General features: G+C 72.2%; 39 protein-coding genes (2 of these 39 cut by a window edge). 22 read left to right on the top strand and 17 right to left on the bottom strand.

Translation table 11 applies throughout. From position 1 onward, the window contains the following. Positions 1–834: the end of a tetratricopeptide repeat protein gene (locus B0I31_RS30315; RefSeq protein ID WP_106618806.1), read on the top strand. It extends 2478 nt beyond the left edge of the window; the window shows 834 of its 3312 coding nt (coding positions 2479–3312); its start codon lies off the left edge, out of view; its stop codon occupies positions 832–834. A gap of 50 nt (positions 835–884) precedes the next feature. Here the strand turns inward: B0I31_RS30315 and B0I31_RS30320 are convergent, their stop codons facing one another. After that, positions 885–1826 carry a P1 family peptidase gene (locus tag B0I31_RS30320; RefSeq protein WP_106618807.1) on the bottom strand — a complete coding sequence of 314 codons (942 nt, stop codon included), beginning with the start codon at positions 1824–1826 and terminating at the stop codon, positions 885–887. 308 nt (positions 1827–2134) lie between these two features. On the opposite strand from B0I31_RS30320, the gene B0I31_RS42735 reads away from it, so the two are divergent. The 3 genes from B0I31_RS42735 to B0I31_RS30335 are packed head-to-tail and all read left to right on the top strand — an operon-like array spanning position 2135 to position 13583. Continuing rightward, the gene (locus B0I31_RS42735; RefSeq protein ID WP_146173995.1) at positions 2135–6472 is read left to right on the top strand and encodes a LamG domain-containing protein; all 4338 of its coding nucleotides are present in this window, start codon (positions 2135–2137) and stop codon (positions 6470–6472) included. Positions 6473–6511: 39 nt separating this feature from the next. After that, positions 6512–13297, top strand: coding sequence for an RHS repeat-associated core domain-containing protein (locus B0I31_RS30330; protein WP_146173996.1), 6786 nt, complete (start codon positions 6512–6514; stop codon positions 13295–13297). 22 nt (positions 13298–13319) lie between these two features. Next, positions 13320–13583, top strand: a complete 264-nt coding sequence (locus tag B0I31_RS30335; protein ID WP_106618810.1) for a MafI family immunity protein — start codon at positions 13320–13322, stop codon at positions 13581–13583. A gap of 106 nt (positions 13584–13689) precedes the next feature. On the opposite strand, the gene B0I31_RS30340 is transcribed toward B0I31_RS30335, so the two are convergent. Then, complete coding sequence (locus B0I31_RS30340; protein ID WP_106618811.1) at positions 13690–15120, bottom strand: pyridoxal phosphate-dependent decarboxylase family protein; 1431 nt, start codon at positions 15118–15120, stop codon at positions 13690–13692. Between the two features lie 19 nt (positions 15121–15139). Here B0I31_RS30340 and B0I31_RS30345 point away from each other — a divergent pair, with 19 nt between their 5' ends. Beyond that, positions 15140–16444, top strand: coding sequence for a carboxylesterase family protein (locus B0I31_RS30345; protein ID WP_106618812.1), 1305 nt, complete (start codon positions 15140–15142; stop codon positions 16442–16444). A gap of 9 nt (positions 16445–16453) precedes the next feature. Here B0I31_RS30345 and B0I31_RS30350 read toward each other — a convergent pair whose 3' ends face one another. After that, positions 16454–18139, bottom strand: coding sequence for a DEAD/DEAH box helicase (locus B0I31_RS30350; RefSeq protein ID WP_106618813.1), 1686 nt, complete (start codon positions 18137–18139; stop codon positions 16454–16456). 265 nt (positions 18140–18404) lie between these two features. On the opposite strand from B0I31_RS30350, the gene B0I31_RS30355 reads away from it, so the two are divergent. The 3 genes from B0I31_RS30355 to B0I31_RS30365 all read left to right on the top strand — a co-directional run bounded on the left by B0I31_RS30355 (position 18405) and on the right by B0I31_RS30365 (position 21574). Beyond that, on the top strand, positions 18405–19169 hold the full coding sequence (locus B0I31_RS30355) for an AfsR/SARP family transcriptional regulator (RefSeq protein WP_106618814.1): 765 nt from the start codon (positions 18405–18407) through the stop codon (positions 19167–19169). A 137-nt stretch (positions 19170–19306) separates the two neighbouring features. Then, positions 19307–20293 carry a Gfo/Idh/MocA family protein gene (locus B0I31_RS30360; protein ID WP_219910865.1) on the top strand — a complete coding sequence of 329 codons (987 nt, stop codon included), beginning with the start codon at positions 19307–19309 and terminating at the stop codon, positions 20291–20293. Positions 20294–20539: 246 nt separating this feature from the next. Next, positions 20540–21574: a LysR family transcriptional regulator gene (locus tag B0I31_RS30365; protein WP_106618815.1), complete on the top strand. Its 1035-nt coding sequence runs from the start codon at positions 20540–20542 to the stop codon at positions 21572–21574. Between the two features lie 19 nt (positions 21575–21593). Here B0I31_RS30365 and B0I31_RS30370 read toward each other — a convergent pair whose 3' ends face one another. The 7 genes from B0I31_RS30370 to B0I31_RS30400 form a co-directional block, all read right to left on the bottom strand. Beyond that, a complete protein-coding gene (locus B0I31_RS30370; RefSeq protein ID WP_146173997.1) occupies positions 21594–22175 on the bottom strand; it encodes a P-loop NTPase family protein in 582 nt (193 codons plus the stop codon). A 12-nt stretch (positions 22176–22187) separates the two neighbouring features. Next, positions 22188–22403 (bottom strand): hypothetical protein, encoded by a 216-nt coding sequence (locus B0I31_RS30375; protein ID WP_106618817.1) that lies wholly within the window; start codon positions 22401–22403, stop codon positions 22188–22190. Positions 22404–22501: 98 nt separating this feature from the next. Then, positions 22502–23587 (bottom strand): LCP family protein, encoded by a 1086-nt coding sequence (locus B0I31_RS30380; protein ID WP_106618818.1) that lies wholly within the window; start codon positions 23585–23587, stop codon positions 22502–22504. Beyond that, positions 23584–24087, bottom strand: coding sequence for a SigE family RNA polymerase sigma factor (locus B0I31_RS30385; RefSeq protein ID WP_106618819.1), 504 nt, complete (start codon positions 24085–24087; stop codon positions 23584–23586). Before B0I31_RS30385 ends, B0I31_RS30380 begins: the two co-directional genes overlap by 4 nt. Before the next feature lie 207 nt (positions 24088–24294). Further along, positions 24295–25122, bottom strand: a complete 828-nt coding sequence (locus B0I31_RS30390) for an HvfC/BufC N-terminal domain-containing protein (RefSeq protein ID WP_106618820.1) — start codon at positions 25120–25122, stop codon at positions 24295–24297. Then, entirely contained in the window at positions 25115–25978 is an 864-nt protein-coding gene (gene bufB, locus B0I31_RS30395) for an MNIO family bufferin maturase (RefSeq protein ID WP_106618888.1), read from the bottom strand. The genes B0I31_RS30390 and bufB overlap by 8 nt, the downstream gene beginning before the upstream one ends. 5 nt (positions 25979–25983) lie before the next feature. Beyond that, positions 25984–27921 (bottom strand): ferritin-like domain-containing protein, encoded by a 1938-nt coding sequence (locus B0I31_RS30400; protein ID WP_106618821.1) that lies wholly within the window; start codon positions 27919–27921, stop codon positions 25984–25986. Between the two features lie 323 nt (positions 27922–28244). Here B0I31_RS30400 and B0I31_RS30405 point away from each other — a divergent pair, with 323 nt between their 5' ends. Both B0I31_RS30405 and B0I31_RS30410 read left to right on the top strand, forming a co-directional pair. Then, the gene (locus tag B0I31_RS30405; RefSeq protein WP_106618822.1) at positions 28245–29471 is read left to right on the top strand and encodes a DUF4032 domain-containing protein; all 1227 of its coding nucleotides are present in this window, start codon (positions 28245–28247) and stop codon (positions 29469–29471) included. Positions 29472–29496: 25 nt separating this feature from the next. Then, positions 29497–30498, top strand: a complete 1002-nt coding sequence (locus tag B0I31_RS30410) for a YdcF family protein (protein WP_106618823.1) — start codon at positions 29497–29499, stop codon at positions 30496–30498. Between the two features lie 18 nt (positions 30499–30516). On the opposite strand, the gene B0I31_RS30415 is transcribed toward B0I31_RS30410, so the two are convergent. Then, a complete protein-coding gene (locus B0I31_RS30415) occupies positions 30517–31440 on the bottom strand; it encodes an oxidoreductase (protein ID WP_106618824.1) in 924 nt (307 codons plus the stop codon). Between the two features lie 133 nt (positions 31441–31573). Here B0I31_RS30415 and B0I31_RS30420 point away from each other — a divergent pair, with 133 nt between their 5' ends. From B0I31_RS30420 to B0I31_RS30435, 4 genes are all read left to right on the top strand, one after another. Continuing rightward, complete coding sequence (locus tag B0I31_RS30420) at positions 31574–32473, top strand: helix-turn-helix domain-containing protein (RefSeq protein WP_106618889.1); 900 nt, start codon at positions 31574–31576, stop codon at positions 32471–32473. A gap of 216 nt (positions 32474–32689) precedes the next feature. Beyond that, positions 32690–33082, top strand: coding sequence for a YybH family protein (locus B0I31_RS30425; RefSeq protein WP_181320536.1), 393 nt, complete (start codon positions 32690–32692; stop codon positions 33080–33082). Between the two features lie 56 nt (positions 33083–33138). Further along, positions 33139–34551 carry a hypothetical protein gene (locus tag B0I31_RS30430; RefSeq protein WP_146173998.1) on the top strand — a complete coding sequence of 471 codons (1413 nt, stop codon included), beginning with the start codon at positions 33139–33141 and terminating at the stop codon, positions 34549–34551. After that, the gene (locus B0I31_RS30435) at positions 34548–34823 is read left to right on the top strand and encodes a 2Fe-2S iron-sulfur cluster-binding protein (protein ID WP_106618827.1); all 276 of its coding nucleotides are present in this window, start codon (positions 34548–34550) and stop codon (positions 34821–34823) included. Before B0I31_RS30430 ends, B0I31_RS30435 begins: the two co-directional genes overlap by 4 nt. Before the next feature lie 62 nt (positions 34824–34885). Here the strand turns inward: B0I31_RS30435 and B0I31_RS30440 are convergent, their stop codons facing one another. Continuing rightward, a complete protein-coding gene (locus B0I31_RS30440) occupies positions 34886–36709 on the bottom strand; it encodes a S9 family peptidase (RefSeq protein WP_146173999.1) in 1824 nt (607 codons plus the stop codon). Positions 36710–36804: 95 nt separating this feature from the next. On the opposite strand from B0I31_RS30440, the gene B0I31_RS30445 reads away from it, so the two are divergent. After that, positions 36805–37341 (top strand): ArsR/SmtB family transcription factor, encoded by a 537-nt coding sequence (locus B0I31_RS30445; protein ID WP_245950556.1) that lies wholly within the window; start codon positions 36805–36807, stop codon positions 37339–37341. A gap of 45 nt (positions 37342–37386) precedes the next feature. Here B0I31_RS30445 and B0I31_RS30450 read toward each other — a convergent pair whose 3' ends face one another. Next, a complete protein-coding gene (locus tag B0I31_RS30450) occupies positions 37387–38136 on the bottom strand; it encodes a VOC family protein (RefSeq protein ID WP_106618829.1) in 750 nt (249 codons plus the stop codon). A gap of 202 nt (positions 38137–38338) precedes the next feature. Between B0I31_RS30450 and B0I31_RS30455 the strand changes: the two genes are divergently transcribed. Continuing rightward, on the top strand, positions 38339–39490 hold the full coding sequence (locus B0I31_RS30455; protein WP_106618830.1) for a M23 family metallopeptidase: 1152 nt from the start codon (positions 38339–38341) through the stop codon (positions 39488–39490). 49 nt (positions 39491–39539) lie between these two features. Here B0I31_RS30455 and B0I31_RS30460 read toward each other — a convergent pair whose 3' ends face one another. Further along, a complete protein-coding gene (locus B0I31_RS30460; RefSeq protein ID WP_219910866.1) occupies positions 39540–40655 on the bottom strand; it encodes a glycoside hydrolase family 43 protein in 1116 nt (371 codons plus the stop codon). Positions 40656–41174: 519 nt separating this feature from the next. Continuing rightward, a complete protein-coding gene (locus tag B0I31_RS40860) occupies positions 41175–42380 on the bottom strand; it encodes a hypothetical protein (RefSeq protein ID WP_181320537.1) in 1206 nt (401 codons plus the stop codon). A 102-nt stretch (positions 42381–42482) separates the two neighbouring features. Between B0I31_RS40860 and B0I31_RS30470 the strand changes: the two genes are divergently transcribed. The 4 genes from B0I31_RS30470 (at position 42483) to B0I31_RS30480 (ending at position 53791) form a co-directional block, all read left to right on the top strand. Further along, positions 42483–44873: an ATP-binding protein gene (locus tag B0I31_RS30470; RefSeq protein ID WP_106618891.1), complete on the top strand. Its 2391-nt coding sequence runs from the start codon at positions 42483–42485 to the stop codon at positions 44871–44873. A 17-nt stretch (positions 44874–44890) separates the two neighbouring features. Further along, positions 44891–45157, top strand: a complete 267-nt coding sequence (locus B0I31_RS40865; RefSeq protein WP_181320539.1) for a hypothetical protein — start codon at positions 44891–44893, stop codon at positions 45155–45157. 142 nt (positions 45158–45299) lie between these two features. Further along, entirely contained in the window at positions 45300–52340 is a 7041-nt protein-coding gene (locus tag B0I31_RS30475; protein WP_106618832.1) for a type I polyketide synthase, read from the top strand. Next, positions 52337–53791, top strand: coding sequence for a flavin-containing monooxygenase (locus tag B0I31_RS30480; protein WP_106618833.1), 1455 nt, complete (start codon positions 52337–52339; stop codon positions 53789–53791). Before B0I31_RS30475 ends, B0I31_RS30480 begins: the two co-directional genes overlap by 4 nt. 7 nt (positions 53792–53798) lie before the next feature. Here B0I31_RS30480 and B0I31_RS30485 read toward each other — a convergent pair whose 3' ends face one another. Then, positions 53799–55451, bottom strand: coding sequence for a serine/threonine-protein kinase (locus B0I31_RS30485; RefSeq protein ID WP_106618834.1), 1653 nt, complete (start codon positions 55449–55451; stop codon positions 53799–53801). A 65-nt stretch (positions 55452–55516) separates the two neighbouring features. Between B0I31_RS30485 and B0I31_RS30490 the strand changes: the two genes are divergently transcribed. Continuing rightward, the gene (locus B0I31_RS30490) at positions 55517–55747 is read left to right on the top strand and encodes a hypothetical protein (RefSeq protein WP_106618835.1); all 231 of its coding nucleotides are present in this window, start codon (positions 55517–55519) and stop codon (positions 55745–55747) included. A gap of 319 nt (positions 55748–56066) precedes the next feature. After that, a complete protein-coding gene (locus B0I31_RS30495; RefSeq protein WP_106618836.1) occupies positions 56067–57224 on the top strand; it encodes a Cmx/CmrA family chloramphenicol efflux MFS transporter in 1158 nt (385 codons plus the stop codon). Between the two features lie 167 nt (positions 57225–57391). On the opposite strand, the gene B0I31_RS30500 is transcribed toward B0I31_RS30495, so the two are convergent. Then, positions 57392–57671, bottom strand: partial view of an aromatase/cyclase gene (locus tag B0I31_RS30500; protein WP_106618837.1) — the final stretch only. It continues 617 nt past the right edge of the window; the window shows 280 of its 897 coding nt (coding positions 618–897); the start codon falls outside the window, past its right edge; its stop codon occupies positions 57392–57394.

The raw sequence follows: 57671 nt of genomic DNA on the forward strand, positions 1-57671 counted from the left end.
GGCGACCCGGCGCGGCAGGCCGCGTTCAAGCTCGCCGAGTGCGACCGGCACCGCGAGCGCGGAAACCTGGCCGCGGCGATCGACGCCGGGTCCCGCGCGGTGGAGCTGTTCCGCGACCTCGGTGACGACCGGCAGGAGCTGGCCGCGCTGCGGCGGCTCGGCGCGTGCCACCGCGACCGGGGCGACCTGGAGACCGCGCAGCACTACGCCGCCGTGGGGCTGGCCCGGGCCGAGCAGGTGGGCGCGGCGGCCGAGGTGGCGTCGTTCCACGACGACCTGGGCGGCGTGCTGACCGCGCGTGGCGAGCACGCCAAGGCGTTGGGGCACTACCGGCACGCGGTGGAGAAGCTGGTCGCCACGGGCGCGTGGGAGCGCGGCGCGGAACTGCTGCCGCACCTGGCCGTGGGCGCGGTCCGGGCGGGCGACCCGGAGGCGCTGTGGACCGCGGCCCTGTCCGGTGGCCTGATCTGCGAGGTCGCGCCGCGCGAGGTGTGGAAGTCGGTCCTGCCGCTGGTGGTGGACTCGATGAAGCGGGCGATCGAGACCGGGCCGCTGGAGCTGACCGAACGCGGCATGACCGACTTCGCCAGCGCGGTGACCGCGGGCAGGCGCGAGGACATGCCGTTCCAGGTCGGTCTGCTCGCGGACGTGGTGGTCGTGCTGCTGGCGTGGCTGATGGACCGCGCCGACGCGCACATCCTCGCGTTCGCCCGCGAACTCGACCGCACCAGCGGCGGCGTGCTCGACCTGGTCGGCTACCTGTCCGTGCCGTACGCCGAACGCGCCCGCAACCCCGGGACCGGCCGGTCGCGGCCCACCAGCGGCCTTCGCTGAGGTCGTCCGGCACCGGGCGGTACGGCGGCCGAAGTCCACCGCGTGCGGGGTCAGTTCCCCCGGTACTCGGCCGCCGTGCGCGGGTAGAGCTCGCGGTAGGCCGCCAGGTGGCCCCAGGGCGTGGTGACGGACTCCGCCCGGAACAGGCCGTGGACCAGGGCGCGGGCGAAGACCGCCCGTGCGGCGGCGAGCACCTCGCCGGCGTCGGCGTCGTGGGTGCCGGTCGAGGCGGCGAACACGGTGTCGCCGTCCGTCAGGCCGTGCGCCGGGCGGACGGCCGTCGCCAGCCCGTCCTGCGCGGCGCCGGCCAGGGCGAACAGGTGCGGCAGGCGGGCGTTCGTGGCGACCACGCCGATGACCGTGTTGAACGGCGGCGCGTGGCCCTCGACCCGGGCCGCGGCCAGGTCGTCGCCCTGGTAGGCGGGGAACTCCCCCGGCAGGCCGAGGCCCGCGGCGAACGGCAGGCCGGTGTCGACGTCGACCGCCGGGCCGACCGCGTTGAGCGCGGCGATCGCGCCGACCACCACGCCACCGGGCAGCGCGACGCTCGCCGTGCCCAGGCCGCCTTTCAGGGTGGCGTTGAGCGCACCCGTGCCCGCGCCGACGTTGCCCTGTCCCACTTCTACGCCCGCACGGCGCACGGCCTCCGCGCCCTCCGCCGGCCCCGGGCGGGCGTGGAAGTCACCGCCGCGGCCGAGGTCGAACAACGCGGCGGCGGGCACGAACGACCCAAGCTCGCGCGCCGCACCATCGGCCGCCGCCAACCCGTACGCGCTGCCGCCGGTCAGCACGACGCCGCGCACTTCCCGGCCGCCGTAGCGCGGGTCGAGCGCGGCGGTGTCCCGGGTCGCCGGAGCACCACCGCGAACGTCCACAGTGGACAGTGTGCCGGGCGGGAACAGCACGGCCGTCGTGCCGGTCAACGCGCCGTCGCCGATCCGCGTGGCGTGCCCGACCAGCACACCCGGCACATCGGTGATCGCGTTCCGCACGACGCCGATGCTACGGCCGACCCGGTGCCGGGACTCTCGCGGCCCACCGGGAATTCATCCTGCGGCGGGACACGCGCGGTCACCGCGAATCCGGCAAAAGTCCTGGTCAGCGCCGTGCGGTGGGCTGGGTCACCGCCGGTCGCGGCCCAGGTGGATCGGCCGAACGGTTCAACGATCAAGGATTAGGCCGTTCGGGTGAGTGTGTACGTCCGGTTCGTCAGGCAGAGTTCTGGCCCGATCGGACGATGACGGCAGCCCATCAGCAGGTTGCCCGGTACGGGGGGTTCCTGGTGGTGGCTCTATTCGGCGTGCGCGGAAACAGACCGCGCGGCAAGAGACTCGTGGCTTTGCTGGCGGCTTCGGTGGTCGGGGTGGCCGTGGTGCAGCCGGTGGCGGTGGCGGCTCCGGACCCGGCGCCGGTGGCGGTGGTGGACGAGGCGGTGGACGAGGCTTCGGCGCAGGAGTTGGCGAAGCGGCTGGGTCGGCCGGTGCGGATCACGGGGAAGACGTCGGAGACCGACGAGTTCTGGGCGACGCCGGAGGGTTCGTTCACGTGGCGGCAGCACCAGCGGCCGGTGCGGGTGCGTCGTGACGGTGGGTGGGTCGCGGCGGACACGACGTTGGAGCGTCGTGCGGACGGGACCGTGGCGCCGAGGGCCGCGGTGGTGGGGTTGACGCTGTCGGGTGGTGGCAAGGGGTCCAAGGCGCGCGGGCCGTTGGTGCGGATGGCGCACAACGGTGCCGAGGTGGGGCTGGGATGGGAGACCGATCTGCCGGAGCCGGTGCTGGAGGGGGCGACGGCGACGTACCCGGAGGTGTTGCCGGGGGTGGACCTGCGGGTCACGGCGGACGTGGTCGGGTTCTCCGAGGTGCTGGTGGTGAAGACGCCGGAGGCGGCGAAGAACCCGAAGCTGCGCAAGGTGACGTTCGGTTCGCACACGAAGAACTCGCGGGTGCGGGCGGTCGAGCGCAAGGCCAAGGCCGACAGCCCCGGCCTGGAGGTCGTGGACGCCTCCGGTTCGGTGGTGTTCACCGGTGACGCGACGCGGATGTGGGACTCCAGTGGTGACGATCGGCGTGACCCGCGGCGGGCGGTGATGGGTGTCGAGGTGTCGGACGGGAGCGTGAGCATCGTCCCGGACCAGGCGTTCCTGGAAGACCCGAACACGCGCTACCCGGTGTTCCTGGACCCGGAGTACTCCTGTGGTGCGTGTGGGAAGGCGCACCACGTGGTGGTGCAGTCCGGTGCGGGCATGACCGGGGCGAAGAACTTCGACGCGACCACCGGTGCGCTGAGTGATCTGAAGGCGGGTTATCAGACCACGGACGCTTCGGGGACGTCGCGTTCGTACGTGCAGATGAACACCGGTCCGCTGAGCGGCAAGGTGGTCGACTGGGCGACGTTGAACACGACGTTGCTCTACTCGTGGTGGAGCGCTCCGACGGCGACGTCGACGGAGCTGCACCTGGCGGGCTGGATCGACGCGAACACCACGTGGGACAACCAGCCGGGCGGGGCGGTGTTGCCGGGTACGTCGCGGACGTGGCTGTCGTCGGTGAACACGACCAACCAGTCCAAGGCGCCGAACGTGCCGATGCAGTTCGGTGCGACGGACGCGGTGCGGGCGGCGGCGGCCGGCGGTTGGGGCCTCACGACGTTCCTGCTCAAGGGCGAGAGCGAGTCCAACACGTCCTCGTGGCGGAGGTTCGGGCTGAACCCGTACCTGGAGGTGCGCTACAACTCCACGCCCAACAACCCGACCGACCACGCGATGCAGAACGGCACGGTGCCGTGCGTGAAGGGCGCGAACCGGCCGTACGTGTTCACCCGCACGCCGCAGCTGCAGGCACGGGTGTCCGACCCGGACGGCGGCACCCTCCACGTGCTGGTCGCGACCAGCGGCGGCCCGTACGGCGCGGACGTGCCGGGTTCCTACCACGACAACGCGGCCACGCTGTCCCAGTCCACGATCGGCACACCCGGACCCAACCAGGCCGCGCTGGTCCAGGTGCACGTGCCGGAGGGCTGGATCACCTCGGACGGCATCTACAAGTGGGCGATGCGGGTGTCGGACGGTGCCTTGTCCTCGCCCCGGTGGGACTGGGACTGCGAGTTCTACGTCAACACCACGGTCCCGCTGGCGCCGTCCGTGTGGGCCACGAACACCCCGGTCAACCAGGGTGACACCGCGACGTTCGGCGTCAGCGTGAACCTGGCGACCCCCGGCATGTTCGACATCGACCGGTTCATCTACACCACGGACGGCAGCGTGCCGTCGACGCAGGGCTCGCCGAGCGTGCCCGCGGGCAGGGTCGCCAGTACCGACGGCAGGGTCTGGGCGCACGCGTCGTTGTCGACCACCGCGGTCAACGCGCAGCAGAACCTGATCCGGGTGCGGGCGGTGAACAAGGCGGGCACACCGGGCCCGGACGGCACCTGCACGAGTCCGCTGGTCACCGTGGGTGCCGCGCCCAATGCCGCGTGCGGCTACACGGTGCTGCCGCTGACGTCGGCGAAGTTCCTCAAGGGCGCGTGGGCGCTGGACGACCAGTCGGGGCCGACCGCGGCGGACAACGTCGCCGTGCTCAACCCCGGTGAGACCGCGCACCCGGCCACGTTGACCGAGGCGGGCTGGAACATCGGGTACAGCCGGGGTAACGCGTGGACCCAGGCCGACGCGTTCGGCGCCAAGGACGGCGTCAAGGGCGGGATCAACATCCGGCCCAACGGCTACCTGTCCACCACCGGGCCGGTGCTCGACACCAGCAAGTCGTTCAGCGTCGCCACGTGGGTCTACCTGCAGCAGAACGACAACTGGTTCACGGTGCTGTCCCAGGACGGCAACTCGGTCAGCGGCTTCTTCCTGCAGTACTCGGCCGGGCTGGGCAAGTGGAGCCTCTCCACCAAGGCAGGCGACGACATCAACAGCGAGACCTACCGCGCCACGTCCGTGGACGCCACCGCCGTGCCCATGCTCCACGCCTGGACCCACCTGATCGGCACCTACGACGAGAACACCAGGCAGCTGTCGCTCTACGTCAACGGCAAGCCGGCGGGCTCGGTGGTCATGGCGACCCCGCTGTGGAACGCGGGCGGGCCGTTCGTCATCGGCGCGGCCAAGTGGGACGGCTCGCGCGCCGACCACTTCCCGGGTCAGGTGGACGACGTGCAGGCGTGGCAGCGGGTGCTGTCTCCGCAGGACGCGCACGACCTCGCCACCGCGTCCGCGCCGCGGGCGAACCTGGGCCTGGCCGAGGGTGCGGCCGAGCTGCTGGCCACCGGTGCGACCGGTGACGAGTTCAACCCTCCCTACGCGCCCGCACCGGTGAAGACGCTGGAGGGGTACTGGAAGTTCGACGAGAACGCGGGCACGACCGCGGCCGATTCCAGCAACAACGGCGCCGGGTACGCGAACAACCTGATCACCACGGGTGCGTCCTGGGTGCCCGGCAAGTCCGGTAGCGCCCTGCACTACAACGGCACGGAGACCAGCTACAGCTACTCGACCGGGCCCGCGGTGAACACCTCGCAGTCGTTCACCGTGTCCGCGTGGGTCAAGCTGGACGACCTCAACGGCTACTACGCCGTGGCGGGCCAGTCCGGCGTGCACACGCCCGGCTTCGCCATCCGCTACTCGCCGGACGTCAACGCCTGGATCTTCGGCCTGAACCCGTCCGACACGGTGGACGCGTCCACGCAGTGGGCGTACCGCGGCAACACGGTCGCTTCGGCCGGGGTGTGGACGCTGGTGACGGGCGTCTACAACAACGAGTCCAAGCGCATCCAGCTCTACGTGGACGGCAAGCTGACGGCGTCCCGGTCGTTCACCGGCACGCCGTGGAACGCCGCCGGGAGGGTCACCGTCGGCGGGTACAACTTCAACGGGCCGGAGGTCGGCACGATGCGGGGCGCCATCGACTCGGTGCAGGTGTGGCAGCAGGCGTTGACCGCGAGCCAGGTCGCGGCGCTGGCCGGGCTGTCCTACGTGGACGGCGTCTGGAACCTCAACGGCCACACCGCGGGTACCGCCACCGGCGGGGCGTCCCTCGTCGCGACGGACAACGCGGCGAACGTGTCGCTCTCCGGTGCTCCGGGTACGGCCGTCATCCTGCCCCGTCCGCGCGACTTCCGCACCGACCGCTCGTACACCGTGTCCGCGTGGGTGAAGATCAACGCCGACGCGGGCGGTGCGCACACCGCGGTGAGCCAGGACGACACGACGAACAGCTCGTTCATGCTCGGCTACCGCAGGGGTTCAGGCGAAGCGCAGGGCCGATGGGCGTTCGCGGTGTCGTGCGACCGGACCACGGCCAACTGCTTGCGCACGGCGTACAGCGACGCGGCGGCCGTGCCCGACACGTGGACGCACCTCGCGGCGACCCTCGACACGGTGACCGGCAAGGTCTGCCTGTTCGTCAACGGCGAACCGCAGGACGGTGCGAGCGGCTGCGTCGACGCGACGGGCTTCCACTTCGGCGCGGGCTCGCTGGTCCTGGGCCGCAGCCTGTGGGGCGGTAACCAGGTCGACCTGTGGCGGGGTGGTGTGGCGGGTGTTCGCGTCTACTCCGGCGTGCGCACGGTCGACCAGATCAAGGGCGACCGCACCGCCGACGACCCGGGTTCCCTCTTCGGACTCGTCCACTGACCTTTCACGTTCTCCCACTTCCAGGTTGAGACGGGAATCATGAACAGACGTAGAGCCGGTGTGCTCGCCAAGTCCACCATCGTCGCGATCGTGGTGCTGTTGACCGCGACGAGTCCGATTCCGGCGTTGGCCGCGCCGAAGAAGGGTTGGCACGGCCTGGGGTGGGACCTGCCCGCGTTGCAGGACACGCGGTCGGTGCCCGGTACCGGTGACCAGGCCCGTCCCGTGCCGCGGGCGGAGTCGGCCGAGCGGGCGATGACCGCGCCGCCGCAGGTGCGGCTGCCGCAGCCCGGTCGCGCCGTGGTCGATCTGGCGCCCGCCGCCGCGTCGGCCCGCACCACGCCCGTTGCCGCGGGTGTGACGGGTCTGGAGGTCGGTCGGGGTCGGGGCAAGACCGGTCGTGCGCCGGACGGGGCCACGGCGGCGGGTCGGTCGTCGGGCCGGGTCGAGGTGGAGTCGGTGGACGGCGCCCGGGTCGGCTTCCGGGGTCCGGTGTACCGGATCAGCCCGGTGTCGGGTGACGTGTCGGGTCCGCTCGCGGTGCGGTTGGACTATTCGGGGTTCGCCGCCGCTTACGGTGGTGATTACGGGCAGCGGTTGCGGCTGCTGTCCTACCCGGACTGCGTGCTGTCCACTCCGGACAAGCCGGAATGCCGGGTGGGTACGCCGGTGGAGCACGTGAACCGCGCGGGCCGGGACCTGGTCGGCGAGGTCGCGTTGGCGTCGGCGACGAGCGCGACGGTGCTGGCCGCGACCGCGGATGCTGACAGTGGTCAGGGTGACTACACGGCGACGCCGCTGTCTCCGACCGGATCGTGGTCGGCGGGCGGTTCGGCCGGGGACTTCTCCTACAGCTATCCGATCAAGGTGCCGGCGGCGTTGGGTGGTGCGACGCCGGGGGTGTCGTTGGCGTATTCGTCGGGTTCGGTGGACGGGGCGACGTCGGCGACGAACAACCAGGCGTCGTGGGTCGGTGACGGCTGGTCGCTGGCCGCGGGCGGGTTCATCGAGCGGTCCTACAAGTCGTGCGCGGAGGACTTGGGCGGGAACAACGGGCAGACCAAGACCGGTGACCAGTGCTGGGCCACGGACAACGCGACGATGGCGTTGGCCGGTCGCAGCAACCAGCTGGTCAAGGACACGGCGAACCCGGACGTGTGGCGTCCGCGCCAGGAGGACGGCTCGAAGGTCGAGCGGCTCTACGGTGCGGTGAACGGGGCGCTCAACGGTGAGCACTGGAAGATCACGACGGTCGACGGCACGCAGTACTTCTTCGGCCTGAACCGGATGCCGGGTTGGGTGGCGGGCAAGCCGGAGACGCAGTCGACGTTCACCACCGCGGTGTTCGGCAACCACGACAACGAGCCCTGCAAAGCGACGGCGTTCGCGGACTCGTCGTGCACGCAGGCGTGGCGCTGGAACCTGGACTACGTGGTCGACCCGCGCGGCAACATCACCTCCTACTACTACCAGCCGGAGACCAACGCCTACGGCCGCAACCTCAACATCACCACCGCGGGCACCACCTACACCCGCGGCGGTTACCTGCTGCGGCTGGAGTACGGGCTGAACACCAACGCCGGTGGCGCCTACGCGCAGCCGGCCGCGCGGGTGGTGTTCGACACCGCCGAGCGCTGCGTGCCCGGTGGTGCCGTCACCTGCGACCCCTCCCAGCTCAACGACACCACGGCGACGTCCTGGCCGGACGTGCCCGCGGACCTGATCTGCGCGGCGGGTGCGGTGTGCGAGAACGTCTCCCCGTCGTTCTTCACCCGCAGGAAGCTGACCACCATCACCACCCAGGTGGGCAACGGTGCGGGTGGCTGGCTGGACGCCGACCGGTGGGCGCTCAACCACACGTTCCCGGTGACCGGTGACGGCGGCAACCCGCCGCTGTGGCTGGAGAGCATCACCCGCACGGGCCTGGTCGGGGGGTCGGCTTCGCTGCCGCCGACCACGTTCGGGGGTATCGCGAAGTCCAACCGGACCCGCGCGCACCAGGACTACACCAGCCTGTCGCGGTACCGGATCACGACGGTGACCGGTGAGCTGGGCGGTGTGACCACGGTGGACTACACCGGTCCGGACTGCCAGTCAGGCACCCCGGACCCGGCGACCAACACCACCCGCTGCTACCCGGTGTACTGGACGCCGCCGGGTGCGACCGATCCGGTGCTGGACTGGTTCAACAAGTACGTGGTCACCGACGTGCACGCCGATGGCCGCACGACGCTGGGCAAGCAGACCCGCACCCACTACGACTACCTCGACGGCGGTGCCTGGCACTACGACGAGGCCTTCTTCGCCAAGCCCGAGCACCGCACCTGGTCGCAGTGGCGTGGTTACGGCAAGGTCAAGACGACCTTGGGCAACCCCGACGACCCGTCCGGCCCGCGGACGGTGACCGAGACGCTGTACCTGCGCGGCATGGACGGTGACGTCGCCCCCGGCGGCACCCGCTCGGTGTCGGTGACCGACTCGCTGGGCGAGTCCGTCACCGATTCCAAGCAGCACGCGGGTGTCGCCCGGGAAACCCTGACCTACCTGGGCAGCCAGGTGATCAAGGCCGTGGTGAACGATCCGTGGTCCTCGGCCGCGACCGCCACCGACGTCAACGGCGTCCAAGCGTTCTACACCGGCACCGGGGTTTCCCGTTCCCGGGTGTGGCTGGCCGCGTCGAACAAGTGGCGCACCTCCCGGACCACCACGACCTACGGCGACCACGGTCTGGTGGCCTCGGTGCAGACCGAGGGCGACATCGACGACCCGGGCCAGACCAGCTGCGCACGCACGACCTACGCGCAGAACACCGGCGCGTGGATGCTGAACTACCCCAACTCGGCGCGGACGGTGTCCGGGCCCTGCGCCGACGACAACCCGGCGACCAGTGCCAACATCATCTCGTCGGCGCGCAAGCTCTACGACGGCCAGGCGTTCGGCGTGGCGCCGACCCGCGGTGACGTGACCGAATCGCACACCCTCGCCGAGTGGCCCGCCGGTGGCGCGGAGGTCTACCAGACCCCGTCCGCCAAGACCACCTACGACACGGTCTACGGCCGGGCGGTGGCCACCACCGACGCGCTCAACCGGACCACCACCATCAGCTACACCCCGGCCACCGGCAGCCCGGTCACCAACGTGGTCACCACGTCACCGCAGGTCGTCATCGCCGGCGTGTCGACCGCGCTCACCACGACCGAGGAGATCAACCCCGCCTCCGGCCTGGTGACGGGCCAGATCGACCAGGGCGGGCTGCGGACCGACGTCGCCCACGACCCGCTGGGCCGGATCACCGCGGTCTGGAAGCCCGGTCACAGCAAGAGCGCGAACGCGCCGGCGGACGCCAAGTACGAGTACGCCGTCAACACCGGCTCGCCGAGCGTCGTGGCGTCCCAGCGGCTGCTGGCCTCCGGGCTCTACGCCACCAGCTACAGCCTGTTCGACGGGCTGGGCCGCAACGTGCAGACCCAGTCGCCCACCTCCTACGCGCAGGGCGGCCGGGTGGTCGAGGACACCCTGCACGACTCGCAGGGCCGCGTGTGGAAGATCCACGCGCCGTACTGGAACAGCGCCGTGCCGTCGACGTCACTGCACGTCGTGCAGGACAACGCGGTGCCGCGCACCGCGGAGACCCGCTACGACTCGGCCGGGCGGGCGACGGCCGTGCTGTCGCTGCGCGACGGTTTCGAGCAGTGGCGCACCACCACGACCTATGACGGCGACCGGGTCACCACCGTCCCGCCGCTCGGCGGCACCGCGTCCGCGGTCATCAGCAACGGGCTGGGCCAGAAGGTGATGACCCAGCAGTTCAAGACCCGCACGCACACCGGACCGACCGACCCGGCCGACACCACCACCTACACCTACCACCGCTCCGGAAAGCTCCACACGATCAAGGACAGCACCGGCGCCAACACCTGGACCCACGACTACGACCTGCTGGGCCGCAAGGTGTCCCAGACCGACCCCGACTCCGGCACCAGCACCACCACCTACGACGCGGCCGGCCAGGTCCTCACGACCACCGACGCCCGGAACAAGACCCTCGCGTTCACCTACGACAACCTCGGCCGCAAGACCGGCCTGTTCGACACCACCACGTCGGGCCTGAGGCTCGCGAGCTGGCTCTACGACACCAAGCTCAAGGGCAGGCCGACGAACTCGGTGCGCTTCTCGGGCGGCAAGGCCTACGTCCGGGCCGTCTCCGGCTACGACACCGCCGGCAGGCCGACCGGCTCGACCCTGGTGATCCCCACCAGCGAGACCGGCATCGGCGGCACGTACTCGTTCTCGGTCACCTACGACCCCAACAGCGGCGCCGTCGCCACCGTCAGCTCACCCCAGGCCGGTGGCCTGCCGGCGGAGACGATCTACCGCGGCTACGACGCGCTGGGCCTGCCCACCGAGTCGTTCGCGGCCAACGGCACCGGCGGCACCAAGCTGGTGTCCCAGACCACCTACAACCCGTTCGGTCAGGTGCTGCGGACGAACTTCGCCGACGCCAACGACCCCAAGCAGGTCTCGACCACGCACACGTACGACGACTTCACCGCCAGGCTCGCCTCGACCCTGGCCGTCCGCGCCACCACCACCGACCAGTACCTCGTCAACCGCGCCTACACCTACAACCAGGTCGGCGACGTCACCGAGGTGGACGACACCTCGACGGCCGTCCCGGACAACCAGTGCTTCGGCTACGACTACCTGCGCCGCCTGACCTCGGCGTGGACACCGTCGTCGGGCAACTGCGCGGTCGCACCGTCGGTGACCGGGCTCGGAGGCCCCGCCCCGTACTGGACGGACTGGACCTACGACACGACCGGCAACCGGAAGAAGCAGACCAAGCACACCGCCGCCGGCGACACGGTCACGTCACTGCACTACCCGGAGCCCGGCCTGCCCCGGCCGCACGCCGTCACCTCCACGACCACCACGAACCCGGACGGCACCCAGACCACGGCGACCTACGGCTACAACGCGGTGGGCAGCACCGAGGCCCGACCCGGCCACGAGATCAGGCACGACCAGGAAGGCCGGGTCGCCGTCGACAAGGACACGGCCACCAACAAGGAGTCGACCTACCTCTACGACGCGGACGGCACCAGGCTGATCTCGCGGGAAGCCGCGGGCACCACGCTCTACGCCGCCGACGTGGAGCTGTTCGTCCCGACCGGCTCCACCACCGCCACCGGCACCCGCTACTACACCCACGGCGGCACGAACGTCGCACGCCGGACCGCCGGCAAGCTCACGTGGACGGTCGAGGACCACCAGGGCACCGCCCTCCGCGCCGTCGACGCGAGCACCCTCGCGGTCACCAAGCGCTACCAGGACCCGTTCGGCGTGGCCCGCGGCCCGCTGCCCGGGTCCTGGCCGGACCGGCACGGCTTCATCGGCGGCGTGCAGGACCCCGGCGGCACAGTGCACCTCGGCGCCCGCGAGTACGACCCGGCGCTGGGCCGGTTCACCTCCGTCGACCCGTTGCTCGACGAGGACAACCCCCAGCAGTGGAACGGCTACGCCTACGCCGACAACAACCCGGTCACGCTGAGCGACCCGACCGGTCTGGCGACGTGGATGTGCCCCGATGGCGAATGCGGTCAACACGGCAAGGGCGGGCTGGGCTACGACCGGTCCGGCTCGAACCCGTCGACCCCGTCCAACTCGTCGGCACCCGCACCGGATGACGAGTGGACGGCGGCCTACTCACCCGAGACCGACGACCCCAACCGGTTGATCTCGGTGTGGTACGCGATGTACGCCCAGCGCGAGGGCTTCTGGAACACCGACATGGGCGACGGGCACCACGCCTGCTTCGGCCGCAAGGGCTGCCAGGCGGCCTGGATCTACTTGCAGGGCGACGGCGCCGACGTCGCCAAGGCGAAGACCATCGCGGCCACGTACTGCCTCGAGAACGCGAGGGAGTGCGCCGGCGAGGACAACGCCGAGCAGGTCGTGATGCAGATGTACAACGACGCCCTGGGGAACATGTCCGGCTTCGCCGGCGTCGGCGCGAGGGCCGTCAAGCCCGCACCGAAGGGCGGGAGGTGCGTCAACAGCTTCACCGGCGACACCTTGGTGCTGATGGCCGATGGCTCCACCAAGCGCATCGACCAGATCGTCGTCGGTGACGAGGTCGCCAACAGCGAACCGGAGAGCGAGCAGACCGAGACGCACGAGGTCCTGGCCGTCATCATCACCGATGCCGACAAGGACTACGTCGACGTGACCGTGGCGACCCCGGACGGTCCGAAGACCATCCACGCCACGGCCCACCACCCGTTCTACGACGCGACCGATGACCTATGGGTGGACGCGGCCGACTTGGAGGTCGGCGAGCAGCTCAACACGCCCGGCAACGGCCGTGCGGTGATCGCCGACCTGCGCCACTACAAGGCGAACCTGCGCACCTTCAACCTGACGATCGACACCGTCCACACCTACTATGTCCTGGCCGGATCGACCCCGGTCCTCGTCCACAACAACAACTGCCCCATCAGCCCAGGGCAAGACCTCATCGATGGCCAAGCTCAGCTGCACATCATCCGCGGTGACCGGACCGGGGGCGGGCACAAGTGGCCGGGGCAACCCGGGAAGACGGTGTTTCCCATGAGTTGGAGCACCGAGAAGATCCTGGATAGCGTGGCGGACGTGGCCACCAGCCCGCAGAGTGTGTGGAAGCAGCAGACCGGAAAGAAGGGACAGCTGTACACGAAGAACAACGATCCTTCTCGATGGGCGATCGAGGGGGTTGTGGAAGGGATCAACATCCGGGTCATCTACGAGCCGGCGACCGGCCGGGTCGTCACCGGATTCCCGTTCTAGCGACGAAGGTCGGGGGTGACCGATGGACCCGATGCGATACAGGGTCGAGCTGGAGAGCCTGCTGGAGGATTCACCGCTGTCCGACCCTGGTGTGATCGGTGATGTCCGTGGGCTGCTGGATGCCGGTGAATACGCACTCGCCTTCGACACCATGTGCTCTTGGATTTACGAAGACGACCTGCTTGTCGGTCTTTCATATTATGAGAGGCTGGCACGGATGTCGGAGGTGATGGGCTCCGAAAGGTTGGTCGAGCGCATTCGCGAGCTCGTGTCCGAAGACGGGTGAACGGCTCCGGACGGCGAGGGGACCGGCCGCCGGTGGTCGGTCCCCGGCATGGCTGGACCGGGGCCGCCGCCGGCACCAGCGCGTGACGGCCGGGTGATCTGGGGCTTCAGGACGTCCGGTGCAGGCGGGTGCCCAGCTGGCGGACCACGGAGGCCAGGAGGTCGATGTCCTCCTCCGTGGTCCGCCAGTTCACGATCGCGGGGCGCAGGGCGACCATGCCCCGGTAGACCGTGGTGCCCGCGTAGACCCGGCCGTCCTCGATCAGGGCCTCGCCCAGTTCGCGGTTGAGGTGGTCGAGGGTTTCCTCCGGTGCGCCCGGTGGGCGGTAGCGGAAGCAGACGATGAAGGCGGTGATCGGGGCCAGCAGTTCGAGGTCGGGGGATTCGGTGATGCGGCGGCCCAGGCGCAGCGCCAGGTCCTGGTGGCGTTCGACCATCGCGCGGTGGCCGTCGCGGCCGTAGGCGCGCAGCGTGGCCCAGATCGGGAACGCGCGGGCGCGGCGTGAGGACTCCGGGCCCAGGTTGTTGTAGTTGATGAACTCCTCGTCCGGCTCGGGCAGGTAGGGGGCGTTCCAGGCGCCGAACGCACGACCCAGCGCCGACCGGTCCCGCACGAACGCGAAACCGCTCTCGTACGGCACGTTGAGCCACTTGTGGCCGTCCGCGGCCACCGAGTCGGCACGCTCCACGCCGCGCACCAACCCGGCCGTGCGCGGTGACAGGGCGGCGAACAGGCCGAAGGCGCCGTCCACGTGCAGCCACGCCCCGTGCCGCCCGGCCAGGTCCGCCATCTCGTCCAACGGGTCGAAGTCGCCGCCGTTGACCTCGCCCGCGTTGCCGATCAGCACCGCCGGCCCCGACGACGCCAGTGCGCGGTCCAGGGCGTCGACGTCCAGCCGGCCCGCGTCGTCACGGGTCAGCGTGCGCACCACGTCCCGGCCCAACCCCAGCAGCTGCAGGGCCTTGAGGCTGCTCGGGTGCACGTACCCGCTGGAGAACACCGGCATCCGCGGCAGCCCCACCAGGCCGTCCGCGGTCACGTCCACCCCGTGCCGCCCGGCCCACCAGTGCCGCGCGCACGCCAGCCCGGTCAGGTTCGCGGCCGTCGCGCTCGTGGTGAGCACCGCGCCGTGCGACTCGGGCAACCCGAACAGCTCCTTCAACCACCGCAGCACGACCGTCTCGGCCCGCGCGGCGAGCGGCGAGGCCGGCCACAGCCCGGCGGCCTGGTCCAGCAGCGACGTCACCCAGTCCGCCGCCTGCGCGGCCGGTGTCGCGCCGCCGACCACGAAGTGGAAGAACCGCGGCCCGGACGAGTGCGTGGCGGCCCGCGTCCCGATCCGCAGCAGGTCCGCGATCGCGGCGATGGTGCCGTCACCGACGTCCGGCAGCGGTCCGTCCAGGTCCTCGACCAGGTGGGCGTGCGTGGCGTCGCGCACCGGCAGGTGCGGCAGCGCGTCGAGGTACGGCCCGGCGGCGCGCGCGACCATCCCCAACGCCTCGGCGGCGTCCTCTCGAGCGTTCAGCGGATCACCCATCGTGGCAGAGTAGGCGCTGATGACACGACGTGGACAGGTCAAGGGTCACGCGGTCGACGCCGAAGTGGAAGCGTTCCTCGGCCTGCGGTACGCGGAGCCGCCGTTCGGGGCGGCACGGCGGTTCGCCGCACCCGTGCCGACCGACTTCGCGGGCGACTGCCTGGAGTTCGGGCCGATCGCGCCGCAGTCCGCCCGCCTGCCCGGTGCCCCGGTGTGGCGGCCGGGCGACGAGGACGTGCTGACCCTCAACGTGTGGACACCGTCTACTTCGGACGGTCCGTGGCCGGTGCTGTTCTACGTGCACGGCGGGGCCTACACGTTCGGCTCGTCCGCCCAGCCCGACTACGACGGCACCGCGCTCGCCCGCGCCGGGCTGGTCGTGGTGACGTGCAACTACCGGCTCGGGTTCGAGGGGTTCGGGCACGTGGAGGGGCGGCCGGACAACCGGGGGCTGCTCGACCAGCGGGCCGCGCTGCGGTGGGTGCTGGACAACATCGCGGAGTTCGGGGGCGATCCCGGCAACATCACCGTCGGCGGGCAGTCGGCGGGCGCCGCGTCGGCGTTGTTCCTGGCCGCGTGGGAGCCGGTGCGGCGGGTCATCGCGCACAGCGTGCCGAACCGGTGCTACACGCGGGGGTTCGCGCGCCGGGTCGCGGAGTGGATCGACACCGGCACGCCGGAGTCGACGGTGGCGTCGGCCGACGCGCTCGCCGCCGCGCAGCGCACCGGGCCGTTGAGCTACGACCCGGTGCTGTTCGGGCCGATCGCCGACGCGTTGCCTGCGGTGGAGGTCGACGCCCTGCTGTGCCACACGGACGTCGAGTACGCGCTGTTCGACGCGGTGGGCACGTTCCGGCCGCTGGCCGACCTGCGCGCGTTCGGCCGCGACTGGGGCATCCCGGACCACGTCGTGGCCGCCTACGAGCACTTCGAGGACGCGCACGTGCGGCTCGCCGGCGACTTCGTCTTCGCCGAGCCCACCACCAGGCTGGCCGAGGCGAACGGCCGGGCGTTCCTGGCGCGGTTCACCCGGCCACCCGCCTGGCACACCGCCGACGTGCCGTTCTCGTTCGGCAACCTCGACGAGGCGAACTTCCTGATCGGCGGACCCGCCGGTGACGACGAGCGCGCGCTCTCCCGCCGCATGCTCAAGGCGTGGGTCGACTTCTGCACCACCGGCGATCCCGGCTGGACCGGCGTCCGGCACTGGGGCGACGAGGTCGAGGCCCGCCGCGAGCCGTGGCGGGGCGTGGACCTCTCAGTACCGGTCGACTATCCGGTGCAAGCACCGGCGGGTCGCCCTACGAACCGGCCCGGTTCGTAGGGCGAACGCTCAGCGCGGGTCGTCGCGTTCCCGCCGCACGGTGACCTTGCGGCCCTTGATGGTGGCGCCCCGCAGTGACGCGATGACCTGCTGCGCCGCCGAGTCCGGCACCTCCACCAGCGAGAACCGGTCGGCGATCTCGATCGCGCCGATATCGCGGCCGTTGAGGCGCGCCTCACCCGCGATCGCGCCGACCAGGTCCTGCGGCCGGATGCCCGAGCTGCGGCCCGCGCCGACGAACAGCCTGGTCATGCCCGCGGACGGGCGGCGCGGACGGCGCGGCGCACCGCGGTCACCGCCGCCTTCGCGGCCCCGGCGCTCGCCGGAACCGGTCCGCGGCACGTACTCCGGGATCTCCTCCTCGTCGGCCGCCGCGCCGGTGGCCTCGTGCGCCAGCTTGACCGCCGCCAGCGCCACCTCCATGACGTCGAACTGGTCGGTCAGCGTCTCCACCACGACCCGGAAGCCCTCCAGGTCGTCCTCCAGCAGGCTCTCGTGCAGCGCGGCGCGGGTCAGCTCCAGCTTGCGCGCCCGCAGGTCCGCGATCGTGGGGACCTTCTCCATGTGGATGCGCTGCTTGGTGACGCGCTCGATGGTCTTGAGCATGCCGTGCTCGCGCGGCTCGGCCAGGGTGATCGCCACGCCCTCGCGGCCCGCGCGCCCGATCCGGCCGATGCGGTGCACGTACGACTCCGGCGCGGACGGCACGTTGTAGTTGACCACGTGCGTCAGCTGCTCGATGTCCAGGCCGCGGGCCGCCACGTCGGTGGCCACCAGCAGGTCCGCGGTGCCGTTGCGCAGTCGCGCCATCACCCGGTCGCGCTGCTCCTGGCTGATGCCGCCGTGCAGCGACTCCGCCCGGTAGCCGCGACCGTTGAGCGTCTCGGTGAGCTGGTCGACCTCGTCACGGGTGCGGCAGAACACGATCGCCGCCGTGGGCGCCTCGACGTCCAGCACCCGGCCGAGCGCGGCCGGCTTGTGCGCCCGCGGCACGACGTACGCGCTCTGCCGCACGCGCGGCGCCTCGCCCGGTTCGGCCTGCTCACGGCCGATGGTGATGCGCACCGGGTCGGACAGGTGCTGGCGGGCCAGCCGGTCGATGCGGCCGGGCATGGTCGCGGAGAACAGCACGGTCTGCCGCTCCGCCGGCGTCTCGGCCAGGATCGTGTCCAGGTCCTCGGCGAAGCCCATGTCCAGCATCTCGTCGGCCTCGTCCAGCACGACGATGTCCAGGTGCTCCAGCTTCAGCGTGCCCCGGCTGAGGTGGTCCACCGCACGGCCCGGCGTGGCCACGACGACGTCCACGCCCTGCTCCAGCACCCGCAACTGCCGCCCGATCGGCTGACCGCCGTAGATCGGCAGCACCCGCGCGCCCAACTCCCGGCCGTACCGGTGCACGGCCTCGGACACCTGCACCGCCAGCTCCCGTGTCGGCACCAGCACCAGCGCGAACGGCGTCCGCCGGTCCCGCTCGCCGCCCGCCATCCGCTCCAGCACGGGCAGCGCGAACGCGGCTGTCTTGCCGGTGCCGGTGGCGGCCTGTCCGAGCAGGTCACGGCCTGCGGTCAACGGCGGGATCGCTTCACGCTGGATGGGGGTGGGCTCCTCGTAGCCGAGGCCGGTGAGCGCCCGGAGGAGTTCGGGGCGCAACCCGAGGTCGGCGAAGCTGGTCCGGTCGTCGGGCTCGTCGTTCATACCGTCAAGTCTCGCTGATCGCCCCTGAACCGCTCGGTGAGGGGGGTCGGCGGACGCGGTTTCGCACCCGCCGGGCACTTCGGCCGGGCGGTACCGGCGAGCGGAGTCCCGGGGCTGACCCGATCGGAGGCATACCGCGGCGGTACGTCCTGAGCGGTTCACATGATATTTCCCCCGGTCGAGGCGGGCTGGGCACTATGTCAAACGCTGTGGCCGTGCAGGTGTGGATTCTCGATGCCGGAGCGGTCCTGCGGTAGGAGGCGAAGTGCTGGAGTTCCGGGTCCTGGGTCCGGTCGAGGTGTTCCACGACGGCCGGGAGGTGCCGCTGGACGGGGCGAAACCGCGCACCGTGCTCACCGCGTTGCTGCTCGCCGACAACGGTGCCGTCGCCGACACGCAGATGAGCGGTTTCCTGTGGGGCGATCACCCTCCGGCCACGTTCAACGCGCAGATCTACACCTACGTCTCGCGGCTGCGCAAAACGCTGCGCCGGGAGGTCGGCATCACCCGCCGGTCGCGCGGCTACGAATTGCGGTTCACCGAATGCTCGTTCGACCTGAAGGAATTCGAGGAGCAGGCCGCGCTGGGCCAGTCCGCGCTCGCCGCCGGTCAGTACGAAGACGCGGCGCGGCTGCTGCGCGCGGCGTTGCGGCTGTGGCGCGGTCCGGCGTTGACGGGGGTCTCGGAGTACTTGGCGGACGCCGAGGCACCGCGGCTGGAGGAGGCGCGGATCACCGCGCTGGAGAGTCGCATCGAGGCTGACCTGGCGCTGGGCAGGCACGCCCAGCTGCTGCCCGAGCTGACCAAGCTCGTGCGCCGGCACCCGTTGCGGGAACGGTTCCGGGCCCAGCTCATGACCACGTTCTACCGCTGCGACCGGCAGGCCGACGCGCTCGTGCTGTACGAGGAGGGCCGCCGCGTGCTCGCCGACGAACTGGGCATAGACCCCGGTTCGCTGCTGCGCGAGGTGCACCTGGCGATCCTCACCGCGGACCCCGTGCTGGCCTCGCCGCGCCGCGTCGCGGTGTGACGCGGCCGGGACCCGGGCGGACCGGATACAGCCCCGGGAGGTGGTGCGGTGTTCTGAGCGTTGAACTCGGGGGTCCGGAACGCAGGACACGCTCGTTCTGAACGTAGGACACGCGGTGAAGCGGTTAAGCTGATGGGGTGGAGCCGCTGCGTTGGGGTGTGCTGGGTGCGACCGGCCACATCGCCGGTCGGGTGTTGCCCGCGATCCACCGGACGGTGGGCAACGCGGTGGTGGCGGTGGCCGGCCGGGAGGGGCGGCGCGAGCGGGCCGAGCGGGTGGCGCGGGCGTTCGGGGCGCGGGTGCACGACGGGTACGACGCGCTGTTGGGTGATCCGGACGTGGACGCGGTCTACCTGGCGCTGCCCAACACGCTGCACGTGCCGTGGACGTTGCGAGCGCTCGACGCGGGCAAGCACGTGCTGGTGGAGAAACCGATGACGTTGTCCGAAGAGGACTGCGTGCGGGTCGAGCGCGCCGCCGCCGACCTGGTGGTGATGGAGGCGTACATGTACCGCTTCCACCCGCAGCAGAAGCGCGCGGCGGAGCTGCTGGCCTCCGGTGAGATCGGGGAGCTGCGCCTGGTGCGGTCGGCGTTCGCCTACCCGACCGCCGTCGAGGGCAACATCCGGTTCGACCCGGCGCTGGGTGGCGGGGCGACGTGGGACGTCGGCTGCTACGCGTTCGACGTGCCGCTGTGGGCGTTCGACGCGGAGCCGCGCGCCGTGCGGGCCACGTTCCACTCGCGGGAGGTCGACCTGAGCGCGGTGGCCACGCTCGACTTCGGTGACGGACGCTGGGCCGTGCTGGACTACAGCCTGGAGTACGGGCCGCGCGCGGCCTACGAGTTCCAGGGCACGCGCGGCTCGATCTCGGTGCGCAACGCGTGGACCCGGCCCGACGAGGAAGGCGTGATCACGGTCGTCACGCTGGACGGCGTGCGCGAGGAGGCCGTGCCCGCCTCGGACGCCTACGAGCACCAGGCCGCAGCGTTCGCCGAAGCCGTCCGGGAGAAGGTCACGCCGCTGGTGTCGCTCGCCCACTCCGCGCGGACGGCCCGCGTGGGGGAGGCATTGGTGCGGTCGGCCGCGACCGGCGCCGAAGTGGACCTCCGACGCCGGCTGTGACACCGGCGGTGCGGGACAACGCGCAACCGACTTCCGAGTAGGTCCGTACCGGTGTTCATAGCCACCGTTTCCATAATTTCCGTTGGGAACTCGACGGATAGCTGACCGTCGCGTGAACTTCTCCTCACCCGTTCACCCGTGGGGTAGGTTGGTCCGGCCGCCCGGCACGAACGAGGTGGGTCCGGGAAATCCCCGAACCCGCCGCAGTGAGTGGACCCCGAGTAACGACGCGAAGGGGTTGGATGCATGCACCTGGAGATACGTCACGCCAGGGTGGTCACCACCCTTGCCGAGGCCGGCAGCATCTCGAAGGCCGCGCAGAAGCTGTCCCTGCCCCAACCGAGCCTCACCGCCCAATTGAGACGGATCGAGAAGGCGGTCGGCGGCGACTTGTTCGTGCGTTCGGCCTTCGGGATCACCCCCACACCGTTGGGAGAACGATTGATCCCGATGCTGGCCGATCTCGCCACGCGGGCGGACGCGGTGGTCGCGGAGGCGTCCTCGCTGTCGTCCGGAATCCTGCGGATCGGCAACGCTGAATGGACGCCGGTGACGCTGCGGCGCGCGTTGCAGTCGTCGCTGCCCTCGGTCGAGGTGCAGACCGTGACGCTGGACCCGGCGCTGGGCATCGACGCGGTGAGTCGCGGCGAGCTGACCGCGGCGCTCGTGCCCAGCCCGGAGGCGGTGGACGGGGTGCGGGAGCTCGATCCCGCGCTGGCCAAGGAGATCATCGTGCGCGAGCCGATCTGGCTGGCGCTGCCGCGTGACCACGCGCTCGCCCACCGGACTACGGTGAGCCGAAGGCACCTGCTGTCGCTGAGCTGGGTGCACCACGTGCCGGGGCACTGGTTCCACGTCGTCGAGGAGCACCTGTTCCGCAAGCTCGACCACCCCACGCCGGAGGTCCTGCACTACGCGGGCGGGCACGCCGAGGCGATGAGCTGGGTGCGTGACGCGGGTGCGGCGGCGTTGGCCACGCCCACCGGGTCCACGTCGGACGTGAGACTGGTGGCGATGACCGAACCGCTGCGCAGCAGGCTGCTGCTCGTGTGGCGGCCGGGGTCGATCCACCCGAACACGTTGCGGCAGCTGATCGACGCGTTGCGGCGGTACTACTGCGAGTACGCCCGCACGATCCCGCGCTACTGGAACTGGATGACCGAGCGGCCGACCGACTTCCCGGAGCTGGCCGCGTTCCTGCCCCGGCCGAGCCGGTGGTGGCCGCGCGACTCGGCCGGCGACCAGCAGCAGGGCCCGGCCACCCGCACCGCCGCCACCTGAACCTGTTCGGAGGACCTGGTCATCGGGAAGCTGGCCCGGGACGACCCGTTCCGGGTGGGCGTCGGCTCACCGCGCTGAACCCGGCCAGCCACCGCGCCACCTCGGCGCGGGACCGCAGCCGCACCCACGGCACCCCGGTCCGCGCCAACCGGTCGGGGTACTCGGCGAGGTGCCTGCGGCGGGCCTTCACCGCCCACAACAGCACCGAGTCCCGGCCGACCAGGAACGCGAACCGCTCCCGGTTGCCGTTCCACAGCACGGTCCGGCGCACGATCCGGGCCGTGCTGCGGCGCACCAGCCGCGGCAGGGCCACCCACAGCGGCAGGTCCAGCCACACGATCAGGTCGGCCCGGTGCCAGAGCACGTCGGCGGTCAGCGAAGCCAGGTTGCCGTCCACGACCCAGGCGGGGCCTTCGGCCGCCGCCGCGAGCCGGTCGCGGAACTCGTCGTCCGGTGGCGTCGTCCAGTCCGGTCCGTGCTGGATCGCGTCCAGCTCGACGTGGGGTGCGTCGACCACCCGGGCCAGCTCGCGCGCCAACGTCGACTTGCCCGCGCCGCTCACGCCGAGCACGACGATCCGGCGCACGGAGATACCGTCCACCACTCCACTGGATCACATCGGCGCGGGCCCGTCGAACGAGAAACGGCCGGCGGAGACGTGCAGGCGGGTCAGGTGCGCGGGTGTCGTGCCGCGGAACGAGGGCGGCCCGGCGTGCGGGTCCGCGGTGAACAGCAGGTCCACATCGGACCGCTCCGCCAACACCTCCAGGTGCGTGCGGGCGATCGTGCCCACACCCACCAGACCGACCCGCGTGACGTCCCGTTCCACGTCACGATCGTGCACCGCGCGGCGACGAGCCCACCGGGTCCGGGTGACCGGTGGGCTCGTCCCTCCCGGGCTTGCCGTGCGGCCGAGCCGCCGCCGCTCTAGTCGACGCAGTCACCCGCCGAGGGCTGCCTGCCCGGCTTGTGCGTCTCCGCGGCCGGCGGCGGGACCGAGTGGCCGCCGGTGGGCGTGCCGGTCGCGCCCTCGGCGAAGAACTCCGCCATGAACGCCCGGACCGCCGCCGGGTCGACCGACAGCGCGTGGCCGTGGTCGGGCGTCGTGACCTCCCCGCCGAGCGGGATGATCGCGGTCCGCACGGTCGGGGTGATCCGCGCGGCGAACTCGGCCAGGTCCCAGCCGGGATCGACGCGCAGGTGGGTCGCCGCCACCCGGGCCAGCTCGGGCAGCTTCGCCGGATCGCCCTGGACGACCTTGGTCGCCAGCGCGCGCAGGAACACGTGCTGCCGCACGATCCGGTCGAGTTCGCCGTTGGCGAGCCCGTGGCGCTGCCGGATGAACGCCAACGCTTGCGCACCGGTGAGCGACTGCGACCCGGCGGGCAGGTCGACGCCGGAGAACGGGTCGCGGGCAGGCCGCTTGAGGCAGACCTCCACCCCGCCGACCGCGTCGGCCAGCGTGCTGAACGCCGCCATCTCCAGCGCCGCGTAGTGGTCGACGGCCACGCCGGTCAGCGCCTCGACGGTCCGCTTGAGCGCCTCGACGCCCGCCGCGGCACCGTCACGCCCCTCCGCCTGCGCCGCCGCGTGGGCCCGCGCGTACGCCGAGTTCAGCTTGCCCTGCCCGAAGCCGGGGATGTCGACCAGCGAGTCCCGGGGCAGCGACGCCGCGCTGACCGCGCCGTCCGCACCGACCCGCGCCAGCACCACGGAGTCGGTGTTCGCCGCACCGTCCAGGCCGATCAGCAGCACGGTTCGCGTGGTCGCGGCGGTGGGTGGCGCGGCCGGGTCGACGCTCGCCGGTGCCGCGGTCCGGTCCACGCTGAGCGGCACGATCACCGCGACGGCCGTCGCCGCTGCGGTGAGCCCGGCCGCGGCGAACAACGCGAACGGCCTCCGCCGTGACCGCTTGCCGTGCAGGTTCGCCAGCACGGTCCGGTGGTCGACGGCCTGCTCGGCCTCGGCCGCGATCGCCTCGCGGATGAGGGATTCCTGCCGGGTGTCGGTCATCGCAGCACCTCCGACGGCGTGTTCTCGTTGACGCGCAGCGTGTGCAGCGCACGGGAGATGTGGCTGCGCACGGTGCCTTCCGTGCAGCCCAGGATCCGGGCGATCTCGGCGTCGGTGCTGTCCTCGTAGTAGCGCAGCACGAGCGCGGCCCGCTGCTTGCGCGGCAGCACGGCGATCCGGACGCGCATCGCGTCCCGCTCGGCGTGCCCGACCGCCGGATCGGCGACAGCGGGCGCAAGTTCGTCCAGTGAGACGTGCGTCGCGGAGATGTCCCGCGCCGCCCGACGCCGCCGCCACGACAGGTACTCGTTCGTCACCATCCGCTTGACGTAGAGGTAGGGCACCTCGACCGCCCCGATCCGCCCCCACTTCGTCCGCGCGCGCAGCAGCACGTCTTGGACGATGTCCTGGGCGAGGTACTTGTCGCAGGTCAGCGCCGTGGCGTAGCGCAATAGTCGATCAAGACGATCGGTGACGAACTGGTCGTAGTCGTCCGGCACGTCGCCCCCTTCTGCCGCTGTCGGTTCTTGCGTTGCGGTCGGGAAACCCTTGAGAGGACGCGCTACGTTGAACCACTCGGGTGTGAGGTGCGACACGTGGGGCTGAAAAGATCAAAAGCCGAAGAGCCTTCAAGAGCGTCCTGGCCGGACGGGCAGGACGCTTTCGATCTTTCGATCTTTCCTCGCCCACCCAACCCCCGCCCCGACCTACCGAGCGAACGTGGCCATGCCCGCGTCCACGGCCACGGGAAGCCAAGCGATCAACGCGGCCCAGACCTCCGACACGTCACGCGCACAAACCTCCGCGGTGGTGACGGCGGCGGTGTGAAGCGCGGTGCCGCCGGCGCACGCGCCAAGGAAGGCGTGCTGCCAGGGCGCCAGGACGTGAACCCGGACGCGGTACCGGCTGCGGGCCACGGCGTAGTAGGTGTCACCAGGGGCCGGCACGTTCGGGCGGTCACCCCGGTCGGCGGCTTCGAGGGCGTCGAGCAGCGCGAAGTCCAGGTGCAGCAAGTGCAGGCTCGGCGGCGTGCGCACGGTCAGGTCCGGGGACGTCATGACCGCGAGCGGGTCGACGGGCTGGTGGGCGGGGTCGGTCTCGACCCCGTGGGCGCGTCGGGTTTCCGCGCGGGCGCGTTCCAACCGGGCCAGGGCGGTCGGCAGCCCGTCCGGTGAACCCGGGGGCTCGTGGGGGTCGGGGCGGGTTTCCTGGAGGAAGTCCGCGAACCGCGCGCCCAGGTCGAACAACGAGTAGGACCTCGGCGGGTGCGCCGCGAGGTAGGCGTCGGCGAACAACCCGAACACCTGGTCGCCGAGCAGCGCGTGCAGCGCGGTGAACTCGGCTTTCAGGCATTCGTGCAGCCGTGCGCGGTAACCGCGGGCGTAGATGGCGACGCGCTCCTCACCCGTCAGCCGCTCGGAACCCCGCACGACCTCCGCGACCTGACGGGCGCGGTACCGATCGCCGGACCGGCCGCCGCTCGTGCAGGTGGCCAGCAGCCACTCCTGGAGCGCGGCCAGGTCCGGGTCAGCCACGAGACCGCTCTCCCGCCGGCAGGCGTCCCGCGCGGACCTCGGCGGCCTTCGCCAGTTCGGCGACCAGGTCCGGGAACGGCGGGATGTCGGCGTCCCACTCCAGCAGGGTGGACACCCCGCCGGTCCGCTCGTGGACCAGCGCGTAGAGCGGCCACACCTGGTCGGGCACGGGTCGGTCGTGGGTGTCGAGCAGGTAGTGGCCGTGCTCGCTCGGCCCGGCGAGGTGGACCTGGACGATGTGCTCGGCCGGCAGGTTGCGCAGGTAGGTCCCGGCGTCGAAGCCGTGGTTGGTGGCGCTGACGAAGACGTTGTTCACGTCCAGCAGCAGGCCGCAGCCGGTGTCCTGGGCGAGCCGGGCCAGGAACTCCCACTCGGGCAGCTCGGAGGCCTGGAACTCCAGGTAGGTGCTCGGGTTCTCCAGGACCAGCGGGCGGCCCAGGTGGTCCTGCACCGCCCGGACCCGGTCGGCCACGTGGGCGAGGCTGCGCCGGGTCAGCGGCATCGGCAGCAGGTCGTGGCTGGTGACCCCGTTCACGCCCGTCCAGCACAGGTGGTCGGAGATCCAGGCCGGGCGCACCCGGTCGGCCAGGGCGCTCAGCTGGGCCAGGTACCGGGTGTCCAGCGGGTCCGTGCTGCCGATGGACAGCGACACCCCGTGCATCACCACCGGGCGGTGCGCCGCCACGTGGTCGAGCACGTGGGCCGCGAAGCCGTGGTCGTCGAAGAAGTTCTCGCTGATGATCTCGAACCAGTCGACGCCCCACTCCTCGGGGCGCGTGTCGAGCAGGTGCGCGAAGTGGACGTCGCGCAGCCCCACCCCGTCGCCCAGGTTCGGCAGTCCCAGGCGGGCGGTCACGGCGCTCACGTCGACGGGGGGAACGCCAGCCGCACGTTGTTCGGCTTCGGTTCCTCCGCCACGGGCTGCCCGCGGTGCGCCATCACCTTCCGGTACGCGCGATAAGCGACCTCGTACACGGTCTCGCCGCGCTCGAACCCGATCACGTCGAGCTTCGCGGGGGTGTTGCCCGAGCCCTCGAAGTCGTACAGCTGCATGGTCCCGGTCGTCGGGAAGATCTGCGAGGCCGAGATCGGTACCGCGCACCCGCCGAACGTCGCGCACTTGTTGTCTCCCGGGGCGGAGTACAGCTTCTCGTCTTCGGTTTCGCCGCTCTTGGCCTTCACCAGGACGAAACCGCAGTTGCCCCCGCCCTCGTCGGCCTGCACGAACCCGCACCCGCCCTCGGCCTTGCAGGCGTTGGAACCCCGGCACGAGTGGTAGACCGACACCGCCGCGCAGTCGTTCGGCTGCCCGGTGGTGTTGGTGAGGTCGAGCCCCTGGCAGGCGTGCAGGAGCTGGCCCTGGGGTCGTTCTCCGGGAGTGCCCCTCAGGTCGGGAGCCTTGCGGAACAGCGCCCAGCAGATCGCCATCCGGTCGCCGGAGCCCGCCATGGACGGGAAGGGGAACGACACCTCGCTGTCGCTCCAGTACTCGTCCAGGACCGTGGTGATGCCGGCGATCGAGCCGACCGCGGCTTGACTGATCCGGTCGTACATCTTCGGGTCGCGACCGAGTTCGTTCATCGCCTTGGCGACGTCTTCCGGGCTCGGCAGCTTGTACCTGCCCGGTTGCCAGGACTTCGTCTTCAGGTCCGCGGGCTCCCACGGCTCCGGGCGGTCCTTGCGCCACTGCGGCCAGGTCACGATCTCCTTCTTCTCGACCATGTCCCGGATTTCCGCGAAGCGCTCGTAGTGGTCCATGGCGCCGTTGTCGAAACGCGCCGCGGCACTCGCCGACTTCGTCTTCCCGCCTTCGTCGGTGTAGCTGGGGTAGTTCTCCTCCAGCGCCTCCCGCGAGGCCTGGTACTTGTCCATGACCGCCCACGGGCGGACCCGCGGCAGTTCGCTGCCCTCGCCCTGGTCGGTGATGGCGCTGATCATGTCCCACACCTGCCGGAGGGAACGGCGGGTGGTGGGTGTGCTGACGACGGTCGTGTCGAAGCCGAGGTACTCCCGCTTCGGGTGGTTGGGCGGGTGCTCGGCGTTGAACAGGTCCCGTTGCAGGGCCTGGTCGTCGTAGAGGTACTCCCACAGCTTCTTCTCGGGTTTGCCCGCGTAGGTCAGGTTCAGGTAGTCGTAGTAGCACAGGTACATGTGGCCGATCGTGCCGAACATCGGCAGGTTCTTCTCCGTGTGCTCCGGCTTCCAGTCCCGGAAGGGCACCGTGGGGAAGTACTTGTGCCTGGCCTCGGGCTTGATGTTCTCCTTGGCGCCCTCTTCGGGTTGTTCGATGGCCTCGAACAGGTCCAGTTGCGCTTCACCGACTTCGGCGATGTCCACTTTGACGTGCGGCCAGGGCACCGTGTCGGTCAGGTCGAGGATGTGCGGGATCGTGGTCTTGTCCGGCCCGTAGCACACCCAGCCGTGGTGGTCGTTCTGCAGCAGCGGGCTGGTGAAGCTGGGCTTGACGCCCAGGCAACTGGCGAGGTTGGCCGCCATCTGCAGGTGCAGCATCTCCTCGATGAACACCGAGAAGATGATGTTGACCGCCTGCTCGTTGGCCGTCTTCGGCTCCGCGGTCGGTGCCGGACCCGGCCACAGCCGTCCCCGGTAGAAGTCCTGCTTCGCGCCGGTGATCTGGTGCATGCCCTGGATCGACGTCATCGCGCCCAGGTAGAGCGGGATCGTGAACAGCTCGACGTTCACGGCGGCCTGGGCGATCGCCCGCACCGCGGAGATGTCCGTCTTCAGGTGGGAGATCGGGCGGGGTGTCTCGATTTCGGCGGCGACGGCCTGCTTCATGGTCGAACCCTTCGGCGTTGCGGACCGGTTTTCGACTGTAGGCCGGGCCGCGCACCACCGACGTGCCGTCGGACGACCGTGAGGCGGCTGGGGGTGGAGGTTCAGCCATGCGAGTACTCAGGGCATCCGGTTGCGTGACTCTCCACGACAAGACCGCGCGTTCGGGTTCACCTGGAAGCGTGAGTGCGATTAGTCGTGCCCGGACATCGCCTCGCCGGAAAGGTCGACGTTCTTGATCGTGACGACCAGGCCACATCGCCTGGCTGTCCGGCACCGCGACCGGGTAGTTTCGGCGTCGTCCGCGCACCAGCCACGGGGAGCACATGCGATTCCTCTTCCGCCCACCCGCCGCCGAGGCCGGTGGACTGCTCGCCCTGCCGTGGGCCCAGCCCCTGGAGGACTGGGACGAGAAGCTGCTGCTGACCGTCCCGCAACGCGGCATCTCGCGGCACGTCGTGCGGTTCGTGGCCAGCGAGGGCCGGGTGTACGCGCTCAAGGAGATCGCCGAGTCGCTGGCCCGGCACGAGTACGCCGTGCTGGGCGAGCTGGAGCGGGAGGGCATGCCCTCGGTGTCGGTGCTCGGGCTGTGCGTCGACCGCCCGGACGACCAGCAGGCCATCCTGGTCACCCGCTACCTCGACCACTCGATGTCCTACCGCTACCTGTTCTCCAGCCCGCGCGGCGAGCACTCGGCCGACCGCCTGGTGGACACCCTGGTCGAGCTGCTCGTGCGGCTGCACCTGTCCGGCACGTTCTGGGGCGACTGCTCGCTGTCGAACACGCTGTTCCGGCTCGACGCGGGCAGCCTGGCCGCGTACCTGGTCGACGCCGAGACCGTCGAACGGCACCCGCAGCTGTCCGCCGGCCAGCGCACCTACGACGTCGACCTGGCCCGGGAGCGCATCGGCGGCGAGCTGATGGACCTCGAAGCCGGTGGCCTGCTGCCATCCGACATCGACCCGATCCAGGTGGCCGACAGCGTGCCCGAGCGGTACGCGGCGCTGTGGGACGAGGTGACCCGCGAGGAGTTCTTCCGGCTGGACGAGCAGCGCTACCGGGTCGCCGAACGCCTCCGCCGGCTCAACGACCTCGGCTTCGACGTCGGCGAGGTCGAACTGGTCACCTCCGAGAGCGGCGCGCGGCTGCGGGTGGACATCCGGGTCGCCGAGATCGGCCAGAGCCGCCGCGAGCTGTTCAAGCTCACCGGCCTGGAGGTGCAGGAGGGCCAGGCCAGGCGCCTGCTCAACGACCTGCGCTCGTTCCGCGCCTACCTGGAGCAGCGCGACGGCGCGCCGGTCCCCGAGACCACGGCCGGCCACCTGTGGCGCAACGAGGTCTACGACCCGGTCGTCGCCGCCGTGCCGCCCGACCTGCTCGGCGTGCTGGCGCCGGCGGAGCTGTTCCACGAGGTGCTGGTGCACCGCTGGTTCCTGTCCGAGAACGCGGGCCGCGACGTCGGCACCACCGCGGCCCTGCGCTCCTACCTCGCCACCGTGCTGCCCGACCGGGAGGCGTCGGAGAGCGGGTTCGCCGACGACGACTTCGAGTGACCGCCGGCCGTCTACATTGGCTCGCATGATCTTCGGGATCGCGGCGCTCGTGCCCGCGTTGTTCTTCGTGGTCGGCGTGATCAGGGACCGGCGGCGGCTCGGCAACGCGGTGTGGCTCGGCGTGACGCTCGTGTTCCTGGTGCTGTGGCTGGTGTTCCGCGCCTCGGTCAACGGCGGGTGGTCCGCCGTCATCGTCGGGTACGCGCTGGCGGCCGTGCTGCTGTGCCTGGGTTTCGTGCTGCCGGCCGCGCTGGTCGCCAACGGCGTGCTGATGCTGCGCCGTGAGGGCTTCGGCCTGGCGAACCTGCTGTCGCTGCTCGCCGGGCTGGCGATCTTCGGCGTGGTGGCGGCGTTCGGCTTCGCCACCGCGCACACCGGACCGGTGGTCGACGCGGTGATCGGGTCGCTGCTGATCGTCGCGGCCTACGTCGCGTTCCTGTTCGTCAGCCTGCTGCTGTACTCGATCGTGTACGGCAGCATCGGCCGCCGGACGGGCTTCGACGCGATCGTGGTGCTCGGCGCGGGCCTGATCGGCGACCGGGTGCCACCGCTGCTGGCCGCCAGGCTGGACCGGGCCCTGCACCTGTACCACCGCGAGGTCGCCGCGGGCCGCACGCCGCTGCTCGTCGTCTCGGGCGGGCAGGGACCGGACGAGGAGGTGTCCGAGGCGGCGGCGATGCGCGACTACCTGCGGCGCCGCGACGTGCCCGACGAGCTGATCGTGCTGGAGGACCGGGCGACGACCACCGAGCAGAACCTGGCGTACAGCGCGGAACTCCTCGCCGACCGCGGCTGGACCGGCCGCGCGGTCGCCGTGACCAACAACTTCCACGTCTTCCGCGCCGCCGTCCTGGCCCGCAGGCTCCGGTTGCGCATGCAGATCATCGGCGCGCCGACCGCGTGGTACTTCCTGCCCAGCGCCTTCCTCCGCGAGTTCGCCGCCCTGCTCACCCACAACCCGATCGTGCACACCGTGACGTGCGGCCTGCTGGTCGGCCTGCACCTGCTGCTGACCCTCACCCCCTGACCGGGTGCGGCGCGGCGGTCAGAGGTAGCTGACGCCGGTCAGCTCCTCCGCCTCGGCCCAGAGCCGGCGGCCGACCGAGGGGTCGGCGGCTTCGCGGCTGGGGCGGACCTCCGTGACGTGGCCGCGCATCTCCCACGGGCCGGCGGGGCCGAAGAACCGGCCGCCGCGCACGTCGGGTGCGGTTGCGGCGTGGAGCTGGGGCAGGACGCCCCGGCTCACCGGCTGGGTGACGGCCACGAAGAGGCGCGGGATGATCGTCCGGGCCAGTCGGCCGCGGTCCTGCCACGCACGTGAGGTCAGGTTGGTGTTGGTCACGCCGGGGTGGGCGAGGGCGCTGACGATCGGCGAGCCGGTGGCGCGCAGGCGCCGGTCGAGTTCGAGGCCGAGGACGGTGGTGGCGAGCTTGGCGCGGCCGTACGCGCGGGCGGCGTCGAAGTCGCGCTCGGACATCAGGTCGTCGAAGTCGAGGTGGGCGTTCTTGTGGGTGATCGAGCTGAGGCTGATCACCCTGGCCGCCTCGGCGCGGCCCAGCGCGTCGAGCAGCAGGCCGGTGAGCGCGAAGTGACCCAGCGCGTTGGTCCCGAGGTGCAGCTCGAACCCGTCCGCAGTCGTGCGGGGCGGGCCGAGCAGGACGGCGCCCGCGTTGTTGACCAGCAGGTCGATCGACGGCACGTCGGCGAGCAGCGCGTCGGCGAACGCGCGGACCGACGCCAGCGAGGCCAGATCCAGCCGGCGCACGTCCAGCCCGGCACCGGCGACGGAGGTCCGGATCGCGGCGGCCGCGCGTGCACCGGCGTCCGGGTCGCGCACCGCGAGCACGACCCGTGCCCCGTGCCGGGCCAGCTCGGTCGCGGTGGCCAGGCCGAGCCCGGAGTTCGCGCCGGTGACGACGGCCACCCGGCCGCGCTGGTCGGGGATGTGGTCGGCGTTCCACTTGGTCATGGCGATGCCCCCAGGGGTGTGGACGGGTGATGACCACGACGTTATGGACCCTCCGGCGCGGTTGCGGCGTACTCGCCTGCCTGGGAATGCCGGACCTACCTTCGCCTCACGGCCGCACCGCACACTGGTGGACATGGCCGACGAACACCCGTACGCACGCGAGCTGGGGGACTTCCTCCGCTCCCGGAGGAACCGGCTGCGCCCGCGGGACGTGGGGCTGGAGCCGGGAGGGCGGCGCAAGGTGGCCGGCCTGCGGCGGGAGGAGCTGGCCCTGCTGGCCGGGTTGAGCACCGACTACTACCAGCGGATGGAGCAGGGCCGCGAGGTGAGGCCCTCGGACGGCGTCCTCGACGCCCTCGCCACCGCGCTGAACCTCGACGACGGGGAACGACGGCACCTGTTCACCCTCGCCCGCGCGGCACGGCGGTCGGTGCCCGCCCACCCGCGCCGCGGTCCCGAACACGTGCCGGACAGCACCCGGCACCTCCTGCACGCCCTCGGCACACCGGGGCTGGTGCTGGGCCGCCACCTCGACGTGCTCGCCTGGAACCCGCTCGCCGCGGCGTTGCTCGGCGATCCGGCCGGCCTGCCGCCCGCGGAGCGCAACCTGCTCCTCGGGCTGTTCCGGGATCCCGAGACCCGGTTGCGCTGCGCCGACTGGGAAGGCTTCGCCCTGCAGTACATCGGGATGCTGCGCACCGCCGTCGCCGCCGACCCCACCCACCCGCGCGCCACGGAGGTCATCGGCGCGCTGAGCATCCACAGCGCGGAGTTCCGGCGGCTCTGGGCCCGCTACGAGGTGCGCGAGTCGGTGCACGGCGCCAAGCTGTTCCACCACCCGGAGGTCGGCGAGCTCACCCTCACCTGGGACACCTACCCGCTGCCCGGCAACCCCGGCCCCGTGCTGCTGGTCTACACCGCCGAACCCGGCACCGCGGACGCCGACCGCCTCCAGCTGCTGGCCTCCCTGCACGCGACCCGCACCCGGACGACCGGACCGGACGCCGAGGACAGGACCGCGCGCCACCCGTGACCGTCGGCCGGGATTGTCCGGGATTCCCGCCTCCGGCTTTGCGCACACACCGCAGTTCTCGTCAACCGCCATCCGTCGATCGCCTTCTCGTGATTTGGGCGGATCGGCGTTCGGGTCGTGTGGAATAGTTTGTCAGTCAGACGTAGGACGTGTATATCTCGAACGTGAAGTTGCGTTGTCCGCCGCAGTGCCGCAGTGGCGTGGAATGGAGTGCGATTGGATACCGCGGGGGTCGCGGAGGCGATCGGGGTCTTCATCTCCGGGTGGAACGAGCACGACCTGGTCCGGCATTTCTCCGTCTTCGCCGAGGACGCGGATTTCGTCGATGTCGTCGGACGGCGCCTGCGCGGTCGGGCGGCGATGTTCGCCGACCAGTCGGCACGTCACGCGCAACGGTTCGCGGAGAGCTCGGTCCGCACCTTGGACCTGGACATCAGAATGGTTCGCGACGACGTCGCGCTGGTGCACTACCAGTGGGAGATGGTCGGCGACCGCGGGCCGGACGGCACGGGTCACGGGGTGCGTCGCGGAATCTTCACATTCACGCTCTGCCGTGAAGCGGATACTTGGCTCGTGGTGGCGGCGCACAACACCGAGTCGGTCGTGTGACGCCGGCTCTCCCCTCTGGAGGAGCATTGCGCGAGTTTTACGTGATAGATCACCCGATGTCCCCTGAACGCAAGACGGTGCCGTTGTCCCGATTATCGCCCGAGGTGCCTCCGGCATCTCGACGGATTCTCGGCGCCCGCCCGCTGGAAGTGCCGCTGCTCGTGCTGCGGGAGGAGCGGCGGTCGAACTCGGTGCTCGCGCTGGAGATGCCCGGAGAGCCCGTTCCCGACTACGACGAGTTGGGCCCGTTCTCCTCGGTCTCATCGCTCGCCTCCACGGAGACAGGCTTCCTGCAGACCCGCGTGCCGGTGTTCCACTTCCCCGGACCACTGGGTCGGGTGGCGGACCTGTGCCGGGAAGCGGGGGCCGAGATCGTGCGGCACGACGAGGTCGGGTTCAGGCTCTGGTTCGAGACCAACGTCGAGAAGTTCCCGCCGATCGCCGAACTGCGCCGGCACGCGGAGCAGCTGTCGCACGAGCAGCTGGAGGCGTTGCTGGTCCCGTTGATCTACCTCAACCACCTGTGGCGGCAGGGCAATCCCGAAAACGAACCGGCCCTCGGGCCGAGCGCGATGCCCGATCCGCTGCACGAACTGCTGACGCACGTCGCCGCCGAGGTCGGGACGATCCCGCGGTTCAGCCAGATCGTCATGACGATGATGGCGTGGCAGCTCGACGGGTCGAGCGACGGCGAACCGATCACCCACGGGGACCTGGTGTCGCTGGACCGGATGCGCCACCCGTTCTGGCTGGACGACGGCAACCAGAGCGAGCTCGACCTGTACCGGTCGTTCTTCGCCGTGGAGGCGTTCGGCGTCCCGTTGTACGGGTGGGGTGCGTACGCGCTGGAATGCGCGGCGACCGACGACCGGGCCGGGGGCGCGCTCGCGCTGACGATGGTCCGCGCGGCCCTCCGCAACGTCTACACGTACACGAAGATGCTGATACCGCGGATCGACGCCCACCAGTTCCGCCGGTTGCAGGTCACCTACGGCTGGGTCGGCGACGAGGTGAACGGCGTCGCGTCGGGCTACCAGCTGCCGTTCATGCTGATGCTCGACGCGCTGTTCCACGTGAACTACCAGCACGACGGCGTGGTGGCCGCGAGGGCGAACAACCTGCGGTTCGTCCCGGAGCACTGGAAGCGCTTCTTCCGCATGGTCTACAACCGGCAGCCGAGCTTGAAGACCTGGGTCGCCGACGCCGGTGACGCCGACCTGGAAGCCGCCTACCTCGGCTGCGTCCAGCTCTTCAGCCTCTTCCGGCAGATGCACCGACACCTCGGCGGTCAGGTCATCAAGGGCGGCACGACCACCGGCCGCATCTTCGCCGACCACCAGGACAACTACGTCAACTTCATGGACGAGATGGCCGCGCTGGTCGCGGACACCACGGCGACGGGTGACCTCTCCGTGCCCGTGACGCCGGACAGCCCGACCGCGGCGGCCAGCCGCGGCGAGCTGCGATGATCACGGTGACCATCGCCGGTGAGCCGTTCCGCGTCCCGGCGGGCAGCACCCTGCAACAACTCGACGACCTCCACCGCACCGCTCTGGTGTTCGGCTGCCGAGCAGCGCAGTGCGGCGCGTGCGTCATCCGGATAACGTCCGGCGCCACGCACCTGAACCAGCCCGAGCAGGACGAGTTGGACGTGCTCGACGTGCTCGACGTCGACGGCGACCACCGCCTTGCCTGCCAGTGCACCGTGTTCGGTGACATCTCCCTGGAAGTCGCCGAGTAGGACGGCCTCGGGGCGGCCGGTGCGGCGGGTCGTGCGTCGCTTGTGGACTCGCTGTCCGGTCCTCAGCGCAGGTGCTCGGCGAACCACGACACGATCAACTCGACGGTGTCGGCGAGACCGGCCCGGTCGATGCCGTGCCCGACGCCGGGGTGCAGCACGAGCCGGGCCGGTTTGCCCAGCTCGCGCAGCTTGCGGTACATCCGCTCGGACTCCGCCGGGTTGACGTTCGCGTCGTTCTCGCCGTGCATGATCAGCACCGGCGCGGTGAGCCGGTGCGCGTGCTCGAGCGGGCTGCGCGCGGTGAGGGCCGCCACGTCGGCCGGGTCGTCGGGGTCGCCGATCCAGTCGACGGCCCGCTTGCGCCAGGTCGGCGGGAAGCCGCGGATGTCGTTGAGCAGGTCCGAGGGGCCGCACTCGCTCACACCGGCACGCCACAGGTCCGGCAGCAGGGTCAGGCACGCGAGCGCGGCGAACCCGCCGTACGACGCGCCGTGCACGCCCAGCCGGGTCGGGTCCGCCCACGGCACGTCGTCGAGCAGCCGCACCGACGCCTCCAGGTCGGCCAGGTCGCCGCCACCCCAGTCGCGGTAGATCAACCGCTGGAAGCGCATCCCGTAGCCGGACGAACCGCGGATGTTCGGCGCCAGCACACCGATCCCGCGCGCCAGCAGCGCCTGCACCACCGGCTCGAACACCGGGCGGGACTGCCACTCCGGTCCACCGTGGACGGTCACCACGACCGGCACCGGGTGGTCCGCGCTCGCCGTGGGCGGCTGGTAGAGCAGGCACGGCACGGTTTCGCCATCGGCGCCGACCGCGCGGACGATCGTCGGCGGCACGATCGGGCCCGGCAGCCGGGCACCGCAGTCGGTGAGCTGCCTGGCCTCGCCGCCCGGGAGGTCGACCAGGAACAGGTCGGTCGCCGCGTCCGGCCGTCCGAGCTGCACCAGCAGCTCACCGGACGCGGTGAACCGCGGCGCGTACCCGTCGATGCCGAACTCGACCACGGCGACACCACGCGGGAGCCCGGTGACGTCCCGGGGCGTGCCGTCCACGTCAGACCAGCGCAGCCGGGTGTAGCCGTCCTCGTTGAGGCCCCACGCCAACCGCGTGCCGTCCGGTGACAGCGCGGCACCCTCCACATCGGACTCCGGCGTGTCGACCCACGTCAACTCACCGCTCGTGGACAGCACCGCCAACCCGAGGAAGTCCCGGCCGTGCGTGGTGCACAGGTAGACGCCGGACGAGTCGGGCAGCCACGCCACCGGCTCGTACTTCACCGGGCCGTCGTGCGGGGTGAGCAGCCGGACCTCGTCGGTGGCCAGGTCGCACAGGAACAGGTCGTGCTCGGTGTTCTGGTGCAGCCGCAGCACGAGCAGCAGCCGCGAGTCGGGGGAGAAGCCCATCGGCAGGTAGCGGTCGTCGCCGCGCAGCACGATCCGCTCGTCACCGGTGCGCAGGTCGCGCACCAGCACGTCGAACACCTCGCGGTCACGGGCGTTGGAGGCGTAGGTGAGCAGCGTCCCGTCCGCGTTGTAGGGCCGTCCCGTGCCGCCGTGCGGCGTGCCGATCTCGCACCGCACACCCTCCCGCGCGACCAGCCACTCGACCTCGCCCGTCCACGGGTCGACCTCGGCCAGCCTGAAGTCCTCGCCGCCGTCGAGGTCGGTCAGCACGAGCAGCCGCGCGCCGTCCGGCCGCCACACGCACCGGCCGACCGACCCGGGCACCTCCACGTGCCGCGCGGTGCCGTCCAGCGGCAGCACCCACGGCTGGGGGCGACCGGAGGCGTCGCTGAGGTAGGCCACGGTCTTGCCGTCCGGGCTGGGCTCCGCGCCGGTCAGCCACTCGAAGTCGGTCCAGCCCGCCGCTGCCGGTGCGTCCACGGTCACCCCTTGAGTGATTTCACGAAGTGCAATCGGTACCAGTGAATCAAACCACTGGCGCGCACGGCAAGGTCACGTGGGTTAGCCTCTGCGCCGTGCCGGCCCTGCCCGATCAACCCGCCCGCGACGCCACGGTCGAGGAGCTGAAGGCGCTCGCGCACCCGCTGCGCTGGCGCATCCTGCGGTTGTGCTTCGACCGGGCGTTGACCAACAAGGAGCTGTCGGACCGGCTCGGCGTGGCGCCGGCGACCGTGCTGCGGCACGTGCGCGCGTTGGTGAAGAACGACTTCCTGGCCCCGGAACCGGTGCGCAGCGGCACGCGCGGCGCGTTGGAGCGGCCGTACCGGGCGACCGGCCGGACGTGGCGGCTCGGGCTGGTCGACGTCGAGGGCGAGGGCCTGGCCCAGCGCGTGGACCTCGCCATGTTCGCCGCCCACCGCGCCGAGGTGCTCGAAGCCGGGCCGGACGCCAACCGCGAGACGGCCAGGGGCGTGCTGCGCCTCAACGCCGCGTCACAGGCCGAGCTGAACGCCCGGATGCTCGCGCTGATCACCGAGTTCGTCCGGCGCGACGAGCCGGACGGCGAACCGTTGAGCTACCTGTGGTCCTTGGTCGCACGTCTTGAGCGTTGACCGGACACACCTGGTTCCGCACGCCGGTGACGACCCCGGACGGGGCTACTCGGCGGGCACGCCGATGACGTAGAAGGTGGAGCCCTGGTCGTCCGCGGCCTTCACCATCCGGCCGTACGGCGTGTCCACCGGCTCGTCCGTGATCGTGCCGCCCAAGGCCTTGATCTTCTCGGCGGCCGCGTCGGCGTCGGCGACCTGGAAGTAGACCTGCCAGCCGCCCGCGCCCGCGCCGATGCCGCCGACCGGTTGCCCGCCGTCCTCGACCTCGATGGCGAAGTAGTCCTCGGCGCCCTCGACTTCGCTGTACGTGCAGCCGAACACCTTGGCGTAGAAGTCCTTCGCGGTGGTGACGTCGCCGCTCATGTGCTCGCTCCAGACCAGGCTGCCGGGCTCGTTGGCCAGGTCCACGCCGGTGTTGGTGCCGGACTGCCACAGGCCGAACAGCACGCCGACCGGGTCGACCGCGATGGCCATCGTGCCCTTGTCGCCGACGACCATCGGACCGAAGGCGACCTGGCCACCCGCGTCGGTGACCGCCTGGACGGACGCCGCGACGTCCTCGGTGGCGAGGTAGGTCGTCCACTCGGACGGCTGGTCCGGTTCCTGCTTGGGCCCGATGCCGGCGACCGGGTGGTCGTCCTTCAGCGCCACGCCGTAGCCGCCGTACTCGGGGCCGGCGATGTCGAACACCCAGCCGAACAGCCCGCCGTAGAAGGCGACGGCGCGGTCGACGTCGGTGCTGATGTCGACCCAGCAGGGCGTGCCGACGGGCCACGAACTCGTGCGAACCACCATGATCGAACCCTTCGCGTGCGGGATTGTCGGGCGACCGGGCCAACGCTAAACCCGGCCATCGACAACCGCGCGTCGTGAGAGCACCTCCGGTTTCTCCGCCCCGACCGGTGGTGGGAAAGCTGCATGTAACCCATCTAGGGGGTGATTTACTTACCCATATCGCGATACTGGTGGTCTTGAACCTCTTCCCTGCGGAGGCGTCATGACCGTTCGAACCCGAGCCGCGGCGACCATCGCCGCGGTGCTCTCCGCCGCGATCGCCGGGACACCCGCGACCGCCGCACCCGTCGACCTCACCTCCGCGGTGGTGGCCGAGGTACGCCACCGCGCCACCGCGATGGTCACCGCGGACCGCTCCACCGTGGTCACACCGGCACGGCAGCACGGTGACTGGGCGTTCGGCACCGCCGTGCTCACCACCCCTCCCGGCTCGCCGCGGTTGCCAGACGGCTGGCTGTTCGTCGCCCACCGCGCAGACGGTGCGTGGACGGTGGCACTGGAGGGCGAACCGGGGTTCGCCGAGCTGACCGGACGCGCGCCGGTCGTCGGTGAAGCGGAACGCCCCCTGCTCGCCCACCAGGACGGCCGGCCCACCACGGCCGCGGGCGGCGATCTGCGCACCGGCATGGCCCTGCCGTTCGCGGTGGGGCAGACCTGGGCGATGGCGGGCGGGCCGCACGGGTGGTCCGGCGCCGCCGCGCCGTGGAGCTCCCTCGACCTCGCCGGAGGCGACCAGCGCGTGCTCGCCGCCCGCGCCGGCACCGCCTACACGATGTGCACCGGGTGGGTCCGCGTCATCCACGACCGCGGCTACGCCACCGACTACTACCACCTGTGGAACAACATCAACGTCAACGGTGCCGCCGTCAGCCAGGGCACGTTCCTCGGCCACACCGGCACGGACGTCACCTGCGGCGGTGCCGCGTCCGGCAGGCACGTGCACTTCGGGTTGCGGCAGAACAGCGCCTACGTCGGCATCGCCGAGCACAACGTCGGCAAGTGGGTGCCGCAGAACGGCGCGTCGGCCTACCAGGGCTCGGCACTGCACGGCAGCACCCGCGTGTACGCCGGTGGTTCCGTCCACAACTACGGCGCTCTCGGCTTCACGCAGGGCGTGATCGACGCCAACGGCGGCGGCACCGTCAACAAGCGCACCGGTCCCGGCACGGGTCACGCCCTCGCCGGCAGCGTCGACGACGGTGCCACGGTCAGCGTTTCCTGTTCCGCCAACGGCACCACGCACACCGGCCGGTGGGGCACCACCAGCCTCTGGAACAGGCTGACGGACGGCACCTGGGTCACCGACGCGTTCATGTGGACCGGCGTCACGGGGCCGGTGAACGGCTACTGCTGACCCCGGAACCCTCCGCGGCCGGACCGCACCGGCCGCGGAGGTGCCGGCGCTACTCGAAGAACTTCAGGCTCCAGCCGGTGTCCGAGGTCGGTCCCGGGACGTTGGCGCGGCGGTAGGTCGTGTTGCCCCACCAGACGAACGAGCCGGTGTACCAGTAGCGGTTGTCCCAGTGGTACGGCGTGCCCTTGGCCACCGCGTGGTACATCATCGGGAACTTGGGGCCCGCCGGGGGACTGGTGGCGATGTCGCCGTCGAGCAGCACGAACGTGTGGTGGCCCGGGCCGTTGACGTACAGCGTGGGATCCCACCCGGACATCATGGTCGCCCGGTTCGAGCCGAACAGGCAGCCGTTCGACTTGTACCAGTCCCAGACGTAGGTGGGATCGCCACCGGCGCGCAGACGGAGGTCCGCGACGCAGTACTGCTCGCTCCAGCTGCCGTTGGCCGAGTAGGTGACGTGCAACTGGCCGTTGGGGTCCTTGATGACCTCGGGCGCCTCGTTGATGTACGGGTTGCCGACCACCCGTTCCCACGGCTCGCGGGGCTGCGAGATGACGTAGCGGTTGCCGACCGGCGTGAGGGGGTCGGACATGCGGGCGATGTAGAGGTTCTGCTCGACGTTGGTGGTGCACTCCCAGCCGGACCAGATGAAGTAGCGCTGGCCGTTGAACGTCACCGGGACGCCGTCGATGGCCCACCGGTCACCGGGCAGGGCCAGCTCGACCTCGCGGGTGTAGCCGGCGTCCGGCGAGGTGGAACTGATCGCGTACATGCGGTGTTCCGCGTCGTTGCCCGCCGTGAAGTAGATGTAGTAGCGGCCGCTGTCTCGGACGATTTCCGGTGCCCACACCGAGCCGAGGTTGGCGGTGTCACGCCAGACCAGGCGCGGGGTGGCGGCGGCCAGGCCGTCCGGGGACGACGCCTGGCGCACCTGGAGGCCGCCGCCGCCCACCTGCGCCGAGATGTAGGTGCCGCCGACGCGGATCACGCTCGGGTCGGCGGCGCGCAGGCCGGTTCGACCCAGTGCCGACAGTTGGCAGGCGTCGGTCGAGGTCGGCATCGGTTCGACGGCGACGGCCGGTGGTGCGGGAAGGGCGAGCGCGGCGACGGCCGCGACCGCGGTGAGGCGTTTGATCGTTCGCGCGATGCCGGAGGGGAAGGTCATGGGACTCCTCAGCGGTGCAGGGGACCACTCGCGTGACCGCACGCCCTCCGGCGGCTGTGGATCGTGAACGGCTCACGTCCAGCGAACGTAACACGGCCCGACCGGCGCCCGAGTGGTCCGACCGGTGGTGTGCGGCCGGGTCGCCCGCCCGGCCGGCGACGAGCCCACCGAGCCGCCGACCCGCCGACCCGCCGACCCGCCGAGCCACGCAGCCGCCGAGCCGCCGAGGGTTGGCGCACGCCGGGTGGCCGCGTCCGCCACCCGGCGTGGCCCCCATGTGGCCGCGCCCCCAGCATGGCCACCCCTGCGCGGCCACCCCCCAACGCGGCCACCCCCTCCAGCGTGGCCACCCCTGCGTGACCACCCCCAGCGTGGCTGATTCCCCGGCGTAGCCCACTAGCGTGGCCACCTCCCGGCGTGTGGCCCCGGGCGTGGCCACCCCCAGCGTGGTCACGCCCTAGGCCTGGCTACCCCCGGCTGAGGCGCCACGAGAGGACCTGTGTCGTGCGGTCGCGTTGGTCAGCCGGCCAGGCCGGTCAGCGTGACGCCCACGTTGAAGTTCTGGCGGGTGGGCAGCAGCGTCCTGATCTCGCGCAGGTCGTGGTACGGGTCCGGTGGTGGCGGTGGCGGTAGGGGGAACGGCCGGCGCAGCCACCACCAGATCAGCCAGAACCAGCGGTCGAGGCCGCACCAGCCGACGTAGAGGTAGTCGTTGCCGCCGTAGACCAGGGCCAGTGGGTTGCCGGGAGCGTGCACCGCCGGACCGGTGATGGTCCACGGGTCCGGCACGCCGCCGTACGCGTCGGTGGCCGCCCTGATCGCACCGTCCGCCCCGGCGTAGGTGACGACGAACTGACCGGTCGGGGCCGTCGTCGCGGCCAGGTGCGCACCGATCGGCACGGCACCGGCCCCGGACAGCGCCACCCTCGGTTGCGGTGTCAAGCCCGCGAACGGTATCCGCCACAGCCGACCGTCCGTGCCGGTGAAGAAGGTCGCGACGCCGTTCGCACCCGAAGCGGCCGCCACGGGAGAACCCTGAGCGGCCACGTTGGCGGGGGTGGCCGCGGTGGTGCTCCAGATGGCGATCGGGCCGGCGGGCCCCGTGCCGATCCGGCCGACCGAGGTGTGCACGCCCCCGTTGCCGCCGACGAAGGCCACCCCGAACCGGTCCGCCACCCCGAAAGCGGCCAGCGGCGTCGCCGACGACACCGTGCCGGGCCCGACCAGCGGCGCCGGCCCGACGACGACGCCTCCCGACCGCGAGTACAGGGCGTGGTGGATCGAACCGTTGGCACCGGTGAAGTGGACGTGCGTGCCGGCCTGCCCCTCGACCGCCGCGATCCGACCGCCCGGTGCGGCCAAGCCGCCCTGGGGGTGCCGGACGAAGCCCATGCCGGAGCCGGTGGCGCTGGTGAACCCGGCGACCAGGCCGCCGTGGTTGCCGATGGTGAACACGGCGACGCCGCCGTCCGCCCGCCGGACCACGCTGAGGTTGCCACCGGGCGGGCCGATCACGGTGGGGCTGACGGCCGCGGTGGAGTTGGAGCCGGTCGTGTGGAGCCGGCCGTCCGCACCGATGTGGAAGCCGGCGAGCGAGGGGTCCGCGTCGGCCGCGGCCGGCGCGGCGAAGCCGACCGGCAGGGCGGTGATCGCGCCGCACGCGACCAGCGCTCGGAGCAGGTCGCGCCGGGTGGTGCCGGCAGGCGCGCTGTTCGTGGGAATCATGGGGCCACGCTAGGAAAGCCGGGTGTTGTCCGGCGGCTTCCGGAACGCGGACGGCTACCGTGAGGTCGGACGGCGTGACGGTCGGCGACCGGGGTGAGGATCATGGCGCAGGGCTCCAGACAGGTGTTGGACGCGTTCGTCGGCGAGCTCGACCGGTTGCGGCAGTGCGCGGGCGCGCCGTCGTTGACCCAGATCGCGTCCTCGGCGACCGCGATCGGCCACCCCCTCGCCCGGTCGACCGTGAGCGACAAGCTGAACGCGAAGTCGTTGCCCGAGTGGGACTTCGTCGTCGCCTTCGTCCGCGCCTGCCTGGCCCACGCCGAGCGGACCGGCCTGCGGGTGCCGGACGACCTCGCCGACCTGGCCTGGTGGGACGCCGCGCACTGGGAACTGCTCCGCGCGATCGACGGCGACCGCGCCACCGATCGGCTCGCCGTCGCCGCGCAGGGCGAGGTGCGTCGTCGCCAGGCGCGCACCCGGTCGCCGGAACACGACGCGTGGGTGGTGCCGCGGCAGCTGCCCGCGCCGGTACCCCACTTCGCCGGTCGGGCGGAGCCGCTGGCCCGGTTGGCGGAACTGCTCGACGAGCCCGCGCCGACGATGGTGATCACGGCCATCGGCGGCACCGCGGGCGTGGGCAAGACCTCGCTGGCGGTGTTCTGGGCCGACCGGGTGGCCGATCGCTTCCCGGACGGCCAGCTGTACGTGAACCTGCGCGGTTTCGACGCGGTGCCGGCGCAGGTCGACCCCACCGTCGTGCTGAGGGGTTTCCTGGAGGCGCTGGGCGCACCCGTCGAGCGCATCCCCACCGACCTGGACGCCCAGACCGGGTTGTACCGGAGCCTGCTGATCGGCCGCCGGGTGCTGGTGCTGCTGGACAACGCCCGTGACGCCGAGCAGGTGCGACCGCTGTTACCGGGATCGCCCGGCTGCCTCGTGCTGATCACCAGCCGGCGGCAGCTGACCGGGCTGGTCGCGGCGGAGGGCGCGCACCCGATCGTGTTGGACCTGCTGTCCGACGCCGAGGCGCGGGACGTGCTGGCACTGCGGCTCGGCGCGCGACGGGTCGAGGCGGAGCCGGAGGCGGTGCGGCGCATCGTCACCGCGTCCGCCGGGCTGCCGCTCGCGCTGGCGGTCGTGGCGGCCCGCGCCCGCACCTTTCCCGGTTTCCCTCTCTCCCGGCTGGCCGACGAGCTGGAGGAAGCCAGGTTGGACGGGTTCGCGGGCGCCGAGCCCGCGATGGACCTCCGGTTCGTGTTCTCCTGGTCGTGCCGGCAACTGGAGGCGCCGACCGCCCGGTTGTTCCGACTGCTCGGGCTGCACCCGGGTGGCGGGTTCGGCCCGCACGCGGCGGCGAGCCTGGCCGGGCAGCCCGTCGCGGAGACCCGTCGCCGGCTGGCCGCCCTGACCGACGCCAACCTGGTGTCCGAGCCGTCGCCGGGGCGGTACGGGATGCACGACCTGCTGCGGGCGTACGCCGCCGAACAGGCCGAGGCGGTCGAGGAGGGCCGCCACGCCCTCGGTCGGCTGCTCGACCACTACCTGCACGCCGCCCACACCGCGGACCTGCTGCTGTACCCCCACCGTGACGCGATCACGTTGCCGCACCTCCCGGACGGGGTGGTCCTGCCGACGTTCGCGGGGCGCGAGCAGGCGTGGGCGTGGCTCACCGCCGAGCACCAGGTGCTGCTCAACGCGATCGAGCTCGCCGCCGCGGCCGGCTTCGACACCCACGCCTGGCAGCTCGCGTGGTCGATGAGCACCTACCTCGACCGGATCGGGGCGTGGGCCGAGCAGAGCAGGGTCCAGGAGGTCGCGGTGGGCGCGGGTGCCCGGCTGGGTGACCTCGACGCGCAGGCACGTGCGCGGCGCAACTGGGCGGTGGCGTGCCTGCGCGGCAAGCGGTACGCCGAAGCCGGCGAGCACCTGCGTCTGGCACTGGACCTGTACGACGAGCTCGGCGATCACGTCGGCGCCGCCAGGACGGTGCTGAACCTGGGCATCCTCGCCGAGGAGCAGGCCGACTTCCCGGCCGCGCTGGCGCACGCGCGGCGGGCGTTCGACCGCTTCGCGCTGGCCGGGCACGTGCACGGGCAGGCCAACGCGCTCAACAACATCGGCTGGTACCAGGTGCGGCTCGGCGACTACGAGAGCGCCCTCGACCACTGCCGGCGGGCACTGGCCCTGCAGCAGGAGACCGGCAACACCTACTGGCAGGCGCACACCTGGGACAGCCTCGGCTCCGCGCACCACCACCTCGGCGAGCACCCGGAGGCGATCCGCTGCTTCGGCGAGGCGCTGGCGTTGTGGCGGGACGCCGGTGAGCGCTTCTTCGAGGCGACGACGTTGACGCACCTCGGCGACTCGCAGCACGCGATCGGCGATACGGGCGGCGCGCGGTCGACGTGGCTGCGAGCCGCCGCCATCCTCGACGACCTGGCGCACCCCGACGCGGGGCCGGTGCGCGCCAGGCTGCACGCGGCGACCCCGTGACGACTCAGGTGGCCGCGATGCTGGGTGAACCGGCGGGTGTCCACGTCGAGGGTGGCGACCTTGTTCAGCTGCGGCAGGTCGAACACCGCGGTCCGGCCGGGGCCACCGTGTGGACCCTGGACGACCTCGCGGACGGTGGGGCGATGCTCGCGGTGGTGGCCGTACTGTCGGTGGTAGCCGCGGCGCTGGTCGTGGACGTCGTGCGGCGCATCGGCGCCTGGCAGTCCGCGCCCGGCTTCTTCACGCCGCCCGCCGACGACCCGCGGTGGCAGCGCCCGGAGTAGGTACCCGGCCGACCGCGCGGTGCGACGGGGCAACGATGCGGGTTGTTCGGGCACCGCGCGGTTGCCGCCGGTGCGGTGGTCGTGAGCCCACGTCGATAGTGCAAGCGTCAGCGCTTGCCACTGTCCATCGTGGAGGAAGCCCATGGTCCCGAATCCCGGCGGCACGACGGATGCGTACGACGGTGAGGCGTCCACCGGGCGGACGGTTCCGCTCGAACCGGTCGCGCTCGTGGGCATCGGGTGCCGGTTCCCCGGCGGTGTGGAAGACCCCGAGGGCTTCTGGGACCTGATCGCCTCCGGCACCGACGCGATCGGGGACATCCCACCGGACCGGTGGCGCGCCGACGCCTTCTACGACGCCGATCCCGCCACCCCTGGCCGGATGACCGTCCGCCAGGGCGGTTTCCTGCGCCACCCCGTCGACCGCTTCGACGCGGGCTTCTTCGGCCTGCCGCCGCGGGAGGCCGCCGCGCTCGACCCGCAGCAGCGGCTGCTGCTGGAGGTCGCCTGGGAAGCGTTCGAGGACGCCGGGATCCCGCTCGCCACGACCGCGGGACGGGCGGTGGGCGCCTACATCGGCGGGTTCACCTTCGACGCGGCGACCCACCAGCTCTCCGACGCCAACCGGCACCTCGTCGGCACGGCCACGCCGACCGGCGTGAGCATGACCATGCTGGCCGCCCGGCTGTCCTACGCGTTCGACTGGCACGGGCCGAGCCTGACCCTCGACACGGCGTGCTCGTCGTCCCTGGTGGCGTTCCACCACGCCTGCGCGGCCCTGTCCCGGGGCGAGTGCGACGTCGCAGTCGCGGGCGGGGTGAACGTGATGGTCAACCCGGTCACCACGATCCTCATGTCGAAGGGCCAGTTCCTGTCGCCGGACGGCCGCTGCAAGTCGTTCGACCACCGCGCCAACGGGTACGCGCGCGCCGAGGGCGCGGCGGTCGTCGTGCTCAAGTCGCTCGCCGCCGCCGAGCGCGACGGCGACCGGGTGTACGCCGTGGTGCGCGGTACCGCGGTGAACCAGGACGGCCGCACCCCCGGCATCACCGTGCCCAGCGCCCGTGCCCAGCGCGAGGTCATCCGGCAGGCGTGCCGGTCCGGCGGCGTCGAACCCGCCTCCGTGGGCTACTACGAGGCGCACGGCACGGGCACCGCGGTCGGTGACCCCATCGAGGCCACCGCCATCGGCGAGGTGCTCGGCGGGTCGGACCGGACGCACTGGATCGGCTCGGTGAAGTCCAACATCGGCCACAGCGAGGCCGCGGCGGGCGTCGCCGGCGTGATCAAGGCGGCCCTGTGCCTGGAGCGCGGTCTCATCCCGCCGAACCTCCACTTCGAGCGGCCCAACCCGCGCATCCCGTTCGACCGGCTGCCGCTGCGGGTGCCCACCGAGCTGGTCCCGTTCCCCGGGTTCCCCGGGCCGCGCCGGGCGGGCGTGAACTCGTTCGGCTTCGGCGGCACCAACGCGCACGCCATCCTGGAACAGGCGCCACCAGCCTTGACCGCCACCGACGAGAAGAACGACGGCCGCGCGCACGTGCTGCCGCTGTCCGCCCGCAGCCCGGAGGCCCTGCGCGCGCTCGCCGCGCGGTACGCGGAACTGCTGGCGCGACCGGACGCACCGACGCTGCGGCGGGTCGGCCGGGCCGCGGCACGGCAGCGGGACCACCACCCCGTGCGGGCCTCCGTCGTGGCGGTGGACGCGGCGGGCGCGGTGGAGCAGCTGCGGAAGCTGGAGCCCGCGCCGCGCCGGGCGACGCGTGGCGGCGTGGCCTTCGTCTACACCGGCATGGGTCCGCAGTGGTGGGGCATGGGGCGTGAGCTGCTGACCACCGAGCCCCGGTTCGCCGAGGTGGTCGCCGAGTGCGACGCGGTGCTGGCCCGCTTCGGCCTGTCGATCGGCGAGGAACTGCTGCGCGACGAAGACGACTCCCGGCTGACCGAGACCTTGTACGCGCAGGTGGCCAACTTCGTGGTGCAGGCGGGTCTCACCGCGCTCTGGCGAGCTTGGGGCGTCGAGCCGTCGGTGGTCGTGGGCCACAGCGTCGGCGAAGTGGCGGCGGCTCACGCGGCGGGCGTGTACTCCCTCCAGGACGCGCTGACGGTCGCGTTCCACCGGGCGCACCTGCAGGCCGGTCTGGCGGGCCGCGCCGCGATGGCGGCGGTCGACCTGGCCGCGGACGACGTGCGGCCGTACCTGGTGGACGGGGTGGAGGTGGCCGCCGTCAACAGCGCGACCGCGACGACCCTGGCCGGTGACCGGGACGCGGTCGAGGAGGTCTCACGGCGGCTGCGCGCGGCCGGGGCGTCGGTCAAGCCGCTGCGGGTCGAGGTGGCCTACCACAGCAGGCACATGGACGTGATCCGCGAGCCTCTGCTGGCGGCGCTGCACGGCATCGAACCGCGCGAGGCACGCGTGCCGCTCGTGTCGACCGTGACGGGTGACCGGGTGACCGGTGCCGAGCTGGACGCCGCGTACTGGTGGGAGAACGTGCGCAGGCCGGTCCGGTTCGCCGCGGCCCTGCGCCGGGTGCTGTCGTCCGCGCCGGGTGCCGTCGTCGAGATCGGACCGCACCCGGCGCTGGCCGCGGCGATCGACGAAGGGCTGTCCGCGCACGGTGACGTCGTGCGGTTGGCGTCGCTGCGCCGGGACCGCCCGCAACGGCAGCAGTTGCTGGAAGCGCTCGGAGCCCTCTACGCGGCGGGGATCGAGCCGGACTGGGAGGGCGTGCACCCCGGACCGCGCGAGCACCTGGACCTGCCGCGGTACCCGTGGCAGCGGGAACGGCACTGGGTCGAGTCGTCGGCGGCGCGGGAGGCCAGGCTGGGCGGTGTCGGCCCGAGGCCGGCCGGGCGGACCGTGTCGGCCGCCACGCCCACCCGGGACGTGGAGCTGTCCGAGAGCGAGTTCCCCTACCTCGCCGACCACCGGATCGGTGACACCGTCGTCTTCCCAGGCTCCGGCTACCTGGAGGCGGCGCTGGCGCTGTTCCCCGACGACGAGCCCTGCTTCTTCGAGGACGTCGTCTTCCAACGCCCCCTCGCGCTCGAAGCGCGTTCCGTCACGACGCTGCGCGTCTCCCACGACCCCGCGCACCACCTGGTGACGCTGCACAGCCGCGGGCAGGGCGACGACGCCGGGTGGACACCGCACGGGCGGATGCGCCGACCGGACGTCGTCCGCCCGAGGGCTCCGCGGCGCCGGACCGAGACGCTGGAGCAGTCGACGCGGTCACTGCCGGAGGTCGGCCGGGACGAGGTGTACGCGCTGCTGGACCGCAGCAACCTGACCTACGGCCCGGCGTTCCGCGGTGTCGAGCGGCTGTGGTGGCGGGAGGGGACCGGCGAGGTGTTCGCCGAACTCCGGGTCGACGCGGTCGACGCGACCGGTCACCGCCTGCACCCGGCGCTGCTCGACGCGGCCCTGCAAGCCGTGATCGCGGGGTCGTTGCGGTTGTCCGGGGAGGAGGGCACCACCTACGTGCCGGCGCGGATCGCCGAGTTCCGCTTCCACCGCTCGCCCGGCCGGGCGCTGTGGCTGCACGGCCGTGACCGCGGCGCCACCGCCCCCGGTCGGCTGGAGTGCGACCTGACCCTGGTCACCGACGACGGGGAGGTGGTCGCCGAGGTGATCGGCCTGCGTGCCCAGCGGCTCGTCCAGGACGGTGGCCCGACCCGTCCCGAGGGCCTGCACTACGAGCACACGTGGCGAGCTGAACCGCTGGAGCGCACCGGCGGGGCGGAGGGCCGCTGGGTCGTCATCGGCTCCTCACCGGTGTGCGCCGACCTGGCGGCCGGGCTGACCGCGCGGGGAGGCGACGTCGTGCGCACCTCGCCGGAGGACGAGAACTGGCTCGACCTGGTCCGGAACGCCACCGGCGGACCCTGCCGGGGCGTGGTCCTCGTCAACGGCCCCGATCGCGACGACACGGCCGCGTGCGGGTCGGTCGCCGCACCGCTGCGCCTGGTGCAGACCTTGGCGGACGCCGCCGCGCCGCTGTTCCTGGTGACCTCCGGCGCGCAGAGCGCCACCGCGGACGACCACACCGTCGACCCCTTCGCGGCGGCCCTGTGGGGTTTCGGCCGCGTGGTCGGCGCGGAACGGCCGGACCTGCGCTGCCGGCTGGTCGACATCACCCCGGAGACGGGCGCCGGTGCGCTGGTCGACGAGCTGACCCACCCGGGCCTGGACGAGGTGGTGCTGCGCGGTGCCGCCCGTTACGTCCGCCGGCTCGAACGGGCGGGCGACCGGTCACCGCTGCACCACGTGACCACCCGGGCGGGCACGACCCCGGTGCGGCTGCGCGCGAACGGCTCGGGCGTGGACGGCCTGGGGTTCACCGCCGCGGACCGCCGCGCACCCGGACCAACCGAGGTCGAGGTCGAGGTTTCGTTCGTGGGCCTCAACTTCAAGGACGTGCTGAAGGTGACGGGCCTGCTGACCCCCGAAGCGGTGGAGGGCAGCCTGTCCCGCGAAAAGCTCGGGCTGGAGTGCTCGGGCACCGTCGTGCGGGTCGGCGACGCCGTGGCGGACCTGCGTCCCGGCGACGAGGTCTTCGTCCACGGCGCCGACCTGTTCGCCTCGCACGTGACGGTCGACGCGGTGCGCGTGGTGCGCAAGCCCTCGACCCTGTCACTGGCGCAAGCCGCTTCGCTGCTGCCCGTCGTCACCGCCCACCAGGCGCTGGTGCGCCTGGCCCGGGTGCGGCCGGGTGAGCGGGTGCTGGTCCACTCCGCCGCCGGTGGCGTGGGCCTGGCCGCGGTCCGCATCGCGTCCCGGCTCGGCGCCGAGGTCTACGCGACGGCGGGCAGCGACGAGCGGCGCGAGTTCCTGCGCCGCGAGGGCGTGGCGGGCGTGTCCGACTCGCGGTCCACGGACTTCGCGGACGACGTGCTGCGCCGGACCGGCGGTGAGGGCGTCGACGTGGTGGTCAACTCGCTGTCCGGCGAGCTGCTGCGCAAGAGCCTCGGCCTGCTGCGGCCCTTCGGCCGGTTCGTCGAGCTGGGCAAGGTCGACATCGCGGCCGACCACGCGCTCGGCCTGGCGCCGTTCCACCGCGCGCTGTCGTTCCACGCGTTCGACTACGACCGGATGATGCTGCTGGACCCGGAGCTGGTCCGCGCCTCGATGCTCGACGTGGCGGCCCTGCACGAGGACGGCGCGGTCGACCCGCTGCCCGTCACCGAGGTGCCCGCCGGGCAGGTCGAGGCGGCGTTCCGCGCGATGACGCGCGCGGACCACGTCGGCAAGGTCGTGGTGCGGGTCGCGGGTGAGCCGGTGGCCGTGCCGGCGTCCTCCGTGCCCGGTTCGCCGATCCGGTCGGACGGCACCTACCTGGTCACCGGCGGCCTGGGCGGGCTCGGGCTCGCGGTGGCCGGGTGGCTGGCCGACCGCGGCGCCCGCCACCTGGTGCTGGTCGGCAGGCGCGGCATCGTCACGGCCGACGCCGAACGGGTGGTGGCCGAGTTGACCGGCCGGGGCGTCGAGGTCCGCGTCGAACGGGTCGACGTGGCCGACCGGGCGGCGGTCGAGCGGACCTTCGCGCTGCTGCGCGAGCAGTTGCCGCCGGTCCGCGGTGTCGTCCACGCCGCGGCCGACTTCGACGACGTGGTGCTGGCCGACACCGACGGGGACCGCCTGATCACGGCCACCCGGCCGAAGGCGGACGGCGCCTGGCACCTGCACCTGGCGACGCACGCGGACGACCTGGACTTCTTCGTGCTCTTCTCGTCGGTCGCCGCCCAGCTCGGCGCCGCCGCGGCGGGCGCGTACGCCACCGCCAACGAGTTCCTCAACGCCCTGGCCCGGCACCGGCGGCTCAAGGGCCTGCCCGCCACCGCCGTGGGCTGGGGCATGGTCGACGAGGTGGGCGTGGCGGTCCGCCGTGACGGCGCGGTCGGCGACGCGCTGCGCCGCAACGGCCACGTCGGCATGTCGCCCGCCCGGCTGGTGGCCGAACTGGAAGCGCTGCTGCGCACCCGGCCCGTCGAGCTCTCGGTGGCCGACGTCGACTGGGCGCGCTGGGCGCGGGCCAACCCCCAGCTGGCGCGGTTGCCGCGCTACGAGTCACTGGTCCCCGCCGAGGCGGCGGACGGCGGTGGGCACGCGTCGGTGACGCAGCGCCTGCGCGACGCGTCCCCGGTGGACCGCCTCGCTTTGCTGTCCGAGCTCGTCACCCCGCTCCTGCACCGCACCACCGGCCTGACCGGGCGGCAACTGGCGGACGAGCAGGCGGTCGACATCGACTCCCTGGTGGCGGTCGAGCTGCGGGTCGGGCTGCAGAACGCGCTCGGCGTGTCGGTGCCCGCGGTGAAGCTCCAGCGGAACCTGACCGTGAGCGGCTTGGCCGGACTGCTGGCCGAGGAGCTGGACCGGGCGCCGGGCACGCCGTCCCGGCCCGCCGAGGCCATCACCGCCCACGGGTTCACGGCCGCGGACGGTCTGGTCGTCCACGGCCACCTCAGCCTGCCGGACGGTCCCGGACCGCACCCGGCCGTGGTCGTGTGCACGGCGGGCGAGGGTGGCGCGCTGGACGACCAGGGCCGTTACGCCCGCGTCAGCGAACACGCACCGCTGCTCGCGGCGGGGTTCGCGGTGTTCACCGTGGACCAGCGCGGCGCACCGGGCCACGGCGCGGAGTACCGCGCGTCGGCCGAGATGGGTGGCCGGGACATCGACGACGTCGTGGCCGCCGCCCACCACCTGGCCGGGCTGCCCGGGATCGACCCGGCTCGGGTGAGCATCCTCGGTACCAGCCGAGGGGCGTACTCCGCCCTGCTGGCGCTGGCCCAGGAGCCGTCACGGTGGCACCGGGCCGTGCTGCTCATGGGCCTCTACGACCCGACTGTGCTGGTCGACGCCGAACGCTCCCGTCCCGGCACCTTGTTGCCGCGGCGCGTCGGCGCGGACGAGGTCGCGACGTACTTCGCCGACCCCGCGAGGCAGCCGCTGGCCAGGCTCGGTGACGTCCGGACACCGCTCCTCCTGGTGCACGGCGACGCCGACGAGGTGGTGCCCGTGACGCAGGCCGTCGACCTGGTGGAGCGGGCGCGGCGACTGGACCTGCCCGCGCGCCTGGTCACCGTGCCCGGCCTGGGCCACGACCACGACCACGCCGACGAGGCGTGGACCACCCTCTGGCCGCGGGTCGCGGACTTCCTCGGCGAGGTGTCCCGATGACCGCCACCCGCACCGAGGTGCTCGTCGTGGGTGCCGGCCTGTCCGGTCTGCGCCAGGCCGCCGACCTGGCCGCCGCCGGGATCGACTTCCTCGTCCTGGAGAAGGCGGCCGACCTCGGCGGCACGTGGCGCGACAACACCTACCCCGATGCCGCGTGCGACGTGGAATCCGACCTCTACTCCTATGCCCGCGACCGCAACCCGGGGTGGAGCTCCGCCTACGCCACCCAGCCCGAGATCCTCGCCTACCTGCGGGACGTGGCCCGGCGCCGCGGCCTGCTGCCCTCGATCCGGTTCGGCACCGAGGTCACCGGGGCGCGGTGGCAGGCCGACACCAGGACGTGGGTGGTCTCGACCGCGACGGGCGTCACCTGCACCAGCCGGTTCCTCGTGCTCGGCGTCGGTGGCCTGCACACACCGCGGGTGCCGGACCTGCCGGGCTCCTTCGCCGGGCACTCCTGGCACTCCTCGCGCTGGAACCACGACGTCGACCTCACCGGCAAGCGGGTCGCCCTCGTCGGCGTGGGCGCCTCCGGCGTCCAGCTCGTGCCGCACCTGGCCGAACGTGCCGCGACGCTGACCGTCTTCCAGCGCACCCCGGCGTGGGTCCTGCCGAAGGCCGACGCCCCGGTCCCGGCGTGGCGCAAGCGGCTGTACCGCCGGCTGCCGTGGACGCAGTCGCTGCACCGGCTGAGGATCTACCTGCGCCGCGAGAAGCGGGGTCTCGGCTTCCACCACCGCCCGGACGCGCTCGCGGCCGCGGAACCGGTGGTGCTCGGCCGGATCGCCGCCCAAGTCGACTCACCGCGACTGCGGGACGAGCTCACGCCCCGGTACCGGCTCGGCTGCAAGCGGGTGCTGTTCTCCAACGACTACTACCCGGCGCTCAACCGGGCCAACGTCCACGTCGTCACCGGCGGACCCACCGCCCTGCGTCCACGTGCCGTCGTGGACGAGGAGGGGCAGGAGCACGAGGCCGACGTGGTCGTGTACGCGACCGGGTTCGACGTCACCGGGTCGTTCCACCACATCGGGATCGAGGGCGCGGACGGGCGTCGGCTGGAGGACGCCTGGCGCACGGGCGCGTCCACGTACAACGGCGTTGCGGTGTCCGGCTTCCCGAACATGTTCCTGCTGCTCGGTCCCCACAGCGCGGTGCCGTACACGGGGGCCGTGGTCAACATCGAGGCACAGTCCAGGTACGTCGTCCGCGCGATCCGGGCGGTGCGCGCGGCCGGTGCCACGGCGTTGGTCGTCCGGCCGGAAGCGGAGCGGCGCTTCCAGGAAGGGCTGCGGCGCCGGTTCACCCGGACGATATGGCACGTGGGCGGTTGCCGGACCTGGTACCACGACGACTCCACGGCCGGGACCGTGCTCTACCCGGGCTCCACCCTGGAGTACCGCCTGCTGCTCCGCTCGGTGCGCCTGCGCGACTACGCGCTGATCCGGTGAGGCCCGGTCACTTGCCGCGCGGGTAGGTCTTCTGCACCTCGCCGGTCAAGGTCGCTTGCAGGTAGGCGCCGCCGTAGTCGTCGGCCAGGTACACCCGTACCGACGGCTCACCGTCGATGATGTCGGTGCTCACGATCACGTACCGCATGGTCGGCTGCGGTACGCCCAGGTTCTGGTTCGCCTGCTCGAACAGCGCGGGCAGCGCGTCCCAGTTCACCTGGTTCAGGTCGAGCACGGCGCGGTCGGCGTCCACCCCGTCCGCGCCCTGCCTGGTCGCCTTGCCGCCCCGGTACTCGAAGTCGTCGAAGCCGTGCGCGACCGCCGGGGTCGGTGCGACCGCCGACGCGCGCTCCGACCACAGCACCAGTTCGGACACCTTGGTGCCGCCCATGGCCTCGCCGAGCACGCCGACCGCTTTGCGCGCGCCGGCGGGCGTGAGCAGGTCCTCCTTCTCCGGGGCGGCCACCGTGGTCGTCGGACCGGCGGGCAGGTCGACGTCCGGCTGGGTGGTCGTCGTGGTGGTCGTCGAGCCCTTGCCGGAGTTCGCCGAGACGTTCGCGTCGGTCAGGTGCACCACCAGCAGGGTGGTCGCGACCACGAGCGCCACGCCGACCAGCGAGAGCACCACGGCACCCGTCCGCTTGCGCGTTCTCGGCAGCGGGGCCGGGTAGGACGGTGGATAACCGCGGGCGGGCGGCCCGCCGACCGGTGCCGGCGTCGGACCGGACTGCCACCGGGGGTACTGCGGCTGCGGACCGCTCGGCGGCCCCTGCACCGGGAACCCCGCCGGGGTGGGAGGTCCCAGCGGCGGCGCGTGGTCAGCGCGCTCGGCCGCGGCGAACATCTGGTCCAGCACCTCGCCGGTCGGTCGTTCGGCCGGGTCGTTGCGGAGGGCGGCGTTCAGCGCGGGTGCCAGCGGGCCCGCGCGCCGCGGCGGCGGCACCGGCTCGGTCATCACCGCGGCGAGCGTCGCCATCGTCGTCGCGCGGCGCATCGGGTGGTGGCCCTCGACGGCCACGTACAGCAGCATCGCCAGCGACCAGAAGTCCGACGCGGCGTGCGTCTCGTCGCCGCGCAGCCGTTCCGGGGCGATGTACTCGGGTGAGCCGATGACGTCACCGGTCGCGGTGAGCTGGGTCGAGCCCTGCAGCGCGGCGATGCCGAAGTCGGTGAGCACGGCGCTGCCGTCCGTTCGGAGCAGCACGTTGCCCGGCTTGACGTCGCGGTGCATCACGCCGGCGGAGTGCGCCGAGCGCAGTGCCGCGAGCACGTCCCGCCCCACTCGCGCCGCCTCGGACGGGGTGAGCACGCCGTCGTTCAGCCGCGCGTCCAGCGACGTGCCGCGGACCAGTTCCATGACGATCCACGGGTACGGCGAGTCCGGCGAGTCGATGATCTGGTAGATCGACACGACGTTCGGGTGCTGCAACCGGGCGAGCGCGCGGGACTCGCGCAACACGCGTTCCCGGAGCTGGGCGGCCATCGCGGGGTTGCCCTCGAGCTGGTCGGCGTCGGCGGGGCGGACCTCCTTGATGGCCACCTCGCGGTGCAGCCCCAGGTCCAGGGCACGCCAGACCGTGCCCATCCCACCGCTGCCCAGCCTCTCCAGCAGCTCGAACCGGCCGTCGAGGATCCGGCCGCTGTGCTCTCGCTCAGACACCGCGTCACGCTAGCAACCGGCCACCGGGGACCGGGGAACCGGCAGCACTTCCGCACGGTCGAAGGGTGCTGCCCTGGGAGTGGGCAGCGCCCTCCGGGTCGGGTGGCCGCGGCGCGGAGTCCGGCCGGTTCCGCCTGATCCAGGCCGCCCTCGGCGCACCACCCGGGACCCGTGCCGACCAGACCGCCGCCGCCGGGCTGCCGCTGCACACCTGGCGGCTCGCCCGGGGACTGCGGGACTTCCCGCACCGGCAGGGCCACTGGCATCACATGGGGCCGCACACCGGTCGGCCCTGAACGCCGCCCGTGAGCTGGGGGACCAAGCGCTGGCGGCGTACGCGCTGCGCGACCTCGGCACCGCGGCGACCCGGCTCGCCGGACCGGCAACACGGGTGGAGCTGAAGTGCCCTGGGACGCAGGTCGGGTAGCGTGCGGGCCATGTCGAGTCCCGAGTCGGACGAGGTGGGGGCTTTCGGTCACGCCGTCAGCCCCTGAACCACCGAGCTCATAGGCCCTGCCGTCCCACCGCGTGCCGCGGTCGGACGAGCGCGCCCTCGGGGGCCTGGCCGCGGTGACGAGATGACCTCCTCGCTTCTCCTCGCCTCGGAGCCACTCGATGCCTCTTCCGCTGTACCTGCTCGCCCTGGCGGTCTTCGCCATGGGCACCTCGGAGTTCATGCTCGCCGGCCTCGTGCCGGACCTCGCCTCGGACCTCGACGTCTCCGTGGGCACCGCGGGCACGCTCACCTCGGCCTTCGCGATCGGCCTGGTCGTCGGTGCGCCCCTGGTGGCCGCGCTCGCCCGTGACTGGCCGAGGCGCTTGAGCCTGCTCGGGTTCATCCTCGCGTTCGCGGCCGCGCACGTCGTGGGAGCCGTCACCACGAGCTTCCCGGTCCTGTTCGCCACCCGGGTCGTGGCCGCGCTGGCGAACGCGGGGTTCCTCGCGGTCGCGCTGACGGCCGCCGCCGCGCTGGTCCCACCCGACCAGAAGGGGCGTGCGCTGGCCGTGCTGTTGTCCGGTACGACAATGGCCACGATCGCCGGTGTCCCCGGCGGGTCGGCACTCGGCGCGGTGCTCGGCTGGCGGGCCACGTTCTGGGCTGTCGCCGCACTCTGCCTGCCCGCCGCGCTCGGCGTGCTGAAGGGAATCCCGGCCGGGCGGGTGCGGGAAGAGGTGACCGGCGGGCCGACCTTGCGAGCGGAGCTCGCCCAGCTCAGCCGTCCCCGGTTGGTGCTGGTCCTGGTGCTCGGCGCGCTGGTGAACTCGGCGACGTTCGCGAGCTTCACCTTCCTCGCCCCCGTCGTGACCGGTACCGCGGGGTTGGGCGAGCTGTGGATCCCGGTCGCCTTGGTGCTCTTCGGTGCCGGCTCGTTCGTCGGCGTCACCGTCGCGGGACGGTGGTCCGACCGGCGCCCCACCCTGGTCCTGGCGGTCGGCGGTCCGCTGCTGCTCATCGGCTGGCCGGTCCTGGCCGTGCTGGCCGACGAGCCGGTCGCGCTGCTCTCCCTGGTCTTCGTGCAGGGCGCGCTGTCGTTCGCGCTGGGCAGCACGCTCATCACACGGGTCCTTTATGAAGCGGCGGGAGCACCCACCATGGCCGGCTCGTACGCGACCGCGGCACTCAACGTGGGCGCCACCGTTGGACCACTCGTCGCCGCGACCACTCTCGGCACGGCCGCCGGAAACGTCGGTCCGCTGTGGGCGAGCGGGCTCCTGGTCGCGGTCGCACTGCTCATCGCCTTCCCCTCGCGGAAAGCGATCGCGACCGGCTGACGCGCCGGTCTCACACGGATACCGCGCCGTGCCCGCCAGACTCGCACCTTGATCGTGAACAACCCGGGGAGCATCGAATGCCCGACTCGACCCGTTCCTCTCGATGCCCGACCGGGTGGCCGACATCGTCACGACCCTCGGCTGACCGGACGCACCGGCTCGGCGGGTCAGGCGCCGCCCAGCAGCAGGCGGGCCTTGGTCGACAGTTCCCCGTGCACGAAATCGCGCACGCCAGTCAGGTCGTCGCCCAGCACCGCGCGGGCGCCCGCCTCGTCCACCACGGCCACCTGGCGCGAGGTCACCGTGCTGCCGCCCGGCGCGGTGGCGATGTGCCAGCTCGCGTGGTGGCTGCTGCCCAGCGGCGGCAGGAGGAGGTGCTTGTAGGCCAGCGCGTGGTGCGGGAAGCCGACGCGGGCCAGCCGGGTGGTCAGGGTCCCGCCGCGCGCC

The organism is Saccharothrix carnea, from assembly GCF_003014735.1.
GTDB classification, from domain to species: Bacteria; Actinomycetota; Actinomycetes; order Mycobacteriales; family Pseudonocardiaceae; genus Actinosynnema; species Actinosynnema carneum.

Coding starts and splice junctions, on each gene's coding strand:
- B0I31_RS30460 (WP_219910866.1), bottom strand. CDS start 40,655: ATGACCTTCCCCTCCGGCATCGCGCGAACGATCAAACGCCTCACCGCG.
- B0I31_RS30400 (WP_106618821.1), bottom strand. CDS start 27,921: ATGAAGCAGGCCGTCGCCGCCGAAATCGAGACACCCCGCCCGATCTCC.
- B0I31_RS30455 (WP_106618830.1), top strand. CDS start 38,339: ATGACCGTTCGAACCCGAGCCGCGGCGACCATCGCCGCGGTGCTCTCC.
- B0I31_RS30435 (WP_106618827.1), top strand. CDS start 34,548: ATGATCACGGTGACCATCGCCGGTGAGCCGTTCCGCGTCCCGGCGGGC.
- B0I31_RS30480 (WP_106618833.1), top strand. CDS start 52,337: ATGACCGCCACCCGCACCGAGGTGCTCGTCGTGGGTGCCGGCCTGTCC.
- B0I31_RS30475 (WP_106618832.1), top strand. CDS start 45,300: ATGGTCCCGAATCCCGGCGGCACGACGGATGCGTACGACGGTGAGGCG.
- B0I31_RS30365 (WP_106618815.1), top strand. CDS start 20,540: ATGCACCTGGAGATACGTCACGCCAGGGTGGTCACCACCCTTGCCGAG.
- B0I31_RS30345 (WP_106618812.1), top strand. CDS start 15,140: ATGACACGACGTGGACAGGTCAAGGGTCACGCGGTCGACGCCGAAGTG.
- B0I31_RS30380 (WP_106618818.1), bottom strand. CDS start 23,587: ATGACCGACACCCGGCAGGAATCCCTCATCCGCGAGGCGATCGCGGCC.
- B0I31_RS40860 (WP_181320537.1), bottom strand. CDS start 42,380: ATGATTCCCACGAACAGCGCGCCTGCCGGCACCACCCGGCGCGACCTG.
- B0I31_RS30340 (WP_106618811.1), bottom strand. CDS start 15,120: ATGGGTGATCCGCTGAACGCTCGAGAGGACGCCGCCGAGGCGTTGGGG.
- B0I31_RS30405 (WP_106618822.1), top strand. CDS start 28,245: ATGCGATTCCTCTTCCGCCCACCCGCCGCCGAGGCCGGTGGACTGCTC.
- B0I31_RS30330 (WP_146173996.1), top strand. CDS start 6,512: ATGAACAGACGTAGAGCCGGTGTGCTCGCCAAGTCCACCATCGTCGCG.
- B0I31_RS30495 (WP_106618836.1), top strand. CDS start 56,067: ATGCCTCTTCCGCTGTACCTGCTCGCCCTGGCGGTCTTCGCCATGGGC.
- B0I31_RS30350 (WP_106618813.1), bottom strand. CDS start 18,139: ATGAACGACGAGCCCGACGACCGGACCAGCTTCGCCGACCTCGGGTTG.
- B0I31_RS30335 (WP_106618810.1), top strand. CDS start 13,320: ATGGACCCGATGCGATACAGGGTCGAGCTGGAGAGCCTGCTGGAGGAT.
- B0I31_RS30420 (WP_106618889.1), top strand. CDS start 31,574: ATGGCCGACGAACACCCGTACGCACGCGAGCTGGGGGACTTCCTCCGC.
- B0I31_RS30470 (WP_106618891.1), top strand. CDS start 42,483: ATGGCGCAGGGCTCCAGACAGGTGTTGGACGCGTTCGTCGGCGAGCTC.
- B0I31_RS40865 (WP_181320539.1), top strand. CDS start 44,891: ATGCTGGGTGAACCGGCGGGTGTCCACGTCGAGGGTGGCGACCTTGTT.
- B0I31_RS30430 (WP_146173998.1), top strand. CDS start 33,139: ATGTCCCCTGAACGCAAGACGGTGCCGTTGTCCCGATTATCGCCCGAG.
- B0I31_RS30410 (WP_106618823.1), top strand. CDS start 29,497: ATGATCTTCGGGATCGCGGCGCTCGTGCCCGCGTTGTTCTTCGTGGTC.
- B0I31_RS30450 (WP_106618829.1), bottom strand. CDS start 38,136: ATGGTGGTTCGCACGAGTTCGTGGCCCGTCGGCACGCCCTGCTGGGTC.
- B0I31_RS30415 (WP_106618824.1), bottom strand. CDS start 31,440: ATGACCAAGTGGAACGCCGACCACATCCCCGACCAGCGCGGCCGGGTG.